Below are 57,671 nucleotides of genomic sequence, written 5' to 3' on the forward strand. Positions count from 1 at the left end.
GGTCAGAAGTGGAAGGCCAGTGATGGTTGGAGCGGACTGATACTAATCGATCGAGGACTTAACCAAAAAGAAAAAAGCACGTAAACTCGTAGAGTTTTGATTTCTTCGATCCAGTTTTGAGTGAGCAAAACTTACTCAATTGAATAGTGTGGTGGCGATAGCAAGAAGGATACACCTGTAACCATGCCGAACACAGAAGTTAAGCTTCTTAGCGCCGATTGTAGTGAAGGGTTTCCCTTTGTGAGAGTAGGACGTCGCCACGCATTTCAATTTTTCCGGCATAGCTCAGTTGGTAGTAGCGCATGACTGTTAATCATGATGTCGTAGGTTCGAGTCCTACTGCCGGAGTTGCTTGATAGCATCTGCTATCTTTTTTTTTACATAAAATGACAAAAACAAAGACGTTGCCTTTGATGGGGCAGCGTCTTTTTTATTTAGATGAGATCAGAACGAAAAGGAAGAAGTGTTGCTTGTCCTGCTGTTTTTTTCTATACTATTAGAAAAGGAGACGATGGCGTGAGAAAGAAAGTACTTTTTGATTTAGATGGAACGATCATTGATTCGAGTGAAGGAATCTATGGATCGATTCAATATGCGATGGAAAAAATGGGAAAAGAGCAATTAGCGCAAGACGTACTGCGGAGCTTTGTGGGGCCGCCTTTGATTGAATCCTTCCGTGGCTTGGGCTTCGATGAAGCTGCTGCCCAGCAAGCCGTTGCCTTCTACCGGGAAAATTATCGTCAAGCGGGCATGTTTCAAGTCCAACCATATCCGTTGATCGAAGAAACATTGCAGGAGCTGGCGCAGGATCACGATTTGTATATCGCTACGTCGAAACCAGAAGTTTTTGCAAAAGAGATCTTGACCCATCTCAAGTATGATGGCTATTTCAAAGGAATCTATGGGGCGGATCTCGAGAATAAACGTGGGGAAAAAGCGGCCGTTATCCGCTACGCGTTAACTGAGATCGAAAAGGAGCAAAAAGCGCAGCAACCCATCATGATCGGCGACCGCGAGCATGATATTTTAGGGGCAAAAGAAAACCAGTTACCGGCAATCGGCGTTTTATATGGTTTTGGGTCAAAAGAAGAATTGCTTGATGCTGGTGCGATCGCTTTAGCCGCTGAGACACAAGAACTCTTAGCGTTGATTCCAGATTCATTATAGAGAAAAAGAGCTGATAAGCACCTTACAAGGCGTTTGTCAGCTCTTTAGTTACGCATTCGTTTGTTTCAACTGTGGAGAGGATTCCAATAAAAGATTGGTATCCAGATAGCCGCTTTCGTTTTTCAAAATCAAGGTTCCTGAAGTTGGGTGAACATCTAGAATCAGATGACCAGTCAAGAACATTTGATCATAGGTTGATGTAAAGAAAGTAAACTGATTGCTTGAGACTAACTCATTGTATGGGTCTAACAGTTCGTCGATCGGTGTGATCAAAAAACGTTCACCGATCATACAGCATCCAGCTGCTGAAGAAAATTGGTTCGATCCGTCATTACTCGTCAGAATATATAAGTCGTGTCCTTTTGGAAAGCGAGCAGCGGCAGTAGGGGTAATATGTAAGTCCATTTTGCATGATCTCCTTTTTGAAACGAGTGAGCAGCAAACTGTTTCGTTTCGATAATTGTTGATAAACCAAGTGTATCACTCCTCTTAGGGATGTGACAGCAACTTGCTTTTCAACAAACCAAGCTTAAAGTTTTAGCAAGAAAAAGGCGATAATACCGATTATCAGCAAGAAAAGCCCTAAGTACAAGAGCACAGTGACCGCAGCCTGGAAAAAAGAGCGCATTTCTTTCACCTCGAATCATTCTTCTCTTTATTTTACTGCATAATCACAGAGACAAGTAAGGAACTTCACAAATCTTAAAGGAAGTTTTAGGTCTCTTAAGAGTAGACCTTGCCCTTTTTTGTAACGCTTCCATTTTTTGTGGTAAAATAAAGAAAAGGAGGCGATTTGGATGTTACGTAATTGTCAAAATGTACTTGTTGCCTTGGATGGGTCGGATCAGTCAGAAAAAGCGTTCCAAGAAGCACTCGCGATTTGTCGTATGAACAAAGCCAAATTGTATGTCCTCTCTGTTATCAACAATGCTGAGTTATCCACAAGTGCCTATGCTTTTGCGAAAATTTTCGACCAAGAAAAATTGCGTGTGGAAACGGACATGTTGAAAAAAATCTATGATGCCAATCAGCATGGGGTAGAAGATGTTGAGGTGATCGTTGAAGTCGGCGATCCAAAACGCTTTATCATTCATGCAGCAACAGAATTGTACCCGATTGATTTGATCATTATCGGTGCAACTGGTAAAGGTACATTGACCCGAGCTGTCGTAGGCTCAACCACCGATTATGTCGTCAATCATTCGAAATGTACGGTGTTGGTCGTGAAGTAAGAAGTTGAATCAAACGGAAACAGTATGTTATTTTTTAAGTCAGCATAAAGCGTATCCTTTTAAAAAATTCACTGCAGTTGAAAAACTCGCTCTCTTAGCTTTAGGAGAGCGAGTTTTTTGTTGTAAAAAAGATGTGTCTAAAATGGAGCTGTGAGCACCGATTGAAAAATCCGTTTTGTTCGTTTTATAAAAAGATATTTATTTAAATTAATGAAAATGACTATTAGAAGAGATAGTTTGTTACACTTTTAATAAGCAAAGGCTGTAGGAAAAGTATTGGAGAGAGGGGCTGATAATTTACTGAGTTCCACGATTCAGCTGGTTGCAAATGTCTATCATTGAAAAGGAGAATGAAATGAAGCGTGTTGCAGAAAACTATTTGGTTGTTTTTTCGATTCTTTTGCTGATTATATGGCTAGGTTTGATCCAAGTGAAAGAATATTCGCAAGAAGCAGTCCTGGCGATCATTTACTTTATTAATCTTTATACGCTCTTGTTTAAATTTAAAGATGCAGCGAGGATAGTGAAAGCAGTTGTATCTGTCCTACTATTGGGTTTTACGCTCTTATTTCTTTTGTATATCGCAGGGAATTAAGGGCGTACGAATGATTAAGTTCAGAAATTATCGCTATATTTTGGGAATTAGATGCACAAAAAAAAGACAACGTCCGACAAACGTTGTCCTACCAAAGCCACTTGACGGGCTTGAACCGTCGACCTCATCCTTACCATGGATGCGCTCTACCAACTGAGCTAAAGCGGCGTGTTATTTAACACAAGATATAGAATACCGTAAAGGCGCTGCTTTGTCAATGAGATTTTCGGATATTTCTTGAGAAAAACACTTTGCGGGAAGGGAAGTTTCTAAAAGGGGATTTTCTTGAAAAAAAGGAACAAAAAATTGATTTTTGCTCTTGCTAAATTATCTGACTATTTGGTATAGTACAGATAGATTCTTCCGGCATAGCTCAGTTGGTAGTAGCGCATGACTGTTAATCATGATGTCGTAGGTTCGAGTCCTACTGCCGGAGTATCAAAAACGACCTTCGTTTCGGAAGGTCGTTTTTTTGGTTGTGGATAGCCTGGGGATAATGGGTTCTCCAGTTTTTTCTCCAGAACACTCACTCCGCTGAGGAAATCTTCTGGACTAGTTCTTCGTATAAATCCGTCGTTTCGGCGGCTTTTTTATTTGTGTAAAAAACGGTTGGCCCATCTTTGGTGGTGACTTTTAAAATAGGTGTCGAGTTTATGTCCACGAACATTCTGGCAGGATCACCAGCAACGGTAAATTTACCGATTTGGTAACTGGCGGTTCCTACACCCATGGTACGAACACGAGGCGATGGCAAAGCTTCGATCAATTCCACCGTCTCTATATCTGCCAAAGAGACCGTTGTTTTCCCAGTCATTGGTGCATCGAAGGTGACTTCTTGTCCTTGCACTTCACCGGTAATCGCATCAGGAGCGAAATCTAAGCGATACATCGGAATGATGGTACCGACCATTAATACAAGTAAGAAGACAGCGGTGATACCTGAGACGATTTGTCCGCTACGTTTGCCTAGATTGATGCCGATATTCATCCCGACACGGTCAGGAACGAACAGTCGCGCATCATTAGGATTGATGTAAAAACCATATCGCCAGTAAGCATCTTCACCATAATAGCGCGGTTGTCCTGCTGGTTCTAAGAGCTGATCTTGTTTTTTACGCAGATCTAGCAACAAGAAGAAGGTAAAGACGATCAAGAAAACAACCAAAACAACAAAGAGCACTAAGAGGATAGTACTGAATGCTCCAGTAGCGGACATGGATGCCAGCGGGACAGTCAACAAGAGCAGCGTAATGGTACAAGTGACAGCGATCAATAAGGACCAATAGCGCTTTGTTAAATCATTGATGTGCTGGTCGATAGCTGAATCACCGCTGATCCCGCGAACGGGTAAGCGGCTGATGATCACCCAGAGATAGACGAACAGCGCAAAAGTTGCTAAGGAGACGCCGCCCATCAAGTATCCTGTAGAAAGATCAGGCAACTGCCATGCTTGGTACAAACTGATCATCAACAAAATCCCCGCAGGAACGAGGCTATACCACGGCAGCATCCGTTTATTTTTGGCTTGAACGAGTTTGGTATCGATCCGAATCGGATCGATGGGTAGTTCCCATCCATTGGTAAGGATCAATTGCCGCATTTTCCCGATGTAATGCACTTGCACCAGGTAAGCTGTCCCCAGCAAAGCGGCCATATAAAGCCAGAACAGGGTAAGGATGATGGAGTCAGATAAATTGAACAAAAAAAGGAGACTTGCTACACTAAATGTACCAACGATTTGTAAGATACGCTTGCGAAATTCTGTGATCAAGCTGTGGACGCTAGGATCATCCAGATGCTCAGGGGCAAGGGTATTTTCGAGTAAAACATTTTTGTGGGGTTTACTGATCAAGCGTAAACCAAATGCGGTCGTCCCACAGAGGACAAGAGCAATAATGAAAAAAAGATAGGTCATTTGCATTCATTCCTTTCAGGAAATTGGTCCAGCAGTTGTTGAACATCCGTTAAAAGCGCTTGCTTGCTTTTGCCGTGTAAGAGAGCGGTTGCTAGCTGCAGCTGCAAGTTATGGCGATACTCCGCTTCTTGTCCAGAAGTAAACGGTGGTGGCGCGGCAACGGCGGTTCCTTTACGGCGATCCGTGACCAACAAGCCTTCTTCTTTGAGGGAATTGTAGGCTTTTGAGATCGTCATGGTATTGATGCCGATCTCTTCGGCTAATTGACGGACGGATGGTAGCAATTCGCCAGCGGATAAATCGCCTTTTGCGATACCGACAATGATCTGTTCCCGCAACTGCTGGTAGATCGGTTGGTTGCTTTGGGTTTGAATATCAAATATCATCGAAGACAGCTCCTTTGTATTATATATATTAATACAAAGTATACAAAATAGCAACTGGTAATCAAATGAACAAGAATCGTTAGAAAAAAGTAAATAGCTTGTTACAGTTCTGTTTCATGGATCAGGTATCCTTTGACAGATACAACTTAGAGGAGGAACTTTTTATGAGCCAATCGCAAAGAACGGCTTACTTTGATAATGCAAAATTTTTACTGATGATCTTGGTCGTCTTCAGTCACTTACTACAGCCTTTTATCGGCGATCAGAAGTTTTATCATGACCTATATTATTTTATCTTCACTTTCCATATGCCAGCTTTTGTTTTTCTGGCTGGGTACTTTGCCAAACCGTTGACGAAGGGACACAAGCTTCGTGAGCTGATGAAAAAGTTCTTGCTGCCTTATGTCTTCTTTCAGGTGTTTTACACCGTCTATTACTGGTTGATCGGTCTACGGGAGTCGTTAAAAATCCAACTGTTGAATCCGCAATGGGCACTTTGGTTTTTGCTTAGCATGTTCTTTTGGCAGCTCTCCTTGCTGGTCTTTCAAAAAATGTCCAAAAAGCAGGCGATCTTGCTGAGTATCGGCTTGAGTATCTTCGCTGGCTACGTGCCATTTTTAAATCAAGTGTTGACCTTGCAGCGAACCTTTGTCTTTTTGCCGTTTTTCATCATCGGGTTTTATTTTCCCAAAAATGAGATGCGCTTTTTATTGAAACCAAAGATTCGGACCATCAGTTTGCTTTTCTTACCGATCATCTACACCTTTATCGCGTTTTTTCATGGGATGAACAAGTACATGGTTTTTGGTTCCAAGCCTTATGACGATTACTTGAGCTATCCGTTGTTCGGCGGTCCCTTGCGTGCGGTCTTTTTCGTGATCGGGCTGATGGGGATCATCGGCTTTCTGAGCCTCGTGCCTAGAGAGCACCTCTTTTTTACGAAGTGGGGCAAAAACACCCTGCTGGTCTATCTTTTACAGGGGATCTTCATCAAGGGCTTGCGGGCATTAGCGATCACCGACTTGAACCTGTCGGTATTAGGTTTTGTGACGTTGGTGTTAGCCAGTGTTTTACTGACGATCTTGCTAGCTAGTCGTCCGATCCGCTTCCTTTATGCACGATTTGAACGAGGACTATCCTTTGTTTTACTTGGCTTTTTGCTTTTGATGCTAACTCTTTAAATCCTTGATACGAGCAACCGCTCTTAGAAAGATGATCCTTTCATTTTTCTAGGAGCGGTTGTTATTTGAGAGGCAGAGGCGTAAAATGGAAGGAACGGAAAGTGAAAGGATGAAGAAATATGTCAGAAATTTCAAAAAAGACCACCGCTGCCTTTGCGCAAGCGTATCAAGACAATAATAAACAAACGGCACTGCAACGGAGTGTTGTGAAAAATGGGATCACCGCTTCTGCGGAAAACGTGTCAGCAAAAGTCAACAATGTGCCAGTTTTTTCAGTTGATGTGACAACCGGGAAAGTCTCAAACCAAAAACAATCAGGCCGCTGCTGGATGTTTGCCGCATTGAATACATTCCGTCATAAGATGCTGAATGATTTCAATTTAAAAGAATTTGAATTGTCGCAAAACCATACCTTCTTTTGGGACAAATACGAAAAAGCCAACTATTTCTATGAAAATATTTTAGCAACTGCTAACGAGCCTTTAACAAGTCGCAAAGTTGCTTTCTTATTGCAAACACCACAACAAGATGGTGGGCAATGGGACATGATCGTTTCGATTTTCCAAAAATATGGTGTCGTGCCAAAAACGGTCATGCCAGAAAGCAGCAACTCTTCCAATTCTCGTGACCTAAACAATTACTTGAACAAAAAACTGCGTAAAGATGCGGTTGCTTTGCGTCAGCTAGTGGCTGAAGGCAAAACAGCTGAAGACATCCAAACAGCCAAAGAAGCGATGTTGGAAGACATTTATCGTTTCTTAGCGACTTCTTTAGGCACACCGCCAGAAACCTTTGATTTTGAATACCGTGATGAAGACAAAAACTATCACATTGATCGCAACTTAACACCGCAAAGCTTTTATGAAAAATATGTCGGGGTGGACCTTGACGATTATGTCAGCATCATCAACGCACCAACTGCCGACAAGCCTTACAATCAATCGTATACCGTAGAAATGCTAGGCAACGTGGTTGGCGGCAAAGAAGTCAAATACTTGAACGTCGATATGCCGACCTTCAAAAAATTAGCGATCGCTCAATTGGAACAAGGGGAGTCCGTGTGGTTCGGTTGTGATGTCGGTCAATCTTCTACCAGAGATACTGGGATCATGGCATTAGATGCGTATGATATCAACGACCTATTTGACATCGACTTTACGATGACCAAAGCAGAACGCTTAGATTTTGGCGAAAGCTTAATGACCCACGCGATGGTCTTGACTGGCGTTGACTTGATCGACGGCGAATCAACCAAATGGAAAGTCGAAAACAGCTGGGGTGAAAAAGTCGGAACGAATGGCTTCTTCGTTATGAGCGATGCGTGGATGGATGAATACACCTATCAAATCGTGGTTCGCAAAGAGTTCCTGACAGCAGAACAATTGGCTGCCTTTGAAGCAGAACCAACAGTCTTAGCACCTTGGGACCCAATGGGTGCTTTAGCATAAGACAGCAATTTCTAATGATTGCCTGAATATTCTCTGAAATTTTTCAAAAAGATTAAATGGAAAAATAACGAACCAGTTGCCGCAATCCAACCGTTAGGAAAGTAGAAATCCTAACAGTGTGGGGTTGCGGCAACGGTTCTTTTTTTATTTTCTAACAAAAAAGCGGTACCATCCCAGAAAAGTGGGAACTTATTTATTGTAAGATAAAGCAAACTTCTTTAAAATAGAATAGTCACTAATGATGCCACACGTCTCATTAGAGTGAACTGTTGAAGAATGGTCACTGGGAACCTTTACTTCCTCTGACAGACTTTGTCATGTTTATTGAACAAAAGGAGGATTCAAATGACAAATCTGTTAACTATTATTGTTGTTCTACTTTTTGCTGCCCTTATTTATGGGTTCTACTTATTGCAAAAACGTCACGTGAAGTTTTCTACGCGGGTCTTTGCGGCGTTGTTCGTCGGGATCGTTTTTGGTGGCGTGCTGCAGCTGATTTTTGGGACAGGCTCTGACGTTGTCACGCAAGCTCTTGACTGGATCACGATGGTCGGTAGCGGCTATGTAGCTCTCTTGCAAATGCTGATCATGCCCTTGATCTTCGTTTCGATCGTTGGTGCTTTCACCAAGATGAAAGAAAGCGAAAAAATCAAGAAGATCAGTTTTACGGTTCTTGCGACTTTGCTAGGGACAACGGCGATCGCTGCCTTGATCGGAATTGTGATGGTCATGGTCTTTGGTCTTGACGGTGCCAGCTTTACCGAAGGGGCAACGGAAACAGCGCGGATCGCAGAATTAGCGGAACGTTCGACACAAGTCCAAGATCTATCGATCCCACAACAAATCGTTTCCTTCATCCCAAGCAATGTCTTCGCCGACTTTGCGGGTACTCGTTCGACAAGTACGATCGGGGTCGTGATTTTCTCAGCCTTTGTTGGGATCGCCTTTCTTGGTGTCAAACGTAAATCACCGAAAGAAGCGGAAACTTTTGCGAATTTGATGGACAGCTTATATAAAATCGTGATGCGTATCGTCACGTTAGTTTTGCGCCTGACACCTTATGGCGTTTTGGCATTGATGACTAATGTATTAGCTTCAAGTGATTTTGAAGCCATCTTGAACTTAGGCAAATTTATCATCGCCTCTTATGCGGCTTTGATTTTGGTCTTACTTGTTCATTCATTATTGCTGATCGCTGTTCGGGTCAATCCAGTAACGTATTTCAAAAAGGCCTTTCCAGTCTTGAGCTTTGCCTTTACTTCTCGTTCAAGTGCGGGTGCCTTGCCATTGAACATCGAAACCCAAACCAAAGCGTTAGGTGTTGATGAAGCCACGGCTAACTTTGCAGGCAGCTTTGGGTTATCGATTGGTCAAAACGGCTGTGCGGGTGTATATCCAGCGATGTTGGCAACGATCGTTGCACCAACGGTTGGGATCAATGTCTTTGATTGGCAGTTTATCCTGCTGCTAGTTGCAGTAGTTACGATCAGCTCTTTCGGCGTTGCTGGTGTCGGCGGTGGGGCAACCTTTGCTTCATTGATCGTCTTAGGCTCAATGAACTTGCCGATCGCCATCGTAGGCTTAGTTATTTCTGTTGAACCATTGATCGATATGGCACGGACACTCGTTAATGTCAGCGACAGTATGGTTGCGGGAATGGTGACCAGCAGTCGTATCAACGAACTGGATCGTTCGATCTTAGATGATTCTGCCGCCGTGATCGAAGCCGAATAGAAACATTTTGTAACAAGCGAAAGCAAAGAAAGACTGCGTGTGGTCTTTCTTTTTTTTGTCCGTTAAAGCTCAGCTCATAGAAAAATCTAGGTTTCAGTGCCCTTAATAGCGAAGTTTCTGCTATACTTTTAACTAGAACATCGCGGGAGGGATAAGCAATGACACAATTGATTCAACTAGAACGAGCAGCAAACGTCAGAGAACTTGGCGGCTATCAAACGACAAACGGCACGACGATCAAACGAAAAAAATTGATCCGCAGTGCGGCGATCAATGAATTGACTGCTTCAGATCAAGCAGTACTGGCAAACTATGGGGTCAATCAGGTCATTGATTTTCGCTCTATCGCTGAAGCCAATGCACAGCCTGATCGACCAATCGCCACAGCAAAGCAGCTTTTTTTACCTATTTTTAAAGAAGACGAAACGATGGTTTCCTTGTCGCCAGAAAGCTTGAAGCAGCGCTTGGAAGATGGGGAAGATGCCGAAGAGCAGATGAAAAAAGTCTACCGTCACTTTGTTGAAAGCGACTATGCCCGCCAACAATATCGGCAGTTTTTTGATCATGTGATCGCCAATGCGGAAGGCGAAGGTGCAACCTTGTTCCACTGTACCGCTGGCAAAGATCGCACAGGCTTTGGCGCCTTTTTATTGCTGCATGTGTTGGCGGTGGCACCAACGACGATCAAAGAAGATTATTTAGCAACCAATCGCTATTTAGCGCCAATGCTAAAAGAAAAATTTGCCCCAATGACCCAGCATTTGCCGCAAGAACTGTTAACGGCGATCACGGTTTTGATGAGTGCCAAAGAGAGTTTTCTTGATGAAAGCTTGGCTGCGATCGATCAGCACTTCGGTTCGGTTGATCAGTATCTCCTGCAGGGACTAGGGCTGACGAAAGAAGAGCAAGCGTATTTGAATGCCCAACTGACTGAGTAAAGAAAGGGAGATCCGTATGGAGGAAGCATTGTTCGCAGCAATCGGGATGACCGGCTCGCTGACGCCCATCAGTGGTGGGGATGTCAATCAAACGTATCGTTTCACTACAGCAGAAAATCGCTATTTTTTAAAGACCCATCCTCATGTTTCATCGGTGTTCTTTCAAGCAGAGATCAACGGCTTAGCTGAATTAGCCCCTTTCGTGCGGGTGCCAAAAATCGAACGTCTCGGTCAGACCGAAGAGAGGGCATTTTTATTGATGGAATGGATCGATGGTGGGGAAGGACAGCAGCGACGCTTAGGTCAAAGCTTGGCTCGGCTTCATCAGCAGACGCAGGAGTCTTTTGGGTTTTACGAAGACAATTACATCGGCTTTTTGCCGCAAGTCAATCCGAAAACCACCGATTGGCTTGATTTTTACACAGTCTGCCGTTTGGATGTGCAAGTCGAACTAGCGAAGCTGGGTAACCGCTGGCATGCCAAACGGGAAGCTGCTTATCTGCGTTTGAAAGAATTTTTGCATGAAAATTGGCGTGATCGCAGCGTCACACCTGCTTTATTACACGGTGATTTTTGGCGGGGGAATGTGCTGTTCGATCAGCAAGGAGAACCAGTGTTTCTTGATCCAGCAGTCGCTTATGGGGATCGAGAAATGGATATTGCGATGTCCCAGCTCTTCGGTGGTTTTCGTCAGGAATTTTTGGAAGGCTATCAAGAAGTCTATCCATTAGATGAGGATTGGCAAGAGCGACTGCCAGTGTATCAATTGTATTATTTATTAGTCCATTTGAATCAGTTTGGCGAAAGCTATGGACCAAGTGTCGATGAAATATTGAGTCGTTTTTAGGAGGCAATTAGAACTATGGCAGCAAAGTATCAAACCACGCATGAAGTGGCGTATTATGAATGTGATGTCAACCAAACGATGACGTTTCCAGCCATGCTAGGCATCGCCATCAAGACATCAGAAGAACAAAGTGCGGCGTTAAACCGCGGACCAGAAGTCATCGCTAGTTATGGCTTGACCTGGATCATTACCAGCTATCACATAACGGTGACTCGTTTGCCGCGCGTAGGGGAGCAGATTCAAGTGGCGACCCAGGCGAGAGAATACAATAAATTTTTCTGCTACCGTTACTTTTGGTTATTGGCAGAAGATGGAACGGAACTGGTCAAAATCGAGGCGGTTTTTGCGTTGATGGACCCTGAGACGCGCAAAGTCAGCAGTGTACCAGATGAGATCGTGGCGCCTTTTGGCAGTGAAAAAATCAAGCGAATCAAACGCTACCCGAAGATCACCCCTATCACGCAAGGACAATTTTTGCCGTATCGGGTGCGTTTCTACGATATTGATAGCAATCAGCATGTCAACAATGCCATGTATTTCAATTGGCTGATGGACGTCTTAGGCTATGAGTTTTTAACAAAACATGAAGTGACACAAGTGACGATCCGTTTTGATCGGGAAGTGGCTTACGGCCATTTGATCGAAAGCCATTTTCAAATCAATGAAAAGACAGTCGATGAAGCCGGCGAGGCTGTGCCGCTGCAAACGATCCACGAGATCAAGATCGGTGAGGATACTTACTGCGAAGCCATCTTTACTTGGCGAGAAAAATAAAACAACCCTTTTGCCTCCATTAGCGGAATGGCAAAAGGGTTTTTGTTTGGTTAATTCTCCATGAAATCAGGCAGTTCATCCATGGTCAACCCACGGTTTTTCGCTATCAGCAATTTGATGCGGGCTTTTTGGCTATTGATGCTATTGCAGAAAATCACCCCAAGAGCTTGCAATTCGATCCCGCCACCTAAGTAGTCATAGACCGGCTCGGCAACGCCGTTGAAGCAGCGAGAAACTAAGACGACTGGAATATTTCTAGCGATCAATTTTTTCAAAGGCTCTATGGTTTGCGGCGGCAAATTGCCAGCGCCTAAAGCTTCGATCACTAGTCCATCGATCAGCGAGTCGGCTAAAGCATCGAACAATTCCCCAGTCATTCCCGCATAGGCTTTGACGATCGGAAACAGACCATCGACACGATCAACATCCAAATGGCGGTTATTTAACAGCTCTTGCATGAACAAGATACGGTGCTTTGTGACTAAGCCGATCGGACCTAATGTCGGGGTGCGGAACGTCGCAATATTGGTGGTGTGGGTCTTCGTAACATAACGTGCGGAATGGATCTCATCGTTCATGACGACTAAGACGCCTTTTCCTAAGGCATCAGGTGATTTCGCCACCCGAATCGCACTTTCAAAGTTATAAAGCCCGTCACTGCCGATTTCATTACTTGAGCGCATGGCGCCAGTCACCACGATCGGTAACTGACCGCCGATTGTGGTATCTAAAAAGAAGGCTGTTTCTTCCAGCGTATCGGTTCCGTGAGTGATCACGACCCCATCGACACCGCTTAAATGCGCCAGCTGGATACGTTCTTTCAGCTGCAGCATTTCTTTTGGGGTCATATGAGGACTGGGAATATTAAAAATGTCTTCGACGATCAATTCAACATCGTCGTCTATGTGGATCGGTGCATCCATCAGCGGATTGCTGACATCAGGGCTGACGCCGCCTGTCAGGGTGTCTTCTTTCATGGCGATGGTGCCGCCAGTGTGCAACACGAGAATTCGTTTCATTTTTTCATCACCTGCAATGATTTATTTACTCTTAACTCAAAACTATTGTATACTATTAAAATAAGAAAACAAGGAGCGATGGGAAAAAATGATTCGAATTGGTTGTACCACATTTAGTGAACATGGCAGTCTCGTGCAAAGAAAAAACTCGAAATTATTTGAGTATGCCCGTTATTTTCCGTTAGTTGAGCTGGATACCACCTATCATTTTTTGCCAAAAGAAAAAGACGTGCGCAACTGGTTGACCCAGATTCCCGAAAATTTCCGCTTTGTGTTGAAAGTCCATCAAAGTGTGACTACCCAAGGGGATTTGCCAGATCAGTTGACCATGACCGAAGCACTGCAGCTTTATAAAGAAGCGATCGCGCCAATGGTAGAAGCAGGCAAACTCTTTTGCCTATTGGCGCAGTTTCCCAACAGCTTTAAATGTACGAAAGAAAATGTCGCCTATTTAGACCAAGTGCGAGAATGGTTTGCGGGCTACCCAGTGGCGATCGAGCTGAGAGACAGCAGCTGGTATCAGCCGAAACTGTATCCTGGAATGATCGATTATATGAAGCGAAAACAGTTTTCCTTAGTAGTTGTTGATCAGCCGAAAAAGCTATCGACTACCATTCCCCTTGATCCAACCGTGACCAATCCCGCGTTTGTCTTGTGCCGTTTTCATGGACGCAACGACAGCGGCTGGACAGCGACGGGACCAGATGCCAAAAATCTGCGGACCTTGTATCGTTATGACCAAGCCGAACTAAGGGAGTTAAAACACGCAGTCCAAGCCATCGAAGCCAATGCCAAAGAAGTCGCAGTGGTCTTCAATAATAATGCCGGTCGTGATGCCGCTGACAATGCTCGCGCATTGATCGATGCGCTGCAGATCGATTACGAAGCATTAAATCCTAATCAGTTGAAATTATTTTGAGGAGTCATATGATAAAAGCAATCTTTTTTGATATTGATGGCACGCTGATTGCCAGCAACGGCAAGGCGCTTGCCAGTACCCGTGAAGCCATCAAACAAGCCCAAGCCAATGGCGTCCTCTGCGGCATTGCCACCGGACGTGGTCCGGTTGATTTAGAGAAGGTGATCGATTACTTGTCGTTAGACATGTTTATCACCTATAATGGCCAATATGTCTACACGAAGGAAAACTTGATTTATGCTAAACCTTTTCCAAAACAAACGCTGGAAGCGATCGTAGAATACGCAGATGAAAATTACCGCCAAGTCATGTTTGGCGGAGAAACGCAAGTGGCTGGCAGCTTAACGATCCGCTTAAGCCAATCACCCGTCATGCAGCGCTACTTACGCTATGTACCGAAAAAATTTCCCGTCGGTTTTTTAAAGAAAGTCTTGCAGCGCTTTAGTCCCAATCGCAACGCCAAACGCTATGAATCGTTGGATATTTTACGAGAGCCCATCTATCAGTGCATTATGCTGAGCCCTGAATCAGAGCGCGAAAAATTACGGTCCAAGCTGCCGCAATGTGATTTTAAGCGATCCAATGCTTATTCTGTTGACATCGTGCCGAAAAACGGTTCGAAAATCAAAGGCATCAAAGAGTTTTTGGCCTATGAAGGGATCGCGATGGAAGAAGCGATGGCATTTGGGGATCATTTTAATGATGTGGAAATGTTAGAAGGCGTGGGGATCGGGGTTGCGATGGGCAATGCCCAGCCCATCACTAAAGCCAGTGCTGACTTTGTGACGGATACTAACGATCATGACGGCATCAAGAAAGCCTTGATCCATTTTGGCATTATTGCCGAGGATGCCCAAGCCAGGGAATGAAAAAAATAAGCAAGTAGCCAATCTATGAAGCAACGTAGAAGACAGCGCAGAACCATAAAACAAAACCATGAGAAAAAGCAGAAAGAAGCGAGCAAAATGAGTCCATTTGAAATGACGGAAGAGTTTCATAAAACCTTTGATCCAACGCGACCGCCATATCCACAAGCTTTTTCAGCGGAAAAAGCCCAGTTTCGTGCTGGTTTTAAAATTGAAGAATTAGTTGAGTTCCTTTATGCTGCCAGCAACAATGACGAAGAGACCTTTCAAGCAGGTCTGGAGCATTTGCATCAAGCGATCGATCAAGCCCAAGCCAAGCTGGCTGCCAAGCAACAGCCTGTCAGTGATTCTCTAGTAGAACAAGTCGATGCGCTTTGTGATCTGCTGTATTTTACCTATGGCTCGTTTTCACTGTTAGGGGTCGATCCAGCGCCGATCTTGGCTATCGTTCATGACGCCAACATGGGAAAACTTTTCCCAGATGGGCAGCCTCATTATGATCCTGAGACCCACAAAGTCATGAAGCCGAGTGATTGGGAAGAACGGTTTGCTCCTGAACCGCGAATCAAGGCAGAAATCAACCGCCAATTGGCACAAAAACAAGCCCGAGAATCGTCAGAATAAAAACCAAACGTGCCAGTTGCCCGTTCCGATTGCTTATCAGCAAAAGGAGTGGTGCAACTGGCACGTTTGGTTTAATCAAAGAAAGTGTAGTAAAGGGTTCTGACAGCGGCTTTTTCTTGTTCTTTGTGGATACCGAACATGATGCTGACCTCAGAGGACCCTTGGTTGATCATCTCTAAGTTGATATTTTTCCGCGCAAGGGCAGCGGTACTGTCGGCAGTGATCCCGACTCGCTGACGCATTCCTTCACCAACGACGACGACCATGGATAGATCGTGGGTCATTCGCAGTTCATCGGGATCGATCTCGTAGGCGATCTTGCGCAGCAGTTCTTCTTCCAATACTGGATTCAACTGGTTGGAGCGCATAATGATCGAGATATCATCGATTCCTGAAGGCATGTGTTCATAATTTAAATCAAATTCACGGAAAATCTCTAAGACCCGTAACGTGAACCCAACTTCGCGGTTCATCAAGTATTTGCGGATATAGATCATACAAAAGCCTTCGTCACTGGCAACGCCGATCACGGGCTGATCCAAATTGTCTCTCTGGTTGGTGATCAAGGTACCAGGATGACTTGGATTATTGGTGTTTTTGATCACCACGGGAATTTTCGCATGGTATGAAGGCATCAAGGCCTCATCGTGCAACACAGTAAAGCCTGCATAAGACAGCTCTCGCATTTCTCGGTAGGTCACTTCTTTGATGGACTCTGGATGATGAACATAGCCTGGATGAGCAGAAAAAATCCCATCGACATCGGTAAAGTTTTCGTACAATTCTACTTGCAGACCAGCCGCCACGATGGCACCAGAAATATCTGATCCTCCTCGAGAGAAGGTACAGATCTCGCCGGCTTCTGTGTAGCCAAAGAAGCCAGGAATCACTAAGATTTCAGGACTGTCGCGCCATTGGGCGATCTTGGCGTACGACTTGTTCAAGATACGGGCGTTTTGAGGTTCATCCGTCACCAGCAGCCCAAGTTCTTGCGGATTCATGTAGCGAGCAGCTAACCCACGGCTTTGTAAAATCCCTGCGATCAATTTGGCGTTGTTGTCTTCGCCGCTTGCCAAGACTGTATCATAAAGATGCGGATTGTCTTGGGTAGGCAGTGTTTGAAAAGCCGCCAATGATTGCCAGATGCGATCTAAATGGACTTGTTCGATACCAAAGGGGGCGGCGATCGCTGTATAGCGGGCATAGATTTCTTCTATTAAATCAGTGATTTCTTCTTGGGCACACAGACGGGTACAGACAGCTAGTAACAGATCGGTGACTTTCTGATCGTCGCTGGAACGCTTACCAGGCGCTGAAACAACAACAAACCGTCTTTTAGGATCACTTTCAATTATCGCAACAACTTTTTCGACTTGTTCGGCTGAGGCAAGGGAACTGCCTCCGAATTTTGCTACTTTCATTTGACATTACTCCTGTTCAAGCTTTTTACTAGAGTACAGTTTCAATAGGGAGAAATCAAGCGGTTTCTTGAAAAAAATCGGAAAAATCAGAAAAAAAGTCACTTGTTGATGTAAATTTCACGATTTGTTTTCATTATCGCTGGAAAAGCCGTGATTTATTTTATACGATGCGAAAAAAGTCGATCTTTTTTGCCTCAATCTAATGCTTGATTTTTTTCTTTATGCTATAATCTAGCGTAGATGCTTTTTTATAAAGGGACTATCTGTCCTTTTTATACTCAACGAACTTATCAATCAATCTGCTGATCAGCAGGTTTTAGACGAAACATGTATATTTGAAAATTGGAGGAACCACAAAATGGGAACTAATATCATCTTTGGAATTGTCATTGCCATCATCATCATCGCAGCGGTCTTGTATGCAATTGGCTTTTTCATGCGGAAGAAAAACCAAGAAAAGCTGAATGACTTGGAAAAACGCAAAGAAAATCTGTTTGACTTGCCGGTGATCGAAGAAGTCGATGAAGTAAAAAGAATGCACTTGGTTGGTCAAAGTCAAAACACCTTCCGTGAGTGGAACCAACAATGGACAGATATCTCCACAAAATCTTTTGCTGAACTTGAAAGTCAAATCTTTGAAGTGGAAGAGCTGAACGAACGCATCCGCTTTTTTAAAGCAAAAGGGGCGATCGTCCAAGCCGAAGCGACCATGGACGAGATGGAACGCCAAGTGGAAGAGATTCGCGCAGGCTTGAAAGAATTACGAGAAAGTGAAGAACGAAATTCACTGGAAGTTCAAAAAGCGCTGGACGTTTACGAAGACTTGAAGAAGAAGCTGCGGGATCAAGGCGAAGAATTCGGTCCTGCTTACAATGAGCTGCAAAAACAAATCAAAAACATTGAAATTGAGTTCACCCAATTTGTTACCTTAAATACTTCAGGCGATCCTGTGGAAGCACGGGAAGTGTTAGACCAAGCGGAAAAACACACCTATGAAGTGGAAGACCTAATGAAACGGATCCCAGCGGCGTACGAAGAATTAAATCGTACCTTCCCTGATCAGTTGAAAGAAATCCAAGAAGGTTATAAAAAATTATTAGAACAAAAATATGTGTTCCCAGAAGCAAACTTCCAAGAAGAAATCAACCGTGTGAAAAAACGGGTTGAAAACTCCATGAACGATCTAGCGAAAACAGAAGTCGCTTCCGTTGAAGTGGCAAGCCGTGATACTGCAAGTGATATCGATGCCTTGTATACGGTGATGGAACGTGAGATCAATGCCAAGAAATATGTCATGAAAAATCGTCAGATCATCGAAGACTACATTGACCACGCAACGAAGAACAACCGTCAGTTGTTGATCGAGTTGGATCATACGGCGCAAAGCTATACTTTGAATCATAATGAATTGGGTCGCGTCCGCGGCTTCCAAACCGAAGTGGACGAATTGGCTCGCCGCAACAACGAGTACTTACCGAAATTGGAAAAACATGAGATTCCTTATTCAGAAGTGCAAAGCTTCTACAAAGATGCCTACAAGATTTTGGATGATGTGGAAAGCCAGCAAGTTGAAATCGATGATTCTCTTGCGGAATTACGTCGTGGCGAAAAAGTTGCACAAGAAAAAGTGGAAAGCTTCGAATTCCGTCTACGCAACTTGAAACGGTTTGTTGAGAAACAACGCTTACCTGGTTTGCCAGGCGAGTATTTAGAATTCTTCTTCGTGGCAACGGATCGTGTCGAAGAATTAGGCAAAGAATTGAACAAGATTCGCATTAACATGCAAGAAATCAATAAATTGGTTTCTGTCTGTGAAGAAGATCTTGATCTTTTAGATGAACAAACAAAAGACTTAGTGGATGCTGCGGCATTGACTGAGCAAATGATGCAATATGCCAACCGCTATCGTCATTCTCATCCAGATATCAAGGCAGCGATCGACAAATCACTTTACTTGTTCAGTAAAGAATATCGCTATCAAGATGCGCTAGATGAAATCGGCACAGCGTTGGAACGAGTAGAACCAGGTGCCTTCAAACGGATCGAAAACTTCTACTTCAATAACCGCGACTTAGTATAATACGAAAGCCAGCAGTGAAAAACTGACTGGCTTTTTTCATGGAAAGAATGGCTCGCTGCATGAGTACCGCTTACGAAGGAAGGAAAAGTTTCCTTTAAAAAAAGCCAAAGCCGACGAGTCACCTTGAAACTCAGCTCAAGAGCAGTTATAATGGGAAAGAATTTTTTTAGAGAAAGGGTCCTATCATTGATCTATTTTGACAACAGTGCAACAACCGCTATTTATCCACAAGCTTTAAATACATATGTCCAAGTCAGTCAGCGAATTATCGGCAATCCCTCAAGCCTGCATGATTTAGGAAATCAAGCCAATCGTCTGCTGCAGCAATCTCGTCAGCAGATCGCCGATCTGTTAAACGTTTCTTCCAAAGAGATCGCATTTACCAGTGGGGGGACTGAAGGAGACAACTGGGTCATCAAAGGGACTGCTTTAGCGAAAAAAGCCTATGGGAATCACCTCATTATTTCCAGTATTGAACACCCTGCCGTCAGTGAAACAGCGGCTCAATTAGCCGAGTTAGGGTTTGAGGTCAGTGTTGTGCCTGTCGACGCCCAAGGCTTTGTCAACGTGTCTGAATTAGCAAACCTGATTCGCAAAGAAACGATTTTGGTTTCGGTGATGGCGGTCAATAATGAGGTAGGGTCGATCCAACCGATCCATGAGATCGCAGCTGTGCTAGCTGACCATCCAACGATCCATTTCCATGTAGATGCCGTCCAAGCCATCACAAAGGTGCCGCAAGAACAATGGTTCAATGAGCGGGTCGATTTTGCCGTGTTCTCTGCGCATAAATTTCATGGACCTCGTGGCGCAGGCTTTATCTATTGGAAACAAGGCCGTAAGCTGGCGCCATTGATGACCGGCGGTGGGCAAGAGCAAAACCAGCGCAGCGGTACCGAAAACGTACCAGCAATCGTTGCTATGGCAAAAGCCCTACGTTTAGCGACAGAACAAAAGGCTGAAAAGCCGAACCATGTTCAATTATTAAAAGGCTATTTGCAAGAAGCACTGGCTGGGTACGAGAAAGTCACGCTTTTTTCTGGCACAGAAGGGTTTGCGCCGCACATACTTTGTTTTTCATTAAAAGGGATCCGAGGAGAAGTCTTAGTCCATGCCTTTGAAGAAAAGCAGATCTATCTTTCGACGACGAGCGCTTGTTCCTCCCGTAAAAAGATGGCCAGCAGTACGCTTCATGCGATGCACGTTCCAGAACAGTTAGCAACATCGGCTGTTCGTATCAGTTTAGATGAGAGCAATACAATGGCAGAAGTCGAGCAGTTTCTGATCGTCTTCCACCAGTTGTACCAAAAATTTTCGAAAATCAATTAAGCACGACAGACCACTATAAAATCAATCCAAATCAAAGGAGTTTTCTCGTGAATTATTCAGAAATCATGGTTCGTTATGGCGAACTGTCAACAAAGGGCAAAAATCGTCGTAGTTTTATTATGCAATTAGCTTCAAACGTCAAACGTACCTTAGCAGATTATCCCCATGTCAAAGTTCATGCCGAGCGAGATCGCATGCACTTGCTATTGAACGGTGAAAACAGCCAAGAGATCATTCCTAAGCTGCAAAAAGTCTTTGGGATTCAAAACTTTTCCCCCAGCATTCGGGTCGAAAAAGATATCGAAGTATTAAAGAAAGCCGTTCAAGACGTCATGGCAGAGATCTATACGGGCGTTGAGACCTTCAAAATCACAGCCAAGCGCAGTGATCATTCGTTTGTGCAAGATAGCAACCAGTTGAATTTGACCTTAGGGAATGCGGTGATCGACCGTTTTCCTGATATCAAAGTCCAAATGAAAAAACCAGACATCAATTTGCGTGTAGAAATACGGATCGATGGCGCTTATTTGTCTTATGAAACGATCCAAGGAGCCGCTGGGCTGCCAGTGGGCACCAGTGGAAAGGGAATGTTGATGCTTTCTGGCGGTATTGATTCGCCAGTCGCAGGCTACTTTGCCATGAAACGCGGCGTTGAGATCGAAGCGGTCCATTTCGCAAGTCCTCCTTATACGAGTGAACAAGCGTTGCAAAAAGCCAAAGATTTAACGAAGAAGCTTGCGCCTTATGTGGGAAGCATCCAGTTTATCGAAGTTCCGTTTACAGAAATCCAAGAAGAAATCAAAAATCGTGTGCCACAAGGCTATTGGATGACCATCACCCGTCGGATGATGTTGCGTTTGACGGATGCGATTCGGGAAGCTCGTCATGGCTTGATCATCTTAAATGGTGAATCATTAGGACAAGTGGCTTCACAAACTTTGCATAGCATGGTCGCCATCAATGAAGTAACCAATACGCCGATCGTGCGCCCAGTGGCAACGATGGACAAATTGGAAATCATTGAAGTTGCTGAAGCCATTGATACCTTTGAATTGTCGGTCCAGCCATTTGAGGATTGCTGCACAATCTTTGCACCTCCTCAACCAAAGACGCGCCCAAGACTGGATAAGGTCCACCAATATGAAGAACGTCTCGATATCGAAGGGATGATGGAACGTGCGATGGCTGGGTTGAAACTGGAAGCAATCACGGCAAATCAAGAAAAAGCAGCAACGGAATTCGCTGAATTTTTATAATAAAACCCCGATTTTAATGCTACGACCACAACTGTTTTTGAACATTTGTGGTCGTTTTTCATCGAGTGAGAGAGTTTGTGAATATTTTCTTGCTATTGAAAATGGAACATGCTACACTCAATATGTGAATCATTTAACAAGGAGGGTGGACAGGATGGAAGCATTAAGAGATAAAAAACTTCCGAAAGCGACGGCAAAACGTTTGCCAGCTTATTTACGACACTTAAAATTACTGGATGCCTCTGGTATTCAGCGAATCAAATCGAAAGAGTTTGCAGAAATCACGCAAGTTCCTTCAGCCACGATCCGCCGAGATTTTTCTCATCTAGGAGAATTGGGCAGAAGTGGCTATGGCTATGATGTTCCTTATCTGATTGAGGTATTGAGCTATATCTTAGAAACCAATGAAGAGAAAAAAATCGCCTTGATTGGTTATGGAAATTTAGGAAAAGCGTTAGCCAACAACAATTTTCGCAGAAATGAAAATCTTTCCGTGGTCGCGGTTTTTGACAATGATCCAGAAATGATTGGTCAGACCATTAGTGGGCGTTATGTCTATGGAATGGATCAATTGGCTGAAGTCGTAGCAGAAAAAGGGATCACCGTAGCGATTTCGACCGTTCCTAGTCGTTATTCACAAATGGCGATCGATGCGATCGTGGATGCTGGGATCACAGCGATTTTAAATTTTGCCCCTGATCCCGTCATCGTGCCAAAAGACGTCAATATCCAATACATTGATTTGACGACAGAATTGCAAACATTGATCTTTTTTGATACGACCTACTCGCAAAAATCGAAAGTCTGAGCAAATCCTTTTCGTTTTTTGACAATCTTTCTTATACTGGGAGAAAATGCTATAGGAGAGATGTTATGCAAGTTACACACAAAGAAATGGTTTATGAGATGCCTGGCAACCAACCAAAAGTAGGGGATAAAGCAGCTGATTTTCGCTTGAAAAGTTTAGAGGACAAGGAATACACACTGACAGATTTTTTAGGAAAACCAACGATCATCAGCGTGGTTCCCGATATCGTGACACGCGTCTGTGCATTGCAGACCAAGCGTTTCAACCAAGAGGCAAGTCAATTGGATGACATCCATTTTGTCACGATCTCTAACAATACAAAAGAAGAACAAGCGCAATGGTGCGGCCAAGAAGGAGTTGACATGATCATGCTTCATGATCCGGCGAATACCTTCGGTGAGGCCTATCAAATCATGATCCCAGACTTCGGTCATTTTGCCCGAGCAATTTTCGTTTTAGACCGTGAAGGCGTGATCCAACACGTTGAGATCGTGCCTGAGATCTCCCACGAACCGGATTATCAAGCAGCCATTGACGCTGCGAAAGCAAACCTCTGATTGACTTTCAAAAAAGTTCATTGTAGAATGTAGCAAGATGAAACAAGAATCTATGATAGCAAGACAATGTTCAAGAGGAGTATCAGTGACCCTGGCGGTCAGAGAGAAGTCGGTCGGTGCAAGACTTCCCCAGACACTGAAAAGGTAGCTTGAAGGTCTTTGATCCGAACCACGGTTTGTTTCTTGCAGACAAAGCCGCACAGTAAGATCAAGCGCGTCGTGAACGTTACCTCACGTCAAAGTGGCAGAGCAATCTGCAATTTAGGTGGTACCGCGTATCAGCGCCCTAATGCCTCGGCATTAGGGCGCTTTTTGCTGTGAATCACTGCGAGTGGCCCACAAAGTGGGACAGAGCAGATGATGAACAGTACTAGGCGACCATAGGGAGCGTAGTAACCATACTAGGAATCACTGCGATTGGCTTGCGAAGCAAGACAGAATAGATGATGAACAGTACAAGAAGTCATCAAAACTGGTCCACGAAGCGAGTGAGATCGTTTGCCAAAAGCCCTAAGACACAATAGCGGATCACGGAAGCGAGCCTTGAGCTCTGTAAGCAACGTTTTTTTACGAACAATAAGCGAGGCGTCAACAAACAGCTGATAATCATCTCTACCACGGCACTAATCCTGAACGATTCAAACATTGTCACGCTTTACCCAGCAACAGGCACAAAAAAACCACACCAACCATTACGTCTAAAAAACGTAACTTTAGGAGGACCAACTATGACAGAAACTGAAAATCTATCCACCAAGTACAATCCCCAAGAAGTAGAAGCGGGGCGCTACCAAGATTGGTTAGAACATGACCGTTTTAAACCAAGCGGCAACAAAGAAGCAAAACCTTATTCTATCGTGATTCCACCGCCAAACGTAACAGGAAAATTGCACTTAGGTCATGCCTGGGATACCACGTTACAAGACATCATCATTCGTCAAAAACGGATGCAAGGGTATGACACCTTATGGCTACCAGGTATGGACCATGCCGGGATCGCTACCCAAGCCAAAGTAGAAGAAAAGCTGCGGGAACAAGGGATTTCTCGCTATGACCTTGGTCGGGAAAAATTCGTTGAACAAGTATGGGATTGGAAAGAAGAATATGCCGGTCACATTCGGGAACAATGGGCGAAACTAGGTTTATCTCTAGACTATAGCCGTGAACGGTTCACATTAGATGATGGATTATCCGAAGCGGTCCGTAAAGTTTTCGTGACGCTATATGAAAAAGGCTTGATCTATCGTGGCGAGTACATCATCAACTGGGATCCGCAAGCCCGCACGGCATTATCTGATATTGAAGTGATCCACAAAGACATCGAAGGTGCTTTTTACCATATGTCTTACGAATTAGCAGATGGCAGCGGTGTGGTGGAGATCGCAACGACTCGTCCAGAAACGATGCTGGGGGATACAGCAGTCGCGGTTCATCCAGAAGATGAACGTTATCAAGCATTGATTGGTAAAAAAGTGATTTTGCCTTTGGTCAATAAAGAGATCCCAATCATCGCAGATGAGTACGTGGACCAAGAATTTGGAACAGGGGTCGTAAAAATCACTCCTGCCCATGACCCGAATGACTTCGAGGTCGGTAACCGCCATGACCTTCCGCGGGTCAATGTCATGAATGATGACGGAACAATGAATGACTTAGCAGGTACCTACGCAGGCATGGATCGTTTTGCTGCTCGTAAGCAAATCGTGAAAGACTTAGAGGCGTTAGGTCGTCTGATCAAAATCGAAAAAATGGTTCATAGTGTAGGGCACTCAGAACGGACAGGCGTAGTAGTCGAACCTCGTTTATCGACACAATGGTTCGTAAAAATGGAGCCATTAGCAAAACAAGCCATCGACAACCAAGAAACCGACGATGCGGTGGACTTTTATCCGCCACGTTTCAACCAAACATTCTTACGTTGGATGGAAAATGTCCATGACTGGGTGATCTCTCGTCAGTTGTGGTGGGGCCATCAAATCCCAGCTTGGTACCACAAAGAAACGGGAGAAATGTATGTAGGACTTGAAGCGCCAGCAGATGCCGAAAATTGGCAACAAGATCCAGACGTATTGGATACCTGGTTTAGTTCTGCTTTATGGCCGTTTTCAACAATGGGGTGGCCAGATGAAAACAATGAAGATTTCCAACGCTACTTCCCAACGAATACATTAGTGACCGGCTATGACATCATTTTCTTCTGGGTAAGCCGTATGATTTTCCAAAGCTTGGAATTTACTGGCAAACGACCATTTGAAAATGTCTTGATCCACGGATTGATCCGTGATGAACAAGGTCGCAAAATGAGTAAGTCGCTTGGAAATGGGATCGATCCGATGGAAGTCATTGAACAATACGGTGCCGATGCATTGCGTTGGTTCTTATCAAATGGCTCTGCACCGGGGCAAGACGTGCGTTTCAGCTATGAAAAAATGGATGCCGCTTGGAACTTCATCAATAAAATTTGGAATGCTTCCCGTTTCGTCTTGATGAATGTCAGCGAAATGACTGCCGAAGACATTGATTTTTCTGGTGAAAAATCAGTGGCGGATCGTTGGATCTTGACGCGCTTGAATGAAACGATTGAAAAAGTCACTGATCTTTTTGAACGCTTCGAATTTGGGGAAGCGGGTCGTCAATTATACAACTTTATCTGGGATGACTTCTGTGACTGGTACATTGAAATGTCGAAAGAAACCTTATACGGTGACAATGAAGCAGCGAAACAAGTCAATAAGAGCATCTTAGTCCATGTTCTTGATCAAATTTTACGCTTGTTGCACCCAATCATGCCATTTGTTACAGAAGAAATCTGGAGCAAACTGCCGCATACAGGGGAATCATTAGTCGTTGCTGAGTATCCACAAGTGGCACCAGAATGGACCGATGAAAAAGCGGCGCAAGGGATGGAAGTGTTGAAAGAATTGATTCGTTCGGTTCGAAACATCCGTGCAGAAGTAAACACACCACTTTCGAAACCAATCACTTTGCTGATCCAAGCAAATGAACCTGAGATCGAAGAATTCTTGATCGCCAACAAAAACTATATCGAACGCTTCTGTAATCCAGAAGAACTAGAAATATCTAACAGCTTACAAGCCCCTGAATTGGCGATGTCAGCCATCCTATCAGGCGCGACGATCTACTTGCCGCTAGCTGGGTTGATCAACATTGAAGAAGAAATCGCGCGTTTGGAGAAAGAACTAGCGAAGTTCACCCAAGAAGTTCAACGGGTACAAGGCAAATTGGCAAATGAACGCTTCGTTGCCAATGCACCAGAGGAAGTCGTAGCACAAGAACGCAGCAAAGAAGCCGATTATCTTGAAAAACAAAAAGCAGTCCAAGAACGGATCGAGCAATTGCGCACGATTCAATAGGAAGCGTCGACTGTCTGCAAACAAGCATCTCTTGTAGATGCTTGTTTTTGCGTAATCGATAGAAACCGTCAAACAAATTTCTCGTTTAAAGGAAAGAAATTGGGAAAGCTGTGTGATTTTTGATAAAATAAGAGCGAGGTGAAGGAGATGACAAGCGAAGAAGCAACAGCGTGGATCCATTCGCGTTTGGCATTTGGGCAAAGACCCGGATTGATGCGTGTCGAAGCATTATTAAAACGAATGGGCAATCCTGAAAAAAACATAACCATGATCCATATCGCCGGCACGAATGGCAAAGGATCAACCGTCAGCTATTTGCGCAGTCTTTTAGAAGAAGCTGGGCAGCAAGTGGGGACTTTTACTTCCCCGCACATTGAAGCGTTCAATGAACGGATCGAAATCAATGGACAATTTATATCAGATGAGGATTTGGTTGCTTGGGTGGAGAAAATCCAGCCGCTGGTTGCTGAAATCGATCGTGATGAAACCCTGACGGGCATCACTCAGTTTGAGATCATTACTGCCATGGCGTTAGGCTATTTTGAAGAAAAAAAAGTCGATGTTGCGATAATGGAAGTTGGCCTAGGGGGACTTTTAGATAGTACCAACGTTATTTCCCCGATGTTGACGGCGATCACGACGATCGGCATGGATCATATGGATGTTTTAGGCGATACCATTGAAAAAATCGCAGCCCATAAGGCGGGGATCATTAAACCACAAATTCCACTTGTGACTGGCAATATCGTTGAAAGTGCGCTTTCGGTGATCGATTTGAAAGCTGCAGAAGCACAGGCACCTGCGTATCATGCAGGGCAAGAGTACCGTGTGACCTATCGTCACCCTGATGAAGAGTGGGGCGAATTGTTTGATTTTGAAAATGAGCATGGCAAAATCAAAGGCTTGAAAACACCGATGTTAGGCCGCCATCAACCAGAAAATGCCGGTGTTGCGATCCAATTGTACAGTCTGTATTGCGACCTACGGCAGCTGCCATTTTCAGCTAAAGAAATTCGCAATGGGCTAAGAAAAGCCTATTGGCCCGCCCGAATGGAACGAATCAGCAGTGAACCACTGGTGATCATCGATGGCGCCCATAACGTGCATGCCATGGCTCGCTTGGTGGATACGATGAAAGAAGAGTTCAGCGACTATCGCATCCATGTGCTGTTCTCAGCCTTAGAAACCAAAAACGTCAATGAGATGCTTCAGCAATTGCTGGCAATTCCGCAAGCCGAGATTTATTTAACGACCTTTGATTTCCCAAAAGCATTGCATTTAGCAGACGGCTATCAGGAACTCGATGAAAAACGAATCTCAACCGTCTCTTTATGGCAGTTTGGCTTGGCAGAATTATTAGAAAAAATGACCAATGAAGATTTGCTGCTGGTGACAGGATCGTTGTATTTTGTTTCAGAAGTTCGTGAATTGTTGTTGGCAATAGGAGGAAGAAATGGCTAAGTTACGTGGTGTGATTTTCGATATGGACGGCTTGATTTTTGACACGGAGCTGCTCTATTACCAGGCTACTCAAATCGTGGCGGATCAAATGGGGATTCCCTATACAAAAGAGTTGTATTTAGCTTATGTGGGGGTCTCGGATGAAGAAGTCTGGGCAGCTTACCATGAGCGGTTCGACGAAGCCTTTGGCCATCAAATGATCGAAGACTTTATCCAAGCGGCTTTTCAGCAAACGCTGGAAATGTTCCAACGGGGCGAGGCTGAATTGAAGCCGGGCATCCACGAGTTATTGCATTATCTTGATGAGAAAAAGATTCCCCGAGTGTTGGCGTCTAGCAACCAGCGCAAAGTGATCGATACCTTGCTGGAAGCAGCAGGCTTAACGGCGGAATTTCCTGAGATCGTCTGCTTTGATGATGTCACACGGGCAAAACCAGATCCTGAGATTTTTGAAAAAGCCCACGCATTATTGGCGGTACCAAAAGAAGAATTGGTGATCCTTGAAGATTCGGCTAACGGTATTCATGCTGCTCATGGGGCAGGGATCTCAGTCATTATGATTCCCGATTTGATCGCGCCGACGACCATCATTGAAGAAAAAGTCTTGAAAGTCTTACCATCACTAGAGGATGTCCCAGATTTTCTAGAAACCGCCTTTTCGATCTAGCAGCGATTTTTTGCGCACCTGATTCATGAAATACTCTCTCCTTTGCGTATCTTTTATTAGACCGACGCAAAGGAGTTTTTTTATGATCAATGAAACAGTGATTCCCCAAAGCTCGTTTCCCCGAGAGCGTTTAGTAGAATATGGAGTGGATGCCCTTTCGAATCAAGAATTATTGGCCATTTTGCTGCGAACTGGCTCACGTCCTCTGAATGTCCTCGAATTAGCGGCCAGTGTCTTGAATCGTTTTCAAGAATTGTATGAACTAAAGCAAGCGACGATCGATGAATTACAAGAAATTCGCGGCGTCGGACAAATCAAAGCCATCGAGATCAAAGCGATGGTTGAATTAGGTGTGCGAATCCAGCGCTCCGCTCAACCAAAGTACGGTAAGGTCAACTCTAGTATGGCGATCGCCCATCAGTTGATCCAAGAGTTGAAGGATTGTCGTCAAGAGCATTTACTAGGGCTATATTTGAATACGAAAAATGAGATCATTCAGAAAAAAACGATCTTCATCGGATCGTTGAATCAGTCGATCGCTCACCCACGGGAGATTTTTCATTGGGCGGTACGCTACAGTGCCGCCCGAGTGATCGTCGTCCACAACCATCCCAGCGGCAGTCCCCAAGCCTCAGAGGCAGATCTGCTGTTTACACGCCGCTTGATCAAGTGCGGAGACTTGATGGGGATCGACATATTGGATCATTTGATCATTGGCGACAACGCCTATGTCAGTTTGCGAGAAGAGGGACTGTGGCAACAGGAAGACGTGTGAAAATAAGCCGAGTTTGCGAACATTATTAAAAATAAAGGTGAATTGTCTAATCGTCTGTCTTGCAAAAAAATACGGGCAAGTGTAAAATATTATTGTAATTTTGTTTGCTGAATAGATGTTGAAACGCACGTTAGGCCTCTATCGCACAAAGGCAATGTTACACACAATTAAGTGCTTATGCACGAGGAGGTTTTTTTTAATGGAACAAGGTACAGTAAAATGGTTCAATGCTGAAAAAGGGTTTGGTTTTATCTCTCGCGAAGACGGTACAGACGTATTTGTACACTTTTCAGCGATCCAAGGTGAAGGATTCAAAACTTTAGAAGAAGGTCAAGCAGTAACTTTCGACGTGGAAGATTCTGATCGTGGACCTCAAGCAGTTAACGTAAACAAAGCGTAAGCTTTCAAACAAACTGCCAGTAAGAGCACTTTGAAATCAAAAACCCCAAAAGACCATCGCTTCGATGGTCTTTTTTTTTGCTTTTTATAAGGGAAAGGAAAAAGGGTAGTTCTCAGTAACCTGAGAACTACCCTCGCATGTGAGACTATAAATCGTCCGGCGTCATGATCATCGAAAGGATCATTGGATGACGCTCGGTTTTTTCAAATAGGAATGGCTGTAACGCCGAAGACATCGCTTCTCTTAATTTGTGTTCTGTTGGGTCTGGTTGGTTCAAGACTTCCCGCAATGCACGGAAGAGGATCTGCTGTGCTTCGTTGATCATCTCGCCAGATTCCCGCATATAAACAAACCCACGAGAAAGGATATCTGGTCCAGCAAGGACTTCTTTCTTCGCTACATCGACTGTCGCGACTGCTAAGACGAGGCCTTCCTCTGAAAGAATGCGACGATCTCGTAGGACGACATTTCCGATATCACCGATACCGCTGCCGTCGACATAAACATCATTGGCATTGAAATGACCAGCCAAGCGAGCGGTATCCGCTGTTAAGGCCAACATGTCACCATTTTCCATAATGAAACAATTTTCTTTTGGTACACCGACATCTTGTGCCAACTGGGTGTGGATGTTCAGCATCCGAAATTCCCCATGGACAGGCATAAAGAATTTTGGCTTCATTAGACGCAACATCAGTTTTTGTTCTTCTTGGCCACCGTGACCAGAAGTATGGATGTTGTTCAATTTGCCATGGATCACGTTTGCGCCAGCTTCCAACAGCAAGTTGATCAGCTGATTGACACTCGTGGTATTTCCTGGGATCGGTGAGCTTGAGAAAATCACGGTATCATCTGGGTGAATTTGGATTTGACGGTGAGTCCCGTTGGCAATCCGACTCAAAGCAGCCATCGGCTCTCCTTGAGAACCCGTACAAAGGATCATGGTTTCGTTTGCAGGCAAACGGTTGATTTCATGAGATTCCACAAAGGTTCCATCTGGCACCTTGATATAGCCAAGGCGCTGTCCGTTGACGATCGCATTTTCCATACTGCGTCCAAAAACGGCGATTTTACGTCCAGTCGCAACCGCCGCATCTGCAGCTTGTTGGAGACGGAAAATGTTGGAGGCAAAGCTGGCAAAAATGATCCGACCATCGATTTTTTCAAAAATCTTTTGGATCGAGCTGCCGATCGTTTTTTCTGATTTGGTAAAGGTCGGAATTTCTGCATTGGTACTATCGGAAAGGAGGCAAAGGACGCCTTCTTCACCAATTTTTGCCATTTTGTGCAAGTTTGCTGGTTCGCCCACAGGCGTAAAGTCAAACTTGAAATCGCCAGTTGCGACGATATTGCCAGAAGGCGTTTTGACAACGACACCTAAAGCATCAGGGATACTGTGAGTCGTTCTAAAGAAGCTGATGGATGTTTTACGGAAACGAATCACCGTATCTTCATTGATTTCGTGTAATTCCGCATCCCGCAATAAGCCATGCTCATCTAATTTGTTGGTGATCAAAGCAAGTGCCAAGGGTCCCGCATAGATCGGGATATTGGCTTCCCGCAACAAGTAAGGGATTCCGCCAATATGGTCTTCGTGACCATGAGTGACGATCAAGCCTTTGACTTTCGGTAAATTTTGAACGATGTAGCTATAATCGGAAATGACATAGTCGATCCCAAGCAGTTCATCTTCGGGGAATTTGATTCCCGCGTCAATTAAGATGATCTCATCTTGGAATTGAACCCCATAACAGTTTTTTCCGATTTCGCCAAGTCCACCGACGCCGAATACGCCAGTCTCATTATTTTTCAGCGAAACTTTCATCTTAAAACTCCGCTAATTTGAAATCAGCGTTTTCTTTTTCGTAAGCTAAATGTTTTTCATCTAGTTCTTGAACGAACTCGATGTTGTATGGGGTATTTTGTTCAACCAGACGGCGTGCGATCACCGCATCGTCTGCTTCAATGTACAAAGAGTGGGTTTGTTCTCTCTTTGGGTTGCGGTCTTTTGTTTCTTGGTAATAAATTTTGTAAATCATATCTTTTCTCCTTTATCTGCTTTTCGCAGTAGTCTATTTGGTTGATGAATTCGCTGCATCACAAAATCGAGGTCCGAATAAAGTGACCTGAAAAGAAGGCTTCGAGAGCCGCTGCATGCTTTTTTCAGACAATCGTTGTGAGAAAAAAGAGAAAGCCTCGTCTTTGCTTTCCAAATGTCGTCATAAAAAATTCACCGGGTTTGTAAGTCGTTCCACTACAAGTATCCCTAGTTTATCACAGAAAAACGAATAAGTATAGAAACACGTCATTTTGAAAAGGCTTACTGAAAGAAAATGAAAGGACTATCGCTGAAGTTTGCTTTTTTTCGTTGAAAGTGCATTACAATAAGAATATTCCTATGCTATAGTAGAAGTAATGAAGTAAAAAAGGAGGGGATTTTTTGAAATTAATGTGGCACTACACGATGAGAAACAAGAAACTGCTGGTTTTTAATTTCATCTGTGTTTTTGGTTTTATTTTGATTGAATTAGGTTTGCCGACGTTATTGGCAAGAATGATCGACAAAGGGATCGCCGCTGGTGATCGCGACTACATATGGAAAATGGGTGCGGCGATGATCGCGATCACCATTGTGGGGATCACGATGAACATTTTGTTAGGCTATTTCACGTCACGTATCACCACTAACATTGTGGCAGATATTCGTGACGATCTTTTTGAAAAAGTCCAAGGCTATTCACATACCGAATATGAAAAAATCGGGGTTTCATCATTGATCACCCGTGTGACCAATGATGCGTATCAAATCATGCTGTTTATGCAAAGCATCTTACGGACAGGTTTAATGACACCCATGATGTTTGTGGTCAGCTTGTACATGGTCATGCGGACAAGTACACAACTAGGGTTGTATGTTTTGGGGGCATTGCCGATATTGCTGATGGCCGTCATCGCCATTGCCAAAATCTCGGAACCCTTATCCACTAAACAACAAGCCAATCTAGATAAAATCAATGGCATCTTGCGGGAAAATCTCTCTGGTTTACGAGTGATCCGTGCCTTCGTCAATGAAAAATTTGAAGAAAAACGCTTTGGCAAAGTCAACCAAGCCTATGCTTCTAGTTCTCGCAGCTTGTTTCGCTTGATGGCAACGGCACAACCAGGCTTTTTCTTCTTATTCAATATCGTGATGATTTTGATTATTTGGACGGGAAGTATTCAAATCGATCAAGGGCAACTGCAGGTCGGTGACTTGATTGCATTTATCGAATACATCTTCCATGCGCTGTTTTCTTTCATGCTGTTTGCGACTGTCTTTACGATGTATCCACGAGCGGCGGTTTCTGCTCGTCGAATCCAAGAAGCGTTAGATGCGACTTCTGAAATCAAAGAGCCAGAACAGCCAGTGACTGAAACTAAGACGAAAGGCTTCTTGGAATTCAAAAATGTTACCTTTGCTTATCCAGGACATGCTCAAAGTCCAGTGATCCGTAATGTTAGCTTTACCGCTTCACCAGGGGAAACCGTGGCGTTTATCGGTAGTACTGGAAGTGGAAAATCAACCTTGATCCAATTGATCCCACGTTTTTACGACGTCAGTGAAGGCCAAGTCTTGGTGGATGGTGTTGACGTTCGGGATTACAGCTTAACGACGTTGCGCAACAAGATCGGGTTTATCCCTCAAAAAGCGTTGCTATTTACAGGGACGATCGCAGAAAACCTACGCTATGGCAAAGAAGATGCCACGCAAGCAGAGCTGGAACGAGCAGCCGAGATTGCGCAAGCGGCAGATTTCATTTCTCGCACACCAGATGGCTTTGATGCTCACTTGGCAGAAGGCGGAACCAACTTCTCTGGCGGACAAAAACAACGCCTAGCGATTGCCCGTGCGGTGATCCGCCAACCAGAGATCTATATTTTTGATGATAGTTTTTCTGCATTGGATTACCAAACGGATGCAAAATTGCGGGCACGCTTGAAAAAAGAAACCACAGAATCGACCGTTTTGATCGTTGCTCAACGAGTAGGAACGATCATGAATGCCGATAAGATCGTCGTCTTGAACGAAGGCGATGTGGTTGGCATCGGCACCCACAAAGAACTGCTGCAAACTTGTCCAGTATACTACGACATTGCGGCGTCACAATTATCAGAGGAGGAGTTGGCACAATGAAAGCAATCTCTTCTTTAAAACGGTTAGGTGCTTACATCAAACCGTACAAAGTACAATTTATTCTAGTCTTGTTGTTTACTGTTGCAACCGTCGGCTTCAATGCGGCAATGCCGTATGTTTCTGGATTACCGACGACAGAGATCAGCCGCAACATAGCCGCTGGCGAAGGCGTTAATTTTGATTACGTGATCCTTTGCTTGATCTGGATCGCAGTCGTCGGTGTCGGTTACTGTTTCTCACAATTGATGTCAGGGCTGCTGATTACCAACGTTGTCCAATCTGCGATGCGAGATTTGCGGCAAGATATTGAAGAAAAAATCAATCGTTTGCCCGTTTCTTACTTCGACCGCAACCAACAAGGGAATATCTTGTCACGGGTGACCAATGACGTGGATGCCGTCAGCGGTGCAATGCAGCAAGCCTTGATCGGGATCGTCAATGCCTTCTTAGGAATCGTTATGGCGGTTTCCATGATGTTTTACATCAATACCTACATGGCATTGGTTTCATTGATCATGATCCCAGCCTCCTTATTGATTTCTCGCACGATCGTCAAAAAGTCGCAAAAAGACTTCCAAGGCATGCAAAATGCGTTAGGGGATCTGAACGGCTACGTACAAGAAAACATGACTGGATTCAGTGTGTTGAAAGTGTATGGACGGGAAAAGCAAACACTTGAAGGATTTAAAAACGTTAACCACCAGTTGCGCTATTACGGCTTTCGTTCTGCCTTTGTGTCAGGCTTGATGATGCCGCTGGTGCAAATGACCGCGTACTTTACCTATATCGCAATGGCAGTCATGGGGAGCTTTTATGTGATCAGCGGCGTAATCGTTGTTGGTCAGCTGCAAGCGTTCATACAATACATTTGGCAAGTCAGTCAGCCAATGGGGAACATTACCCAGCTGTCTTCCGTGTTGCAAAGTGCCTCAGCAGCAGCAAAACGGGTCTTTGAAATCCTAGATGAGGAAGAAGAGCCAGTCAATCAAACGGATATCCAATTGCCAGAACAAATCAGAGGCGACGTGACCTTTGAACATGTCGGCTTTGCCTATGATCCGAAAAAACCGTTGATCAAAGACTTGAACTTTGAAGTCAAAGCTGGACAAACCGTGGCGATCGTGGGACCAACAGGTGCTGGGAAAACCACCTTGATCAATTTGTTGATGCGTTTTTATGATGTCAATGAAGGGGCCATCAAGATCGACGGCATCGACACGAAGAAAATGGAACGTCACGATGTTCGGTCACTATTTGGGATGGTCTTACAAGATGCATGGTTGTACGAAGGCACGATCGGCGACAACATTCGTTTTGGGAAATTAGATGCCACCGATTATGAAGTCGTTGATGCAGCGAAAACCGCCAACGTCGATCACTTCATTCGCACGATGCCAGACGGCTACGAAATGATCATCAACTCTGAAGGGGACAATGTCTCCTTGGGGCAAAAACAATTGTTGACCATCGCTCGGGCAGTCATCTCTGATCCGAAGATTTTGATTCTCGATGAAGCCACCAGTTCGGTGGATACCCGCTTAGAAGCGCTGATTCAAAAAGCAATGGATAAAGTGATGGAAGGTCGTACCAGCTTTGTGATCGCCCATCGTTTGTCAACGATTCGTGAAGCAGATCTGATCTTAGTGATGGATCAAGGGTCGATCATTGAAAAAGGCAATCACGAAACCTTGTTGGCAGCTGGCGGCTTTTATAGCCAACTGTACCAAAGCCAATTTTCAGAAGAAGCCGAGTAAGCCCAAAAGAGCGTCCAGTCAGACTGGCGCTCTTTTTGCATTGTCGCAAGGGTGGTGCTATAGTGAAAAAAGAAAGCGCAGATCCGTTTATGGATTGGAAGGAGAAGTTGATGGACAAAGAACAATCAGGGAATGAAACCCACAAAACAGTTTCGCCAGCCTCGTTGCAAGGAACACCTTGTTTTGTGGCAAAAAATGCGACGATCCTAGGAAACGTGACTCTAGGAAAAGAGAGTACGGTCTGGTTTCAAGCAGTGATTCGAGGCGATGCCAATCGCATCGAAATCGGCGCGCGTACCAATATTCAAGATGGAACGATCATTCATGTTGATCACGATGCCCCGACGATCGTGGAAGACGATGTGACTGTTGGGCATCAGTGTATGCTTCATGGCTGTACCATCAAAAAAGGGGCGCTGATCGGCATGAGCTCGATTGTTTTGAATCATGCAGTGATCGGTGAAAATAGTTTGTTAGGTGCTGGTTCGTTAGTAACGGAAGGAACCGTCATTCCGCCCAATGTGTTGGCGTTTGGTCGTCCTGCACGAGTGATCCGCCCGTTGACAGAGGAAGAAATCGCCAAAAATCAGGCAAACATCACGCATTACGTGGAAAATGGGTATGCTTACCAACAGGGCGAATATGGTGAAGTCTGACGCCGAACCAAAAGACGCAAAAAGGTGTACGAATTGCTTCGTACACCTTTTTTATGCAAGCTTATTTCAATTTGTTTGATTCCATGATCTCGTCGATCAAGCCGTAATCTTTGGCTTCTTGTGCGGTCATGAAGTTGTCACGATCGGTGTCGCGTTCAATCACTTCGATTGGTTGACCGGTACGTTCTGACAAGATTTTGTTCAGACGTTCGCGGGTTGCCAAAATGTGGCGGGCAGCAATTTCGATCTCAGTTGCTTGACCTTGGGCGCCACCTAATGGTTGGTGGATCATGATCTCTGCATTTGGTAACGCAAAGCGTTTGCCTTTTTCACCAGCGGTCAATAAGAATGAACCCATAGAAGCAGCCATCCCCATAACGATGGTTTGAACATCGGCTTTGATAAAGTTCATGGTATCAAAGATCGCTAGACCAGCAGTAACGCTTCCGCCAGGCGAGTTGATGTACAAGTAGATGTCTTTTTCAGAATCTTGCGCGTCCAAGAATAAAAGCTGAGCAATGATCGAGTTTGCTAAGTCATCGGTTACTTGACCACTCAACATAATGATCCGGTCTTTTAATAGACGAGAATAGATGTCATACGCTCTTTCACCGCGAGATGATTGTTCAATGACTGTAGGAATTAAATTCATAGTGATAGTCCTCCTAAAAATCGTTATAGATATAGTTTAGCATAAAGTTTTCGCAATATCTAAGAGATAGTATACCGATTAGGTCAAGAAAGGTCAAATAAAAAGTTCGTTATCTTTTTTGCGAAACTTTCAAATATGATACAATATGAAAAAAGGAATGAGGAAGGATCGAAGAATGGCAGTAGCAATAGCAGGTTTGATCGGCGTCTTAGTGGGCGCATTGTTAGTAACCATCATTTTTAATTTACGCATTCGGTATGAGGAGCAAAAAGAAAAACAACGCCGTTTGTTGGAGCATAAAGTCAAAGAAATCGAAACGTTGGTTTTATTGAATCAAAAAATCAGTGAGATTCTACAAAAACGGGTCATGCTGATGGATGAGTATGTCAGCTTTGATGCCTTTGACGACTGTTATATCACCATCGATGATTTTGCCTATCTACAATCTTTTGCGGCGCAAAACAGTTTTTATCTACCGAATTTTTTCTTGGAAGAATTTTTCAAAAAAATCGGGACACGTCGGGTGATTTTATCCCCGGAGGAAACTGTTAAAATCGGTGGGTATACCTATAAAGGCGGTCGGATCATTATGGAAAATTTCCTTGATCAATTAGTCGAAATGGTCAATGAGCGTAAAACCCAAATGAAAAACATGACGAGCGAACCGTTGACCTATTTTTCAAAAACGATTTGATTCTACTGGTCAGCCGTTTTCCTTGGTTAAGGCAACCAAACCAGAGTATCGACGGTTGCGCTTTTTTAACTGATCACACACACTCTTACTGCGATCATAGTAAGGGTGTTTTTCTTTGACCGAAACAAAGCGTTATTATTCATTAAGAGGATCGAAACAAACAGAGGCTTTTTGGTTCTAGGAGATTCCATGGTAAAATAAAGAGTGAGAATGGAGTGAAAGAATGATGGTACAAATCGTTGCCCACCGCGGGAGTAGCGGCAACCGACCTGAAAACACGCTACCAGCATTTGCGGAAGCGGTGCGGGTCAAAGCTGATATCATTGAGTTAGATGTACATCTATCAAAAGATGGCGGCTTGATCGTCATGCATGATGAAACGGTTGATCGAACGACCAACGGCAAAGGTCGGATCTGTGACCTGACGGTTGCTGAACTAAAAGACCTCAATGCTGGCAGCTGGTTTTCTGAGGAATTCCAAGCCGCCAAAGTCCCCACGCTAAAAGAAGTGTTGGATTTACTTGCAGCGAAGAATTATCGTGGCATTTTGACGATCGAATTAAAAACCGATCATTATGAGTATGAAGGAATCGAAGCCAAAGTATCCGACTTATTGAATAGCCAAGAATGGCCCTTTACTCATTGGTATTGTTCCTTCAATATCGAGACCTTGGATCGGATGCATGCGATCGAACCGGATGCGACCCTTGATTTTATTATGGGACGCGGGGAAGACAAACCACCGTTGGCGCTCAGCCGACCGTATATCGAAGGAATTCATCCTGCCTATCGCTGGGTCCAAGAGACAGCAACGGTCTTAACTGATTTTCCGATCGCGATCCGTCCGTGGACTGTCAACGAAGAAGCGGCGATTCGCACCTGCTTGGCTCTGGGGTTGACGGGGATCATCACCGATTTTCCAGAAAAAGCTCGGGCTATTGTGCAGCAGGTCCGCGAGGAAACAAAAGGATGAAAAAAGTCTTAGTAATCGTGGGACCGACCGCAGTCGGCAAAACCGCCTTGAGTATCCAGTTAGCCCAAAAATACCAAGGGGAGATCATCAGCGGGGATTCCATGCAAATTTACCGTCAGTTAGATATCGGTACCGCCAAAGTGACGAAGGAAGAAATGGCAGGGATTCCTCATCATTTGATCGATATTCGTGCAATGACGGAAGCATACTCTGCCGCTGATTTCCAGCAAATGGGGCGTGAAGCCATCGAGACGATCCAGCAGCAAGGAAAGCTGCCGATCGTTGTAGGGGGAACAGGGTTATACATCCAAGCGCTTTTGTATGACTTTCGTTTAGGGGCAGAAGAAGGCGACCCTACGATTCGTCAGCGTTACGAACAAGAAGCAGCAGCCATCGGCAAAGAAGCTTTATGGCAAAAGCTGCAGGCGGTCGATCCCTTGGCAGCAGCGAAGATCCACTACAACAATGAGCGGAAAGTGATTCGTGCGTTGGAGGTTTTTGAAACGACTGGCGAAAGTATCGCTGCACCAAAAGAGACACCACAAGCTTTGTACGATTTCTTCATGGTCGGTTTAACCACTGAGCGAGAAGTGTTATACCAGCGAATCAATCAGCGGGTGGACTTGATGATGGATCAAGGCTTGATCGAAGAAGCAAAAGCTGTTTTGCAGTATCCAGAAACGCAAGCCGCCAAAGGGATCGGCTACAAGGAATTTTTGCCCTATTTTCAAGGGCAGGCCACATTGGAGGAGACCGTTGAGCAAATCAAGCAAAACTCACGCCGCTACGCCAAGCGGCAGCTGACGTGGTTCAATAACCGAGCGCAGCCCCGATGGATTGATTTAGTGAGGCAACCTGAAGAACAACGTACCCTTGAAACAGAAATCGACCAATGGTTGGAGGAGAAAAGATGAGCCAAGAACGTGTGATTCTTGTCGGAGTAGAAACGGAGAAAAACTATCTTCATTTTGATTCGTCAATGAAAGAATTGAAAAGCTTAACAAAAACCGCCAATGGTGAAGTTGTTTTTTCACTGGTGCAAAAACGGCAGCAAGTCGATCGACAAACCGTGATCGGCAAGGGGAAAGTTGCGGAATTGCAGCAGTTGGCAGAAGCACATGAAGCAGATCTAGTGATCTTCAATCATGAACTGACACCAAGGCAAAGCCAGTTGATCGGTGATGCGCTAGAAGTGCCAGTGATTGATCGCGTTCAGCTGATCCTTGATATTTTTGCGATGCGTGCCCGTTCCAAAGAAGGAAAGCTGCAAGTAGAATTGGCGCAGCTGGATTATTTGCTTCCACGCTTGATAGGGCAAGGAAAGAACATGTCTCGGCTAGGGGGCGGAATCGGAACGAGAGGGCCAGGGGAAACCAAGCTGGAGACCGATCGTCGACACATCCGCAACCGCATCACCATCATCAAACGGGAATTGAAGGAAGTGGCAGCCCATCGAGACCGAACACGCCAAAAGCGCAAAGACAGCCAAGTCTTTCAAATGGGCTTGATTGGTTATACCAATGCTGGAAAATCAACTATTTTAAACATTTTGACCAGTGCGGATACGTATGAGCAAGACCAGTTGTTTGCGACACTCGATCCTTTGACGAAACGCTGGCGGATGCCAGAAGGATTCGAAGTCACCATTACCGATACGGTTGGTTTTATCCAAGAATTGCCGACCCAATTGATCGATGCGTTTCATTCCACACTGGAGGAAAGTCAAAGCATGGACTTCTTGCTACATGTCGTCGATGCCAGTTCCGAAGAACGGGTCCAGCAAGAGGAGACGGTCTTAAAATTAATGGAGGAACTTTCTTTGACCCAATTACCGATGTTGACGGTTTACAATAAGGCGGATCGCATCGACGCCGATCAGTTTGTCCCAACACTATTTCCCAATGTCTTGATCTCAGCAAAGAGTACCAAAGGCAAAGAGCGCTTGACTCAGGCGATCAAAATGGAATTGATGCAGATCATGCAGCCTTATCATCTGGTGTTGCAAGCCGATGAAGGCAATGCGCTGAATCGTTTAAAACGGGAGTCGCTAGTGTTGAGCAATGCCTTCGATGAAGCAACACAGACCTATCATATCAAAGGATTTGCGCTGGAGGATACCTATCCACTACGCAGAATGGCGCAAGAACAAGAATAAACAGAAGCGGTGCAGCCGATGCACCGTTTTTTTTGTGGTGACAAAATTATGGAAGTATAAGTGGTTTGGCTTCCTTCGAGTGCAAAACCCGAACATTTTCGGCTAAAGCACCATTTCTTCCAGAAAAGGACTGCTTGAACATGCGATCAAATCTAGGGTCTAATGAAAAAATCAAAAAAATTTGCATTCATGTCACTTTTTATAACATGAGGGGTTGACACGCAAAAAAAGAATTGGTATAGTTTCCATAAAGTTACGCAGCATCATTGAAACGGAGGGGAGCCAAGTTATGCGGGAAAAAGAATTGCGGCGCTCAATGTCAGTCTTTCCTATCGGAACAGTCATGAAATTGACCGATCTCACCGCCCGTCAAATTCGTTATTACGAAGAACAAGAATTGATCCACCCGGAACGCAGCGATGGCAATCGACGAATGTATTCGCTGAATGATATTGATACCTTGCTTGAGATCAAAGACTATCTTTCCGATGGACTGAACATGGCGGGAATCAAACGAGTTTATGAAATGAAAGTTGCCAAAGAAAAAGAAGCGAAGAACAAACCGCCGCTGACCGATGAAGATGTTCGTCGAATTTTTTATGATGAACTCTTGGCTCAAGGTGGATTGAATCAACAACAGCCATACCAGCAAAAAGGTCCACGAATGTAGAACATTAGTAGATCGTTGCTGTGATATAAAAAAAGAATTGGGAAAAAGGAAGGGATACTATGCCAAAATTTGAAAGAACTGCCGAAGACATCAAACAAATCGTAAAGGATGAGAACGTGCGCTTTTTACGCTTGATGTTTACTGATATTTTAGGAACGAACAAGAACGTTGAAGTACCTGTAAGTCAATTAGATAAAGTACTGGAAAACAAAATGATGTTTGACGGTTCTTCTATTGAAGGATTTGTCCGTATTGAAGAAAGTGACATGTATCTATATCCTGATTTGTCGACCTGGATGATCTTCCCTTGGGAAAGTGAACATGGCAAAGTGGCTCGTTTGATCTGTGATATCTACAATCCAGATGGTACCCCATTTGCAGGCGACCCTCGCGGCAACTTAAAACGGGCATTAGCGGACATGCAATCCCTTGGCTTTACTTCTTTCAATCTTGGACCAGAACCCGAATTTTTCCTATTCAAATTAGATGAAGCAGGCGAAATCACAACTGAATTAAACGACAAAGGCGGCTACTTCGATTTTGCCCCAACCGATCTAGGGGAAAACTGCCGTCGCGATATCGTATTAGAATTAGAAAGCCTTGGCTTTGAAGTTGAAGCGTCTCACCATGAGGTGGCACCAGGGCAACACGAGATCGACTTTAAATATGCGGATGCAGTGGAAGCATGTGACAACATCCAAACCTTCAAGCTTGTCGTGAAAACCATTGCTCGTAAACACGGCTTGCATGCGACCTTCATGCCAAAACCATTATTCGGCATCAACGGTTCAGGCATGCACTGCAACATGTCCTTGTTCAAAGGTGATGAAAATGTCTTCTTTGATGAAGAAGGACCAATGCAATTAAGCCAAACAGCGTATCACTTCTTAGGCGGTTTGATCGAACACGCCCGTGCTTACACGGCTGTCTGCAACCCAACCGTCAACTCTTACAAACGCTTAGTGCCAGGTTACGAAGCGCCTGTATACGTGGCATGGTCAGGACGCAACCGTTCACCATTGATTCGGGTGCCAGAATCAAGAGGCTTGTCAACGCGTTTGGAATTGCGTTCGGTTGACCCATCCGCTAACCCATACTTAGCAATGGCTGTTTTATTACAAGCAGGACTTGATGGCGTTAGACGTGAGTTGACACCACCACCAGCTGTCGACCGCAACATCTATATCATGAACGAAACAGAACGTGCAGAAGCACAAATCGAAGATCTGCCATCAACGATCCACAATGCCATCAAAGCATTGCGTAAAGACCAAGTGATGATCGATGCCTTAGGCAAACACATCTATGCCAACTTTGTCGAAGCAAAACGATTAGAATGGGCAGCCTTCCGCCAAACAGTCTCCGAGTGGGAAAGAGAACAATACTTGGAACTCTATTAAAATCGCAAAAAAAGCCGCTAGAGATAAACAATCTAGCGGTTTTTTATGATGAAACTAGCGTTTATCCTATTGATTCTGGTTTTATTTATTTCCGATCGTCAATAGCTACTTGATCAAAATTTGAGAAAAAACCCATTGCGAAGCTAGAGCGGTTCTGTCTATAAGAAGCGTAACTCCTGACCATTGGGGAAAATCAAAAAATACCAGTCGGGCGAGGACTGGTAAGAGGAAGAAAAATAGTTTTGGTATAAAGCTAGCATAGGCCGTCAAAGTAAAATGAACCTTAAAAAGTAGAAAGTTTCTTGTAAGAAGTCCTTATTCATCAAAGGTTTCTAGCTCAGATAGTATTTTTGCTGGGACTTCTGATTGAGGGATTTCATTGGGACCAGAAATGATGCGGGTCTTACTGATTTCTGCTTTGACTAAAGTATTTGGAGCCAATGGTTTTACATTTTCGCCCGTCAGGTCATAGGTCATGAGTTCTTTTTCACCGTTTTTCTTTACGAATTCAAAGGTGTATTTGTAGGTAAAAGAGCCATCGATTTTTTTACCAGAATCGCTGTAGGTTTGTGTCTTTTCAGGGACTTTGTTGGGCGTGATAGCATAAGCCGTGATGCCGCGATACGTTGTTGCATAGTACGTGTAGCCGAAATAGCCGGCTACGACAATAATCAAAACGCCAAGCGTTAATAGTAGTTTTTTCATGGGTGTCATTCCTTTCCATTACTAGCATCACTATAGCATGTGGCCACTAAAAGCACTCATCGAAAGGGATAACAATATTGTAAGTTTAGCATTTTTGAATAAAAATCCTGTAACTTTCTGTTTAACAATTGTGATAATGAAAAATATTTCTGAAACCTTCCTGCAATATTGTAATGTTATTCTCTTACTTGTGCCCGATAGCGGGACAAATAATCAAAAGAGAGGTTTTTTCATTTGAAAAAATTTGCATTTACAGTTGTTGCAGGATTTGGTTTATTCGTTGGCGGAACAGTTGTTTCAGCAGCAGAACAAACCCATGTTGTCAAACCAGGAGACACTCTATCTGGGATCGCTGCTACTTATCAAACAACGGTCGAAGACCTTTTAGCTTTAAATGATTCGATCGAAAATCCAAATATGATTTTTGATGGCGAAACATTGTTGGTTTCTAACGATGGCCAATCAGTAGAAAACAAAGAAACAAGTACGAAAGAAAGCACAGAAAAAAGTGAGTCTACAGCGACTGCTAACGTGAGTCAAACTCGTTCAAGCGTTCCTGGTGCTGGTTCTGGTGTCTTGAATCCAGTGGATGGGATCAACTATTTCAATGGTGTGAGAGAATCGTACTACTCACAAAAAGTCTTGCCAGGAGGCGGATTGAATATCCCTGGTCGCCATGTAGCATCAGACGGAACCATCCGTGATGCCGATGGGTACATCGTTGTTGCTAGTGATAATCAACCGAAAGGATCGACTGGTCAATCATCTTTAGGTGCCTATAAAGTCTATGACACAGGTGTCGGTCATAGCGGTATTGATGTTTATACAAATTGGTAAACAAGTAGAATACGAGTAGAGACGAGCGCATTTTAGAGCTCGTCTTTTTTTATTGGCGAGAAAAAATCGTCATCTGGTCTAGACTAATTATTGTAATTAAACACAACCTGTGGTATTATTGGACTATACCAAATAGAAACGGAGCGCTGATCATGGAAATTATTCGCGTTAAAGATGCTGCTCAAGGCGGAAAGAAAGCTTTTGAATTGATTCAAGAAGGTATGGCAAATGGCGCCAAGGTCCTAGGCTTAGCAACAGGAAGCACGCCAGAGACCCTTTATGCAGAAATGACTGCCAGTGAAGTTGATTTTTCAGAAATGACTTCAGTCAACTTAGATGAATACGTAGGACTAGGCGGCGAAGACGAACAAAGCTATCGCTACTTCATGAATGCTCATTTATTCAATAAAAAACCATTCAAAGAAACCTTCGTACCAAACGGCAAAGCGGAAGACTTAGAAGCAGAATGCCAACGCTACGATAGCGTGATTGCGGATCACCCAGTTGATATCCAAATCTTGGGTATTGGACAAAACGGACATATCGGCTTCAACGAACCTGGTGCATCCTTTGAAGGAACGACCTCAGTCGTTGATTTGACTGAATCAACCATCAATGCCAACAAACGCTACTTTGATAAAGTCGAAGACGTCCCAACGACGGCAATTTCAATGGGGATCGGTTCGATTATGCAAAGCAAAAAAATCATTTTGATGGCATTTGGCGAAGTCAAAGCGGATGCGATCCAAAAAATGATTGAAGGACCCGTAACCAACGAATTACCAGCTTCTGTTTTACAAAAGCATGATGATGTGATCGTGATCATCGATGAGGCTGCTGCCAGCAACCTGTAAAACAAAATCAGCCCTTTTCAGAAATGAGTCAGAAGGAAAAATGAGCCATCCTCGCAGCTTCCCCCTGCGCTTGTGCAGTAGCGCCAGCGCAGCTGCGAGCAATGGTTTGTAGCTTACTTGCTTATTTTCTGAGGGGGCTTTTTTTATTTGACTGATTCGGCGCTGTTTTTTTCTTTTTTTCATCAGAGATGCTATAGTTAAAAGAGAGAATACGAAGAAAAGAGGGATGCAAATGGTTGATATGCATTTATCCATTCCTGAAGTAGCGCTGAGATTGCTGCTGGCAATGATCATGGGAGGAGCGATTGGGTACGAGCGGCAATACAAAAGCCGACCAGCTGGTCTTAGAACCCATATCTTGGTTTGCATGGGAGCTTGTGTCATTGCATTGATCCAAGTGGAGATCGCCACAGGTGCCATGCGAGATGCGCTGGATCATCCAGATTTAGCAGGCGTGATTCGTTCAGACGAAGCACGATTGATCGCACAAGTCGTCAGCGGGGTCGGTTTTCTAGGCGCTGGAACGATCATTGTGACGAAGCGCTCGGTGACGGGGTTGACGACGGCTGCTTCCTTATGGGCGATCGCAGGTTTAGGAATTGCCATCGGGATGGGCTTTTACACCATCGCATTAAGCAGTTTTATCGGGATCTTCTTTGCATTGACGATCGTTAAGCGGATCGTCCGCGTACCGACAGCAAAAAAATTAGAGATCCAGTACATCCATCGCACCGAGACCAAAGAGTTTTTGACGGAGTACTTCCAAGAGAAAAATATCGTGATCGAAGATGTCAATTTTGATGTCAAATTTATGGAAGACTATCGCATTTATACCAACATTTATACGATTGATCTCCCCCGAGGGCTAGGCTTTTCTGAAGTGATCGAAGAATTGTCTGTCTACAAAAATGTCACGAAGATCCGCTTAGTGGATATTGCTTAAAAGCAACAAAAAAGCGAGATTGAAACGTAACGCAAACAGGTATCGTTTGCTTCGTTCCAATCTCGCTTTTTGTTGTGTTTTAGAAACGTGGATCGATCCAGTTTTTTGCCATAGCGCGACTAGCATCCCAGGAATCCCAGCCATACCAAGCAGGCTCATTGATCGTATCGATGGATAACTTATAGGTCCAGTACATATGTCCGGCTCCTTGGTTCCAAGCTGTAATTGAAGCACGCCACAAAGTTTGATAAACTTCTTCTAATTCACTTTTTGTCAAACTACGGTTACTGCTGAATTCTTCTTGTGTTGGATTGATGCCGCCTTTGGTATCTGTACCAACAGCATAGGAGTTGAACAAGGACCACTCTCCAACAAAAACCTCGACATATTGTGCAACCGTGGCGATCTCTTTGGCTAAGCCATCAATGAAAGACACATAGGCTTCCAAGGATTGCTCTGTGCCAGCCATTTCTGCCATCATAACGTATTGGTGCGTATCTAGCATGACATTGTGAAAATCGTTTTGGGCGAAAAACTCTTTCCAAGCATGCAATTGGAAGCCGTCATGAAAGACGATCACTTTGTCATTGCTTAAATAGTTGCGCATTCTTCGATAGGCATCTTGATAAAAAGTTTTCAAAAAGTCTAAAGAAATTGGGGCGCTACCTTTTGCTAACGCAAGATCACGAGGTGGAAAACGATCCATGGGATTCATGCTGTGCCATACTTCACCATCTGTGATCGGTTCGTTTAATACTTCAATGCCCCACAATGCTTCGTGATCTGCATATCTTTGCGCCAAACGTTCCAAGACCGTTAATTCGAAGGCCACTTCTTCGGGCATTTGTGCCCATCTGACTACACCCGAGAGACCACCATTGTCAAAACCATTTTGGCTGAAGGGTGCGGTATGAAGATCGATCAAGATTTTTAGGTCATAAGCCTTCGCCCAAGCGAAGGCTTTATCCAAATAGTCGATACAGCCAATGAAGGGGGCACGATCACCAAAAATAAAATAAGGGACAGGTATTCGAACGGTATTGAAGCCAGCTGCTGAAATGCGCAAGAAATCAGCTTCAGTGATGAATGTTTCACGATGAATCAACAACCGTGCTTGGTATTCAGCTTCTGGTAGATCATAGGCTAAATAATACTCGTCATCGGCAGGTGTTCCTTGAAAGAGACTAGGTGCCATCCATTTTTCTAATACAAGCCAACCGCCTAGGTTGACGCCTCTAAGTTTTTGTTCCATCTTATAGTTCCTCCTTACTAATAGGTGTGGTCGTTTTGTTGAAAGCGAGAAATAGAAAAATCAGAGCAATGATAGCCATGATTCCGGCAGCGATTCTGACTTGCATGACTGCCGTTGTCATGCCAAGTAGTTGACTGATAAAGTTTATGACATAGGGGGAGGAAAAAGCACCAAGATTACAAGCGACCATTGCCAAAGAAACAATTAAGTTATTGGCTTCTGGATCTACATCGCTAAGAATGACACTGTATACATAAGGAACTACAAGATTGGCAAGATAAACCACTAATAGACCAATGAAAAAGACGGTCATCGTAGGTGCTAAGGTTATCGTGAAAAAACCAACCATTGCGAAACTGATGACGACAACTGGCGTAAAGCGCTTTAATAATTTGGTGATTTGACCAAAAGCTAATGCGACCAAGCTGCTAAAAATACCGGCGATCGCTAATGCGGTGGAAAGAAATCCTTGATTCGTCAGCGCCAATTCTTGAATCAGTAATGCAGAAGAAGTAATGACGACCATCAAACTAATGAAGAATAAAAAGAGAGTCAAAATACCTAAAGTTACGCTTAATGGCAGCTTTCTTCTTTTTGTAGCGGTGGTTGATGGCTGCGTTGTTTTTACGGGCTTTTCATTGACGTTGCGGTAACCGAAAAGAAAAAGAAAGAGAATCGGTAAGATGACCAAGTACACTAAGAATGAAGCTTGCCACGAGATCGTTAACAGTAGGCCCGCAGCGAACGTCGCTAGGCTATTCCCTAAAGTCATCACGGCTGATTGAATACCTAATAAATTTTTTTGCTCGGCACCTGTAAAGTTGTCGCCGATCAAGGAGACGGTCATTGAGTTAAAGAGTCCCAGACCTGCGCCAAACAAAATACGGGCAAATAAAATCAAGCCAAAGTTCATTGTAAATGCCGGTAAGATGCCACCGACTAAAGCGATCATCAAGCCTAAACAGACCGTTCGCTTTTTGCCAAGTGCTTTGATAAACCATGAACTTAGCAGAATGAAAATCAAGATTGCCATTGATGGCAGTGTCAAAATAGATTGGACTTGTGCGGTGGTTCGGTCAGAAAAATCGTTCATAATAAAAGGTACGGCTGCTGCTACTGCACCAGCAGCTTGTACGACCAATGAAAGACTCAAAATTCCGATTTTTAACGGCAACCGACTTTTGATTGACATTGAATTTTCTGAAATCATACATATTCCCCTTAATGTAGTGCAAAGCAAGTGTGCTGAGAATACCCACTCATCTTGCTCTTTTGCAACTAACTGTTTTTATTCCTGCAAACGATTTCTTGGTATTAATCATAAAGAATGCAGACAGGACTTGAAATATCAAAAAAAAGGGGAAATTTACCATTTTTCATTTATTATGCGAAAAAAAAGCTTTTTTTGCATCCTCAGAGGAAGATGTAGCAGTCGCTTTTCTCGAATCATTATTTGTCGATTACTTATTTTGCTGCTTCTAACTGGAGCTTACGGTATTTATTCGGCGATATATTTGCCCATTTTTTGAATTGTCTCGTAAAGTGGGCGGCATTTTGATAGCCAATGATCTCAGCGATTTCGGCGATGGTCAATTTGGGTTGATGGAGATAGAATTTTGCCTGGTTGAAACGTAATTGATCTAAGTACTGTTTTGGACTACTAGCATAAACTTTTTTGAAAACCGTCAGCATCGTACTATTACTAATGTTCAATGAATTAGCTGTATAACTCATGGAAAGCAAGGCTTTGTTTTCTTCCGTTGGGCTTTGTGTGTACGTACGAAAATTTTGTTGGATCGCTTCAGCGATCGCTTTTGCTAAAACAAGGGAAGTGTTATCTGTATGCGCTAACTGATTTTTTTCATCTTCGACATAGTCTAGTAAGGCACGCATCAGTTCTAACAGTAAGATCTCAATGGCGATTTTTTCTTTCATTCCAAAGTATCCGCTTGCCAAAAACGCAATGTATTGCTGAAGGATCGCAACGATCGCTTGGTAGGCGGGATTCGTCTTTTTTAATAGTAAAGGACAATACATCAACAACTGTTGCTGAATCTCAGGATCATCAAGATCGAAATGCATACAAAAATACTCTAAACCTTCTGCTACGAGACAAGTATTTTCATGAGCGGTACCAGGCGGTATCAGGATCACATCATTTGCCACAAAATCAAACTGCCTGCCTTCAAAAATTGTTCGCTGCTCTCCATCAATGATCATCATGATCTCAAAAGCAAAGTGGGTCTCTTGTGGTGCACACCATCCTTGGGAAACACGTTGCTTGTGTCCACCAAAGGTTTTTAAATTGATATCGATATCGGGTAATTTGACCAGCTGTTCTAGCCATTTAGGTGTTGGGTTCATTCAGAACGACCTCCTTAAAAATGAAAAATGGTAAGTATTGGCTTTTTTTTGATATTCATTCTACCCTAAAAGTTTCGTAAGATAAATGTAGCAACCAAATAAAACGGTTTCAATTTATCGCCTTCGCCTGCAAACGATGATAAAAAAACTGTCGTTTGGTTGCAAAACGAATAAAAAGTTAAGAATAGGAAGGAAGCTTATGACAATCATCAAAAATCCAGTTATTCCTGGAATGGCGCCTGATCCCTCTATCATTTGTGTGGATGAGCGTTATTATATCGCAACTTCAACCTTCCATTGGACACCTGCGATTCAACTTTTCGAATCAAAGGATCTTGCGAATTGGCAACTTGTTGGCTATGCCTTGAACAATGAAGAAGTGAATTTACGTGGAACCAATACACCAGCTGGTATTTGGGCACCGCATTTATCTTATGATCCACAAACAAAACGATTTTGGCTGGCGTATTCACATATGGTCAACATGGCAGGACGTGAATTTAATGCTGATTCCTATGCCATTTGGGCGACTGACATCCGAGGACCATGGTCAGAACCGATTTATTTTACCTCAATTGGCTTTGATCCAGCGCTGTTTCATGACGAGGATGGGCGGCATTATTTAACGATTTTGGAATGGGAAACAAGAGAAGGTTATCAAGCGCCAGGACATATTGTTCTTGCAGAGATCGACTTGCCTTCAGGTAAATTACTGTCCCCTTGGCATCGCGTAACGCAAGGGTTCACCACCAGAGGGTGTGCGGAAGCACCCCAAATCTACAAGCATCAAGGGGCGTACTTTTTATTGCTGGCATCTGGAGGCACGGGCTATGCTCATGGTGTGGAAGTCGGTCGCGCAGAAACTATTTTTGGCCCTTATGAAGCGCATCCTTCAGGCGAACCGATCCTTACTTCTTCTCCAAGGCATCTGTTTTCTTTGGGGGACCCTGATGCTGGGCATTTTGAAATGGTCAATCCTCATTCAGTGATGCAAAAAGCAGGACATGGTTCGCTCGTCCATACCCATACTGATGAATGGTTCATGGCTCATTTAATGGCAAGACCCTTAGAGGGGCAGCTGTTGAATCCTCTTGGAAGAGAAGCTTCTATTCAAAGGATGCACTGGACCGAGGACAATTGGTTGGAAATGGAAGATGGAAGCAATTTGGCAAAAATGACTTTTAAAGGATTAGCTGGTGTTCCAATTGACAATGAACCAAACACTGATTTATTTGATTCATTTCAAGAGCCGCAGTATCTGTTAGAATTTATGACACCGTATCGCCAACAGCATAAGTCATGGGTCAGTACGCAAAAGCGGCAGGGGTTCTTACGGATCTATGGGGGCAATTCCTTGTTTTCACAGATGAATCCTGCCATCATGGCAACACGAGCAACCTCTTTTACCTATGAGGTGGAGACCTTGTTGGAGTTTCAACCGAACCATTATTCACAAACAGCAGGACTTGGGCTTTATTATGATTCAAACAATTGGTTATATGCTCATGTTACCTATTCAGAAGAAAAGCGATGTCCTTATTTGACTCTCTTACAAGCAAAATTAGGACAAAGGATCGAATATGTAAATACGCGCGTCGTCGTTCCCGAAGGAAATATTCAGCTGAAAATTGGATACGATCACGGGATCGCAAACGTCTACTATCGATTAGAGGAACAAGAGACTTGGCAAGTTTTGCTCCAAGATCTGTCAGTGGCTTACTTATCTGATGAAGGAGTCAATGGAATGCCTGGAGAAATAGGTGGCTTCACAGGATTGTTTAATTTTATTGGTGCCGTGGATGCACATCAACATCAATCCTATGCTGATTTTGCTTATTATAAAGTGACGAATCATTCGCCTGCATCTTAATCAGGCTCCTTATGGAGTGAGCACCCGTATCATTCTTTCACTAGTCAAATAAAAACCTTCAAGAGAAACACAAATGTGTAGCTCTCGAAGGTTTTTTGTATGAAGGAACTGTCATCGCAGTGGATTGCCTGATTACTTGAAAAAATAGCCAGTTAGCAAGACCGATACAATAACGATCACTATTGAAGTCAGCAAATTGACCCCTTCATTCGTTACAAAGGAAAGACCGCCGACTTGTTTGGTGGCAACGTCGTGGTGGACTTTTTTTTCGGTGCATTGGTGACAGACAGGGCATTGATAGCGCACCTGAATCGTTGCGCCCAGTAAGCTGTCCAAAAGACTACCGCAAAAGCCTAAGGCAGTCAAGGTCAACCAGAGATCAAAGGAGAACGGCTTGCCGTTCAACCATAAGGCTGCTGCGAATAAACCGGTGATGGCGAGACTCCCTGCTAGAGAAGCGGCAGTACCCAACCAACTGACACCGCCGGAAAGTCCCGGTGGTAATTTTTTTCCCGTTAGTAAGTGACGCGGTGGACTTGGACTCAGCACGCCTATTTCTGAGCCCCAAGTGTCAGCCGTACAGCTAGCGATTCCCGCCACAAATCCCCAAAGGAATAGCGGTTCTTTCGTCCAAAAGGCAAGCAGTAGAGCAAAGATGCTTGGTGCAATGTTCGCAAAGACTTGTTTTGCATCACGGCGAGCACCTTTGGCAAGCACAGCTAACTCTGGCTGACTGCGCATTTTCTTTAAAAGTCCAATGATGCCAGAGCTGGCAAAGAAAAAGCCAATCAAAAAGATGCTGTACCACGGACCAAAGCCAATGACCAGTGTGCCGCAAAGAATCGCAGCCAGTGCGCCAGAAACAGTCAGCCACTGAAAGACGAATGCTGCCGCTGCAACGAATGTACTGGCAAACAATCCCAGCATGAATTGATAAAAGAAAACCATTTGAACACTCCTTTGCGTATAGTGTAGCATAGGTCTCATTTATTTTACCGCAGTTAACAAAAAAATAGTCAGCCTGATAGCTTTTTACTCGTCAAATGAGAGCGTTTCATTTAAGCTAAGGGAGAGAGGTGATCCAATGAAAATCATTATCGTAGGCGGGTCCTTTGGGGGTGTCAGTTGCGCCCGTGAAGCACGCCGATTATACCCTGACGCAGAGATTTTATTGATAGAAAAAAAAGCCCATCTTGGGTTTGTTCCAAGCGGTTTGTTATTGCTGATCGAAGGCAGGATCGCATCGCTGGAAGAAGCATTCTTTTGTACGAAGGAGCAGCTGGAGGCAGAAACGATCGACGTTGCCTTAGAAGAAACGCTTCTGGAGATTTTTCCTTCGGATCATCGGATTCGAACGGATAAGCGAGAACTAAGTTATGATCGACTCGTCTTGGCAGCAGGCTCCAGTCAAGATTCCACTGTTTTGCCACAACCAGAAGAAGCACTACTGACCTACAAGGAATATGAGGCAGCCAAGCATTTCTTGCAGCAATTGCCCCAAGCAGAGTCGATTACCATCGTAGGTGCTGGTCAAGCGGGGATGGAAGCGGCGAATACCTTGACTGCGATCGGAAAAAAAGTCAGTGTGATCGAATCAATGTCATATCCTTTATTCAAGTACTTTGATCACGATTTTTTGCAGCCCTTTTTAACGGAGATCGAAAAAATCCCCAACTTGCAGCTGCATTGGTCCAAGCCAACTTTGGCAGTCGTTAAAACGGAAACAGGCTTTCGGATCGAAACCGCCGATCAAGGCTATGAAAGCGATCTGGTATTGACGACAGTCAACGTTCATCCTCGCTTGCCAGAGGCATTTGCGGTCTTTGAATTACACAGTGATCAAACCATCTGGACAGATGCCTACTTGGAAACTTCTGCCACGGATATTTTTGCGGTCGGCGATTTGATCCAAATTCCAAATGCTATTACGAAAGACACGGTCTATATGCCCTTAGTCAACAATGCTGTTCGCTCAGGAATCGCAGCAGCTCGTAATCTGGCAAGCAAAACCACCCCGTTTCGTGGCGGATTGCGGACAGTCGGTACGCAACTGTTTGGGTGGTACTTAGCAAGCACCGGCTTGACCGAGTCGGATCGGTTTTTCTTCGAATCTCCGATCGTCTGTCATGCGTTTACTGCCGCCAGTTCCTTGTTTGATCCAACGCAGGTTCATGGAAAAGTGATGATCGAACAAGCCAGCGGCCGAATCGTTGGTGCGCAGCTTTTATCAAAAGCCAATATTTTGGAAAAAATCAATTTACTAGCGTTTGCGATCGAGCAGCAGGCAACGATGGAGGAGTTGACCCAAAAAGACTTTTTCTTCCATCCACGGTTCACTAATGTAATCGACGAAACTTTTCTATGGTCGGGAAGTGATGCCGATGAGACTTGATCAGTTATTAGAAAAAAAAGAAGCAAAGCAATTGCAGCTGCTCAAAAAGCTTTTACTGGTGGGCGGAAAAATGGAGCTGCACGAGCTGGCGAGCTATCTTGGCATCAGTAAGCCTTCCTTGGAAAAATATGTGGAGGAGTTGCAAGATGAGCTGGCTCACTACCAAGAGCAGTGTCAGTTGTATTATCGAAAAGGTGTCCTGGTCTTTGAAATGAGTCCCACTTTTTCCCTTAATCAAATCGAATGGGCGTTTTATCGTTCAGCATTGAAATTTCAAATCCTCGAGCATCTTTTGCAGCATCAAGAGGTGACCACTGTCCAGCTGGCACAAAAATTAGCGGTCAGCGAGTCATCCTTGTTTCGCAAAATCAAAGAGCTAAATGGCTTGCTAGCAGAATTCGAGTTAGAGATCTGGCAAGGAAAGCTGATTGGGGAAGAAACGCAAATTCGTTATTTCTATTTTGAACTCTTTTGGTATGTCCATTCTTTCGACAGTCAGCCGCTGCCGATCGATGAAAAATACGTCGGTCTGATCACACGAGGTCTGAACATGACCTTCACGAAAGAAGCCCAACAGCGCTTGTCCCTATGGCTGAGGATCATGAAGGCGCGACTGAAAATTGCTACTCAATCCTTTCAAGTCTTACGGGAGAAAATGGTACCCTACACGAAAGATCCTTTGTTTCAGCAATTACGGGAGTTGGTATTTCGTGGGTTTGGCCATTATGCATTAGAAGTCAGAGAAGAGGAGGCGATGCTGCACTTTGTCTTTTTACTGTCGTTCTCGGTGTTATCCGAACACGATCTGCAAGTGTATATGCTGCAGCGTTCTCGGTTTACGCCAACTGCCTTGACGGATACCTTGATTTTGGAACATATTTTGCATCTCTACCGCCCATCGTTTGTTCCCCGTGAAATCGAAGCCACTTGTTATGGTCACCTGCTGCAGATCCACAGCCGCGTGTATTTTTTCAAAGGGGATGTGGAGGTTTTTGATCGAGAAAATATTTGGCAGTTAGAAGCGCAGCTATCCAGTCGTAACATCCAGCAAATCAGTCACGAACTATTGGATAAGGCTTTAGCAGAGCTTGATATCAAGCCATCTGATAAAAATAGTTTGTTGATGATGACGATGGTCAAATACTTGAGCGTGATCACGATCATCGATTATCAAATCAATCGGGAGTTTCGCGTCGGGATCGCTTTGAAAATGGATGAACTGTTTAAAGAAGCCCTCTACTATATGTGGCTGCTGTATCTCAAAAATTTGAATGGCGTAGTCGTGGAACGCTATCGCCCGGAACAAGAATATGACTTAATCTTGGCAAATTATGCTATCGATACGAAAACACCGACTTATCGAATCAGTGAACTAGGTACCGCTTATGATCGGGAAACGATCAAAAAAATGATCCGCGAACGCTTTCAATAGTGGATTTCGTCAATTTCTTAGAAATTTGAAAAAAAATTGACGAACCACATAGCGAAAGTTCGGCTAAAATAAAAGCAAGTCAGAAAGCGCTAACAAGAAGAGCGTATAAAAAACTAAAGGGAGCGAATCAAATGGCAGAAAAAAATTATGTAATGGCGATCGACCAAGGAACCACTAGTTCAAGAGCAATTATTTTTGATCGTAACGGGAAAAAAATCGGCAGTTCACAAAAAGAGTTTCCGCAATACTTTCCAAAATCGGGTTGGGTAGAACACAACGCCAATGAAATTTGGAACTCTGTCCAATCAGTCATCGCAGGGGCATTTATTGAATCAGGTATCCGACCAGAAGCAATCGCCGGCATCGGGATCACTAACCAGCGTGAAACGACAGTGGTTTGGGACAAAACGACAGGCCAGCCGATCGCAAATGCAATCGTTTGGCAATCCCGCCAATCTTCACCGATCGCTGACCAATTAAAAGCAGATGGCCATACAGAGATGATTCATGAAAAAACTGGGTTAGTCATTGATGCGTATTTCTCAGCGACCAAGGTGCGCTGGCTTTTAGACAATATCGAAGGGGCACAAGAAAAGGCGGATAATGGCGAGCTACTTTTCGGAACGATCGATTCATGGCTTGTGTGGAAACTGACAGATGGGCAAGTCCATGTCACCGATTACTCCAATGCTAGTCGGACGATGCTTTACAACATTCATAAATTAGAGTGGGATCAAGAAATCTTGGATCTTTTGAACATTCCAAGCTCGATGTTGCCAGAAGTCAAAAGCAACTCAGAAGTCTATGGTCACACCCGCAGCTACCATTTTTACGGCAGTGAAGTACCAATCGCTGGAATGGCTGGGGACCAACAAGCCGCCCTCTTTGGACAAATGGCCTTTGAAAAAGGCATGATCAAAAATACTTACGGCACTGGGGCATTTATCGTCATGAATACGGGTGAAGAACCACAATTGTCTGACAATGACCTACTGACGACCATCGGGTATGGCATCAACGGCAAAGTCTATTATGCCTTAGAAGGAAGTATCTTCGTTGCTGGATCAGCGATCCAATGGCTGCGGGACGGTCTACGAATGATCGAGTCTTCTCCACAATCAGAAGAAATAGCTGCCAAAGCAAAAGGCGATAATGAAGTGTATGTGGTGCCTGCCTTTACTGGATTGGGTGCACCTTATTGGGATTCAGATGCAAGAGGAGCCGTCTTTGGCTTGACTCGTGGGACGACGAAGGAAGATTTTGTTCGGGCAACATTGCAAGCTGTTGCGTATCAATCAAAAGATGTCATCGACACGATGAAAAAAGATTCTGGCATCGATATCCCATTGCTGAAAGTCGATGGCGGTGCAGCCAAAAACGATCTATTGATGCAGTTCCAAGCGGACATTTTAGACATTGACGTGCAACGAGCTGCGAATCTGGAAACAACCGCATTAGGTGCAGCTTACTTGGCAGGGCTAGCGGTTGGCTTCTGGAAAGACTTGGATGAATTGAAATCAATGGCAGAAGAAGGGCAAATGTTTACACCAGAAATGCCAGCAGAAGAAAGAGACAATTTGTACGAAGGCTGGAAACAAGCGGTGGCAGCTACTCAGACCTTCAAATTCAAAGCGAAGAAAGAAGGCGAGTAAGCCATGACCTTTTCACATAAAGAGCGGAAGCAAACCATTCAAGAAGCGGCAAAGACCACCTATGATGTATTGATCATCGGTGGTGGGATCACTGGCGCGGGGGTTGCTGTTCAAACCGCAGCCGCTGGGATGAAGACGGTGCTTTTGGAAATGCAGGATTTTGCCGAAGGAACGTCTTCGCGGTCCACCAAACTCGTTCATGGCGGTATTCGCTATTTGAAAACCTTTGACGTGGAAGTGGTCGCTGACACCGTGCGGGAGCGCGCGATCGTGCAGCAAATTGCTCCGCATATCCCGAAACCAGATCCAATGCTTTTGCCAATCTATGATGAACCAGGGGCAACCTTCTCCTTGTTTTCTGTCAAAGTGGCGATGGATCTTTATGATCGCTTAGCGAATGTGACAGGCAGTAAATACGAAAATTATCTGCTGACGAAAGAAGAGGTCTTAGAACGCGAACCTCAGCTGC

General features: G+C 44.2%; 52 protein-coding genes, 3 tRNA genes, 1 rRNA gene and 1 other annotated feature (1 of these 57 running past the window's edge). Of the genes, 42 read left to right on the forward strand and 14 right to left on the reverse strand.

All coding sequences use genetic code 11. From position 1 onward, the window contains the following. The first annotated feature begins 147 nt into the window (after nt 1–147). From rrf to A5867_RS04130, 3 genes are all read left to right on the forward strand, one after another. Nucleotides 148–263 (forward strand): 5S ribosomal RNA (gene rrf / locus A5867_RS04120). Between the two features lie 11 nt (nt 264–274). Then, a tRNA-Asn gene (locus tag A5867_RS04125) sits at nt 275–348 on the forward strand. Nucleotides 349–516: 168 nt separating this feature from the next. Next, nucleotides 517–1,167: an HAD hydrolase-like protein gene (locus tag A5867_RS04130; protein ID WP_087626935.1), complete on the forward strand. Its 651-nt coding sequence runs from the start codon at nt 517–519 to the stop codon at nt 1,165–1,167. Between the two features lie 48 nt (nt 1,168–1,215). Here A5867_RS04130 and A5867_RS04135 read toward each other — a convergent pair whose 3' ends face one another. After that, the gene (locus tag A5867_RS04135; RefSeq protein WP_087626936.1) at nt 1,216–1,572 is read right to left on the reverse strand and encodes an iron-sulfur cluster biosynthesis family protein; all 357 of its coding nucleotides are present in this window, start codon (nt 1,570–1,572) and stop codon (nt 1,216–1,218) included. Between the two features lie 392 nt (nt 1,573–1,964). Here A5867_RS04135 and A5867_RS04140 point away from each other — a divergent pair, with 392 nt between their 5' ends. Both A5867_RS04140 and A5867_RS04145 read left to right on the forward strand, forming a co-directional pair. Next, entirely contained in the window at nt 1,965–2,399 is a 435-nt protein-coding gene (locus tag A5867_RS04140) for a universal stress protein (RefSeq protein ID WP_005225130.1), read from the forward strand. A gap of 355 nt (nt 2,400–2,754) precedes the next feature. Continuing rightward, a complete protein-coding gene (locus tag A5867_RS04145) occupies nt 2,755–2,994 on the forward strand; it encodes a hypothetical protein (RefSeq protein WP_087626937.1) in 240 nt (79 codons plus the stop codon). A 95-nt stretch (nt 2,995–3,089) separates the two neighbouring features. On the opposite strand, the gene A5867_RS04150 is transcribed toward A5867_RS04145, so the two are convergent. Further along, a tRNA-Thr gene (locus A5867_RS04150) sits at nt 3,090–3,162 on the reverse strand. Between the two features lie 194 nt (nt 3,163–3,356). Between A5867_RS04150 and A5867_RS04155 the strand changes: the two genes are divergently transcribed. Beyond that, nucleotides 3,357–3,430, forward strand: a tRNA-Asn gene (locus A5867_RS04155). Between the two features lie 90 nt (nt 3,431–3,520). Here the strand turns inward: A5867_RS04155 and A5867_RS04160 are convergent. Beyond that, nucleotides 3,521–4,909 (reverse strand): hypothetical protein, encoded by a 1,389-nt coding sequence (locus A5867_RS04160; RefSeq protein ID WP_170927491.1) that lies wholly within the window; start codon nt 4,907–4,909, stop codon nt 3,521–3,523. Beyond that, entirely contained in the window at nt 4,906–5,295 is a 390-nt protein-coding gene (locus A5867_RS04165; RefSeq protein WP_087626939.1) for a GntR family transcriptional regulator, read from the reverse strand. The genes A5867_RS04160 and A5867_RS04165 overlap by 4 nt, the downstream gene beginning before the upstream one ends. Before the next feature lie 164 nt (nt 5,296–5,459). Here A5867_RS04165 and A5867_RS04170 point away from each other — a divergent pair, with 164 nt between their 5' ends. The 6 genes from A5867_RS04170 to A5867_RS04195 all read left to right on the forward strand — a co-directional run bounded on the left by A5867_RS04170 (nt 5,460) and on the right by A5867_RS04195 (nt 12,217). Beyond that, on the forward strand, nt 5,460–6,476 hold the full coding sequence (locus A5867_RS04170; protein ID WP_086339168.1) for an acyltransferase family protein: 1,017 nt from the start codon (nt 5,460–5,462) through the stop codon (nt 6,474–6,476). 119 nt (nt 6,477–6,595) lie between these two features. Further along, complete coding sequence (locus A5867_RS04175) at nt 6,596–7,924, forward strand: C1 family peptidase (RefSeq protein WP_005225135.1); 1,329 nt, start codon at nt 6,596–6,598, stop codon at nt 7,922–7,924. A 345-nt stretch (nt 7,925–8,269) separates the two neighbouring features. Beyond that, nucleotides 8,270–9,658 (forward strand): L-cystine transporter, encoded by a 1,389-nt coding sequence (locus tag A5867_RS04180; RefSeq protein WP_010747447.1) that lies wholly within the window; start codon nt 8,270–8,272, stop codon nt 9,656–9,658. A gap of 158 nt (nt 9,659–9,816) precedes the next feature. After that, nucleotides 9,817–10,596, forward strand: coding sequence for a tyrosine-protein phosphatase (locus tag A5867_RS04185; RefSeq protein WP_074934643.1), 780 nt, complete (start codon nt 9,817–9,819; stop codon nt 10,594–10,596). Between the two features lie 16 nt (nt 10,597–10,612). After that, nucleotides 10,613–11,443 carry a fructosamine kinase family protein gene (locus tag A5867_RS04190; RefSeq protein WP_074934642.1) on the forward strand — a complete coding sequence of 277 codons (831 nt, stop codon included), beginning with the start codon at nt 10,613–10,615 and terminating at the stop codon, nt 11,441–11,443. A gap of 15 nt (nt 11,444–11,458) precedes the next feature. Next, entirely contained in the window at nt 11,459–12,217 is a 759-nt protein-coding gene (locus tag A5867_RS04195) for an acyl-ACP thioesterase domain-containing protein (RefSeq protein WP_015509041.1), read from the forward strand. A gap of 50 nt (nt 12,218–12,267) precedes the next feature. Here the strand turns inward: A5867_RS04195 and A5867_RS04200 are convergent, their stop codons facing one another. After that, the gene (locus tag A5867_RS04200; RefSeq protein ID WP_005225140.1) at nt 12,268–13,236 is read right to left on the reverse strand and encodes an asparaginase; all 969 of its coding nucleotides are present in this window, start codon (nt 13,234–13,236) and stop codon (nt 12,268–12,270) included. Between the two features lie 88 nt (nt 13,237–13,324). Between A5867_RS04200 and A5867_RS04205 the strand changes: the two genes are divergently transcribed. The 3 genes from A5867_RS04205 (at nt 13,325) to A5867_RS04215 (ending at nt 15,645) form a co-directional block, all read left to right on the forward strand. Beyond that, the gene (locus A5867_RS04205) at nt 13,325–14,155 is read left to right on the forward strand and encodes a DUF72 domain-containing protein (protein WP_087626940.1); all 831 of its coding nucleotides are present in this window, start codon (nt 13,325–13,327) and stop codon (nt 14,153–14,155) included. A gap of 8 nt (nt 14,156–14,163) precedes the next feature. Further along, on the forward strand, nt 14,164–15,024 hold the full coding sequence (locus A5867_RS04210) for a Cof-type HAD-IIB family hydrolase (protein ID WP_005225142.1): 861 nt from the start codon (nt 14,164–14,166) through the stop codon (nt 15,022–15,024). 96 nt (nt 15,025–15,120) lie between these two features. Continuing rightward, nucleotides 15,121–15,645, forward strand: a complete 525-nt coding sequence (locus A5867_RS04215; RefSeq protein WP_087626941.1) for an HAD family hydrolase — start codon at nt 15,121–15,123, stop codon at nt 15,643–15,645. Nucleotides 15,646–15,716: 71 nt separating this feature from the next. Here A5867_RS04215 and A5867_RS04220 read toward each other — a convergent pair whose 3' ends face one another. Next, the gene (locus A5867_RS04220) at nt 15,717–17,066 is read right to left on the reverse strand and encodes an aspartate kinase (protein WP_005237529.1); all 1,350 of its coding nucleotides are present in this window, start codon (nt 17,064–17,066) and stop codon (nt 15,717–15,719) included. Between the two features lie 358 nt (nt 17,067–17,424). Here A5867_RS04220 and ezrA point away from each other — a divergent pair, with 358 nt between their 5' ends. The 10 genes from ezrA to A5867_RS04275 all read left to right on the forward strand — a co-directional run bounded on the left by ezrA (nt 17,425) and on the right by A5867_RS04275 (nt 29,773). Continuing rightward, nucleotides 17,425–19,146 (forward strand): septation ring formation regulator EzrA, encoded by a 1,722-nt coding sequence (ezrA, locus tag A5867_RS04225; protein ID WP_005225145.1) that lies wholly within the window; start codon nt 17,425–17,427, stop codon nt 19,144–19,146. Between the two features lie 186 nt (nt 19,147–19,332). Continuing rightward, complete coding sequence (locus tag A5867_RS04230) at nt 19,333–20,475, forward strand: cysteine desulfurase family protein (protein ID WP_086339394.1); 1,143 nt, start codon at nt 19,333–19,335, stop codon at nt 20,473–20,475. A gap of 47 nt (nt 20,476–20,522) precedes the next feature. Then, nucleotides 20,523–21,731, forward strand: coding sequence for a tRNA uracil 4-sulfurtransferase ThiI (thiI, locus tag A5867_RS04235; protein ID WP_005225147.1), 1,209 nt, complete (start codon nt 20,523–20,525; stop codon nt 21,729–21,731). Nucleotides 21,732–21,885: 154 nt separating this feature from the next. Further along, nucleotides 21,886–22,539, forward strand: coding sequence for a redox-sensing transcriptional repressor Rex (locus A5867_RS04240; protein WP_005225148.1), 654 nt, complete (start codon nt 21,886–21,888; stop codon nt 22,537–22,539). Nucleotides 22,540–22,604: 65 nt separating this feature from the next. Next, nucleotides 22,605–23,096 carry a thiol peroxidase gene (gene tpx / locus A5867_RS04245; protein ID WP_087626942.1) on the forward strand — a complete coding sequence of 164 codons (492 nt, stop codon included), beginning with the start codon at nt 22,605–22,607 and terminating at the stop codon, nt 23,094–23,096. A gap of 57 nt (nt 23,097–23,153) precedes the next feature. Next, nucleotides 23,154–23,388, forward strand: a binding site (T-box leader). A 436-nt stretch (nt 23,389–23,824) separates the two neighbouring features. Further along, nucleotides 23,825–26,470 carry a valine--tRNA ligase gene (locus A5867_RS04255; RefSeq protein WP_061053800.1) on the forward strand — a complete coding sequence of 882 codons (2,646 nt, stop codon included), beginning with the start codon at nt 23,825–23,827 and terminating at the stop codon, nt 26,468–26,470. 147 nt (nt 26,471–26,617) lie between these two features. Continuing rightward, the gene (locus tag A5867_RS04260; protein WP_086339175.1) at nt 26,618–27,931 is read left to right on the forward strand and encodes a folylpolyglutamate synthase/dihydrofolate synthase family protein; all 1,314 of its coding nucleotides are present in this window, start codon (nt 26,618–26,620) and stop codon (nt 27,929–27,931) included. Continuing rightward, the gene (locus A5867_RS04265; RefSeq protein ID WP_005225153.1) at nt 27,924–28,598 is read left to right on the forward strand and encodes an HAD family phosphatase; all 675 of its coding nucleotides are present in this window, start codon (nt 27,924–27,926) and stop codon (nt 28,596–28,598) included. The genes A5867_RS04260 and A5867_RS04265 overlap by 8 nt, the downstream gene beginning before the upstream one ends. A gap of 82 nt (nt 28,599–28,680) precedes the next feature. Next, a complete protein-coding gene (gene radC, locus A5867_RS04270) occupies nt 28,681–29,373 on the forward strand; it encodes a DNA repair protein RadC (protein ID WP_005225154.1) in 693 nt (230 codons plus the stop codon). A 199-nt stretch (nt 29,374–29,572) separates the two neighbouring features. After that, entirely contained in the window at nt 29,573–29,773 is a 201-nt protein-coding gene (locus A5867_RS04275; protein ID WP_005225155.1) for a cold-shock protein, read from the forward strand. A gap of 145 nt (nt 29,774–29,918) precedes the next feature. Here the strand turns inward: A5867_RS04275 and A5867_RS04280 are convergent, their stop codons facing one another. Together A5867_RS04280 and A5867_RS04285 are read right to left on the reverse strand one after the other, a co-directional pair. Continuing rightward, nucleotides 29,919–31,598: a ribonuclease J gene (locus tag A5867_RS04280; RefSeq protein ID WP_005225156.1), complete on the reverse strand. Its 1,680-nt coding sequence runs from the start codon at nt 31,596–31,598 to the stop codon at nt 29,919–29,921. Between the two features lies 1 nt (nt 31,599). After that, entirely contained in the window at nt 31,600–31,812 is a 213-nt protein-coding gene (locus tag A5867_RS04285; protein WP_005225157.1) for a DNA-directed RNA polymerase subunit epsilon, read from the reverse strand. Between the two features lie 401 nt (nt 31,813–32,213). Between A5867_RS04285 and A5867_RS04290 the strand changes: the two genes are divergently transcribed. From A5867_RS04290 to A5867_RS04300, 3 genes are all read left to right on the forward strand, one after another. Then, nucleotides 32,214–33,947: an ABC transporter ATP-binding protein gene (locus tag A5867_RS04290; protein ID WP_010747462.1), complete on the forward strand. Its 1,734-nt coding sequence runs from the start codon at nt 32,214–32,216 to the stop codon at nt 33,945–33,947. Continuing rightward, a complete protein-coding gene (locus A5867_RS04295; RefSeq protein ID WP_005225159.1) occupies nt 33,944–35,701 on the forward strand; it encodes an ABC transporter ATP-binding protein in 1,758 nt (585 codons plus the stop codon). The genes A5867_RS04290 and A5867_RS04295 overlap by 4 nt, the downstream gene beginning before the upstream one ends. Before the next feature lie 62 nt (nt 35,702–35,763). Then, nucleotides 35,764–36,357: a gamma carbonic anhydrase family protein gene (locus A5867_RS04300; protein ID WP_249270011.1), complete on the forward strand. Its 594-nt coding sequence runs from the start codon at nt 35,764–35,766 to the stop codon at nt 36,355–36,357. A 61-nt stretch (nt 36,358–36,418) separates the two neighbouring features. On the opposite strand, the gene clpP is transcribed toward A5867_RS04300, so the two are convergent. Beyond that, on the reverse strand, nt 36,419–37,009 hold the full coding sequence (clpP, locus tag A5867_RS04305) for an ATP-dependent Clp endopeptidase proteolytic subunit ClpP (RefSeq protein ID WP_005225161.1): 591 nt from the start codon (nt 37,007–37,009) through the stop codon (nt 36,419–36,421). A gap of 175 nt (nt 37,010–37,184) precedes the next feature. Between clpP and A5867_RS04310 the strand changes: the two genes are divergently transcribed. From A5867_RS04310 to glnA, 6 genes are all read left to right on the forward strand, one after another. Beyond that, nucleotides 37,185–37,703, forward strand: a complete 519-nt coding sequence (locus A5867_RS04310) for a hypothetical protein (RefSeq protein WP_005231097.1) — start codon at nt 37,185–37,187, stop codon at nt 37,701–37,703. Between the two features lie 223 nt (nt 37,704–37,926). Next, complete coding sequence (locus tag A5867_RS04320) at nt 37,927–38,676, forward strand: glycerophosphodiester phosphodiesterase (protein ID WP_081091760.1); 750 nt, start codon at nt 37,927–37,929, stop codon at nt 38,674–38,676. After that, complete coding sequence (gene miaA / locus A5867_RS04325; protein ID WP_087626943.1) at nt 38,673–39,590, forward strand: tRNA (adenosine(37)-N6)-dimethylallyltransferase MiaA; 918 nt, start codon at nt 38,673–38,675, stop codon at nt 39,588–39,590. The genes A5867_RS04320 and miaA overlap by 4 nt, the downstream gene beginning before the upstream one ends. Then, nucleotides 39,587–40,831 carry a GTPase HflX gene (gene hflX / locus A5867_RS04330; protein WP_087626944.1) on the forward strand — a complete coding sequence of 415 codons (1,245 nt, stop codon included), beginning with the start codon at nt 39,587–39,589 and terminating at the stop codon, nt 40,829–40,831. The genes miaA and hflX overlap by 4 nt, the downstream gene beginning before the upstream one ends. A gap of 289 nt (nt 40,832–41,120) precedes the next feature. Next, nucleotides 41,121–41,501, forward strand: coding sequence for a MerR family transcriptional regulator (locus A5867_RS04335; RefSeq protein ID WP_005225166.1), 381 nt, complete (start codon nt 41,121–41,123; stop codon nt 41,499–41,501). A 59-nt stretch (nt 41,502–41,560) separates the two neighbouring features. Beyond that, on the forward strand, nt 41,561–42,901 hold the full coding sequence (glnA, locus tag A5867_RS04340) for a type I glutamate--ammonia ligase (RefSeq protein WP_005225167.1): 1,341 nt from the start codon (nt 41,561–41,563) through the stop codon (nt 42,899–42,901). Between the two features lie 315 nt (nt 42,902–43,216). On the opposite strand, the gene A5867_RS04345 is transcribed toward glnA, so the two are convergent. Further along, nucleotides 43,217–43,606 carry a YxeA family protein gene (locus A5867_RS04345; protein ID WP_087626945.1) on the reverse strand — a complete coding sequence of 130 codons (390 nt, stop codon included), beginning with the start codon at nt 43,604–43,606 and terminating at the stop codon, nt 43,217–43,219. A 234-nt stretch (nt 43,607–43,840) separates the two neighbouring features. On the opposite strand from A5867_RS04345, the gene A5867_RS04355 reads away from it, so the two are divergent. From A5867_RS04355 to A5867_RS04370, 3 genes are all read left to right on the forward strand, one after another. After that, nucleotides 43,841–44,443, forward strand: coding sequence for a LysM domain-containing protein (locus A5867_RS04355; protein ID WP_005225170.1), 603 nt, complete (start codon nt 43,841–43,843; stop codon nt 44,441–44,443). 152 nt (nt 44,444–44,595) lie between these two features. Next, on the forward strand, nt 44,596–45,297 hold the full coding sequence (nagB, locus tag A5867_RS04360) for a glucosamine-6-phosphate deaminase (RefSeq protein ID WP_005225171.1): 702 nt from the start codon (nt 44,596–44,598) through the stop codon (nt 45,295–45,297). Between the two features lie 232 nt (nt 45,298–45,529). Beyond that, the gene (locus A5867_RS04370) at nt 45,530–46,240 is read left to right on the forward strand and encodes an MgtC/SapB family protein (protein ID WP_034858162.1); all 711 of its coding nucleotides are present in this window, start codon (nt 45,530–45,532) and stop codon (nt 46,238–46,240) included. Between the two features lie 79 nt (nt 46,241–46,319). Here the strand turns inward: A5867_RS04370 and A5867_RS04375 are convergent, their stop codons facing one another. The 3 genes from A5867_RS04375 to A5867_RS04385 form a co-directional block, all read right to left on the reverse strand. Continuing rightward, the gene (locus A5867_RS04375) at nt 46,320–47,492 is read right to left on the reverse strand and encodes a cellulase family glycosylhydrolase (protein WP_074934473.1); all 1,173 of its coding nucleotides are present in this window, start codon (nt 47,490–47,492) and stop codon (nt 46,320–46,322) included. A gap of 1 nt (nt 47,493) precedes the next feature. After that, nucleotides 47,494–48,702, reverse strand: coding sequence for an MFS transporter (locus A5867_RS04380; protein WP_087626946.1), 1,209 nt, complete (start codon nt 48,700–48,702; stop codon nt 47,494–47,496). Between the two features lie 254 nt (nt 48,703–48,956). Continuing rightward, nucleotides 48,957–49,856, reverse strand: coding sequence for an AraC family transcriptional regulator (locus A5867_RS04385; protein ID WP_087626947.1), 900 nt, complete (start codon nt 49,854–49,856; stop codon nt 48,957–48,959). Nucleotides 49,857–50,055: 199 nt separating this feature from the next. On the opposite strand from A5867_RS04385, the gene A5867_RS04390 reads away from it, so the two are divergent. After that, on the forward strand, nt 50,056–51,726 hold the full coding sequence (locus tag A5867_RS04390; protein WP_170927493.1) for a family 43 glycosylhydrolase: 1,671 nt from the start codon (nt 50,056–50,058) through the stop codon (nt 51,724–51,726). 132 nt (nt 51,727–51,858) lie between these two features. On the opposite strand, the gene A5867_RS04395 is transcribed toward A5867_RS04390, so the two are convergent. Continuing rightward, nucleotides 51,859–52,674 (reverse strand): DUF92 domain-containing protein, encoded by an 816-nt coding sequence (locus A5867_RS04395; RefSeq protein ID WP_087626949.1) that lies wholly within the window; start codon nt 52,672–52,674, stop codon nt 51,859–51,861. Nucleotides 52,675–52,810: 136 nt separating this feature from the next. Here A5867_RS04395 and A5867_RS04400 point away from each other — a divergent pair, with 136 nt between their 5' ends. The 4 genes from A5867_RS04400 to glpO form a co-directional block, all read left to right on the forward strand. Then, nucleotides 52,811–54,118, forward strand: coding sequence for an FAD/NAD(P)-binding oxidoreductase (locus A5867_RS04400; protein ID WP_087626950.1), 1,308 nt, complete (start codon nt 52,811–52,813; stop codon nt 54,116–54,118). Next, nucleotides 54,108–55,550 carry a helix-turn-helix domain-containing protein gene (locus A5867_RS04405; RefSeq protein ID WP_087626951.1) on the forward strand — a complete coding sequence of 481 codons (1,443 nt, stop codon included), beginning with the start codon at nt 54,108–54,110 and terminating at the stop codon, nt 55,548–55,550. The genes A5867_RS04400 and A5867_RS04405 overlap by 11 nt, the downstream gene beginning before the upstream one ends. A 131-nt stretch (nt 55,551–55,681) precedes the next feature. Beyond that, nucleotides 55,682–57,202 (forward strand): glycerol kinase GlpK, encoded by a 1,521-nt coding sequence (glpK, locus tag A5867_RS04410; RefSeq protein ID WP_005225176.1) that lies wholly within the window; start codon nt 55,682–55,684, stop codon nt 57,200–57,202. Nucleotides 57,203–57,205: 3 nt separating this feature from the next. Next, nucleotides 57,206–57,671: the beginning of a type 1 glycerol-3-phosphate oxidase gene (glpO, locus tag A5867_RS04415; protein ID WP_087626952.1), read on the forward strand. 1,364 nt of this gene lie beyond the right edge of the window; 466 of the gene's 1,830 nt are visible here — the first part of the coding sequence; its start codon is at nt 57,206–57,208; the stop codon falls past the right edge of the window.

It is taken from the genome of Enterococcus sp. 6D12_DIV0197 (assembly GCF_002174385.1).
Lineage (GTDB): Bacteria > Bacillota > Bacilli > Lactobacillales > Enterococcaceae > Enterococcus_D > Enterococcus_D casseliflavus.

Excerpts from the sequence above, each read along its gene's own strand:
- A5867_RS04285 (WP_005225157.1), bottom strand. The coding sequence starts at position 31,812 with ATGATTTACAAAATTTATTACCAAGAAACAAAAGACCGCAACCCAAAG.
- A5867_RS04275 (WP_005225155.1), top strand. The coding sequence starts at position 29,573 with ATGGAACAAGGTACAGTAAAATGGTTCAATGCTGAAAAAGGGTTTGGT.
- clpP (WP_005225161.1), bottom strand. The coding sequence starts at position 37,009 with ATGAATTTAATTCCTACAGTCATTGAACAATCATCTCGCGGTGAAAGA.
- glnA (WP_005225167.1), top strand. The coding sequence starts at position 41,561 with ATGCCAAAATTTGAAAGAACTGCCGAAGACATCAAACAAATCGTAAAG.
- A5867_RS04295 (WP_005225159.1), top strand. The coding sequence starts at position 33,944 with ATGAAAGCAATCTCTTCTTTAAAACGGTTAGGTGCTTACATCAAACCG.
- A5867_RS04335 (WP_005225166.1), top strand. The coding sequence starts at position 41,121 with ATGCGGGAAAAAGAATTGCGGCGCTCAATGTCAGTCTTTCCTATCGGA.
- glpK (WP_005225176.1), top strand. The coding sequence starts at position 55,682 with ATGGCAGAAAAAAATTATGTAATGGCGATCGACCAAGGAACCACTAGT.
- A5867_RS04320 (WP_081091760.1), top strand. The coding sequence starts at position 37,927 with ATGATGGTACAAATCGTTGCCCACCGCGGGAGTAGCGGCAACCGACCT.
- A5867_RS04255 (WP_061053800.1), top strand. The coding sequence starts at position 23,825 with ATGACAGAAACTGAAAATCTATCCACCAAGTACAATCCCCAAGAAGTA.
- A5867_RS04220 (WP_005237529.1), bottom strand. The coding sequence starts at position 17,066 with ATGAAAGTAGCAAAATTCGGAGGCAGTTCCCTTGCCTCAGCCGAACAA.
- miaA (WP_087626943.1), top strand. The coding sequence starts at position 38,673 with ATGAAAAAAGTCTTAGTAATCGTGGGACCGACCGCAGTCGGCAAAACC.
- ezrA (WP_005225145.1), top strand. The coding sequence starts at position 17,425 with ATGGGAACTAATATCATCTTTGGAATTGTCATTGCCATCATCATCATC.
- A5867_RS04280 (WP_005225156.1), bottom strand. The coding sequence starts at position 31,598 with ATGAAAGTTTCGCTGAAAAATAATGAGACTGGCGTATTCGGCGTCGGT.
- A5867_RS04185 (WP_074934643.1), top strand. The coding sequence starts at position 9,817 with ATGACACAATTGATTCAACTAGAACGAGCAGCAAACGTCAGAGAACTT.
- A5867_RS04345 (WP_087626945.1), bottom strand. The coding sequence starts at position 43,606 with ATGAAAAAACTACTATTAACGCTTGGCGTTTTGATTATTGTCGTAGCC.
- A5867_RS04160 (WP_170927491.1), bottom strand. The coding sequence starts at position 4,909 with ATGACCTATCTTTTTTTCATTATTGCTCTTGTCCTCTGTGGGACGACC.
- hflX (WP_087626944.1), top strand. The coding sequence starts at position 39,587 with ATGAGCCAAGAACGTGTGATTCTTGTCGGAGTAGAAACGGAGAAAAAC.
- A5867_RS04385 (WP_087626947.1), bottom strand. The coding sequence starts at position 49,856 with ATGAACCCAACACCTAAATGGCTAGAACAGCTGGTCAAATTACCCGAT.
- nagB (WP_005225171.1), top strand. The coding sequence starts at position 44,596 with ATGGAAATTATTCGCGTTAAAGATGCTGCTCAAGGCGGAAAGAAAGCT.
- A5867_RS04200 (WP_005225140.1), bottom strand. The coding sequence starts at position 13,236 with ATGAAACGAATTCTCGTGTTGCACACTGGCGGCACCATCGCCATGAAA.
- A5867_RS04395 (WP_087626949.1), bottom strand. The coding sequence starts at position 52,674 with ATGGTTTTCTTTTATCAATTCATGCTGGGATTGTTTGCCAGTACATTC.
- A5867_RS04165 (WP_087626939.1), bottom strand. The coding sequence starts at position 5,295 with ATGATATTTGATATTCAAACCCAAAGCAACCAACCGATCTACCAGCAG.
- A5867_RS04400 (WP_087626950.1), top strand. The coding sequence starts at position 52,811 with ATGAAAATCATTATCGTAGGCGGGTCCTTTGGGGGTGTCAGTTGCGCC.
- A5867_RS04205 (WP_087626940.1), top strand. The coding sequence starts at position 13,325 with ATGATTCGAATTGGTTGTACCACATTTAGTGAACATGGCAGTCTCGTG.
- A5867_RS04135 (WP_087626936.1), bottom strand. The coding sequence starts at position 1,572 with ATGGACTTACATATTACCCCTACTGCCGCTGCTCGCTTTCCAAAAGGA.
- A5867_RS04175 (WP_005225135.1), top strand. The coding sequence starts at position 6,596 with ATGTCAGAAATTTCAAAAAAGACCACCGCTGCCTTTGCGCAAGCGTAT.
- A5867_RS04260 (WP_086339175.1), top strand. The coding sequence starts at position 26,618 with ATGACAAGCGAAGAAGCAACAGCGTGGATCCATTCGCGTTTGGCATTT.
- A5867_RS04405 (WP_087626951.1), top strand. The coding sequence starts at position 54,108 with ATGAGACTTGATCAGTTATTAGAAAAAAAAGAAGCAAAGCAATTGCAG.
- A5867_RS04370 (WP_034858162.1), top strand. The coding sequence starts at position 45,530 with ATGGTTGATATGCATTTATCCATTCCTGAAGTAGCGCTGAGATTGCTG.
- A5867_RS04240 (WP_005225148.1), top strand. The coding sequence starts at position 21,886 with ATGGAAGCATTAAGAGATAAAAAACTTCCGAAAGCGACGGCAAAACGT.
- radC (WP_005225154.1), top strand. The coding sequence starts at position 28,681 with ATGATCAATGAAACAGTGATTCCCCAAAGCTCGTTTCCCCGAGAGCGT.
- A5867_RS04180 (WP_010747447.1), top strand. The coding sequence starts at position 8,270 with ATGACAAATCTGTTAACTATTATTGTTGTTCTACTTTTTGCTGCCCTT.
- A5867_RS04170 (WP_086339168.1), top strand. The coding sequence starts at position 5,460 with ATGAGCCAATCGCAAAGAACGGCTTACTTTGATAATGCAAAATTTTTA.
- A5867_RS04145 (WP_087626937.1), top strand. The coding sequence starts at position 2,755 with ATGAAGCGTGTTGCAGAAAACTATTTGGTTGTTTTTTCGATTCTTTTG.
- A5867_RS04380 (WP_087626946.1), bottom strand. The coding sequence starts at position 48,702 with ATGATTTCAGAAAATTCAATGTCAATCAAAAGTCGGTTGCCGTTAAAA.
- A5867_RS04195 (WP_015509041.1), top strand. The coding sequence starts at position 11,459 with ATGGCAGCAAAGTATCAAACCACGCATGAAGTGGCGTATTATGAATGT.
- A5867_RS04210 (WP_005225142.1), top strand. The coding sequence starts at position 14,164 with ATGATAAAAGCAATCTTTTTTGATATTGATGGCACGCTGATTGCCAGC.
- A5867_RS04390 (WP_170927493.1), top strand. The coding sequence starts at position 50,056 with ATGACAATCATCAAAAATCCAGTTATTCCTGGAATGGCGCCTGATCCC.
- A5867_RS04375 (WP_074934473.1), bottom strand. The coding sequence starts at position 47,492 with ATGGAACAAAAACTTAGAGGCGTCAACCTAGGCGGTTGGCTTGTATTA.
- tpx (WP_087626942.1), top strand. The coding sequence starts at position 22,605 with ATGCAAGTTACACACAAAGAAATGGTTTATGAGATGCCTGGCAACCAA.
- A5867_RS04140 (WP_005225130.1), top strand. The coding sequence starts at position 1,965 with ATGTTACGTAATTGTCAAAATGTACTTGTTGCCTTGGATGGGTCGGAT.
- A5867_RS04190 (WP_074934642.1), top strand. The coding sequence starts at position 10,613 with ATGGAGGAAGCATTGTTCGCAGCAATCGGGATGACCGGCTCGCTGACG.
- A5867_RS04310 (WP_005231097.1), top strand. The coding sequence starts at position 37,185 with ATGGCAGTAGCAATAGCAGGTTTGATCGGCGTCTTAGTGGGCGCATTG.
- A5867_RS04215 (WP_087626941.1), top strand. The coding sequence starts at position 15,121 with ATGAGTCCATTTGAAATGACGGAAGAGTTTCATAAAACCTTTGATCCA.
- A5867_RS04265 (WP_005225153.1), top strand. The coding sequence starts at position 27,924 with ATGGCTAAGTTACGTGGTGTGATTTTCGATATGGACGGCTTGATTTTT.